At 70.7% G+C, this 46,562-nt stretch carries 23 protein-coding genes (1 of these 23 only partly in view); 8 read left to right on the top strand and 15 right to left on the bottom strand.

Annotated features, from left to right (window positions below):
• From ACFY3V_RS36790 to ACFY3V_RS36775, 4 genes are all read right to left on the bottom strand, one after another.
• Nucleotides 1-4,640 (bottom strand): beta-ketoacyl synthase N-terminal-like domain-containing protein (locus ACFY3V_RS36790; RefSeq protein WP_389779882.1); only part of this gene is annotated, 4,640 nt, incomplete at its 3' end.
• Nucleotides 4,641-4,817: 177 nt separating this feature from the next.
• The gene (locus tag ACFY3V_RS36785; RefSeq protein WP_362906887.1) at nt 4,818-6,041 is read right to left on the bottom strand and encodes a type III PLP-dependent enzyme; all 1,224 of its coding nucleotides are present in this window, start codon (nt 6,039-6,041) and stop codon (nt 4,818-4,820) included.
• Nucleotides 6,038-7,570, bottom strand: a complete 1,533-nt coding sequence (locus ACFY3V_RS36780; protein WP_362906889.1) for an AMP-binding protein — start codon at nt 7,568-7,570, stop codon at nt 6,038-6,040. Before ACFY3V_RS36780 ends, ACFY3V_RS36785 begins: the two co-directional genes overlap by 4 nt.
• Nucleotides 7,571-7,861: 291 nt before the next feature.
• Nucleotides 7,862-9,400, bottom strand: a complete 1,539-nt coding sequence (locus ACFY3V_RS36775; protein ID WP_362906891.1) for an AMP-binding protein — start codon at nt 9,398-9,400, stop codon at nt 7,862-7,864.
• 262 nt (nt 9,401-9,662) lie between these two features.
• On the opposite strand from ACFY3V_RS36775, the gene ACFY3V_RS36770 reads away from it, so the two are divergent.
• Nucleotides 9,663-9,911, top strand: coding sequence for an acyl carrier protein (locus ACFY3V_RS36770; protein ID WP_362906893.1), 249 nt, complete (start codon nt 9,663-9,665; stop codon nt 9,909-9,911).
• A 48-nt stretch (nt 9,912-9,959) separates the two neighbouring features.
• Here the strand turns inward: ACFY3V_RS36770 and ACFY3V_RS36765 are convergent, their stop codons facing one another.
• The 4 genes from ACFY3V_RS36765 to rfbC (ACFY3V_RS36750) all read right to left on the bottom strand — a co-directional run bounded on the left by ACFY3V_RS36765 (nt 9,960) and on the right by rfbC (ACFY3V_RS36750) (nt 13,751).
• Nucleotides 9,960-10,910 (bottom strand): ACP S-malonyltransferase, encoded by a 951-nt coding sequence (locus ACFY3V_RS36765; protein ID WP_389779878.1) that lies wholly within the window; start codon nt 10,908-10,910, stop codon nt 9,960-9,962.
• A gap of 4 nt (nt 10,911-10,914) precedes the next feature.
• On the bottom strand, nt 10,915-11,814 hold the full coding sequence (locus ACFY3V_RS36760) for a proline iminopeptidase-family hydrolase (RefSeq protein ID WP_389779876.1): 900 nt from the start codon (nt 11,812-11,814) through the stop codon (nt 10,915-10,917).
• Nucleotides 11,815-11,971: 157 nt separating this feature from the next.
• The gene (locus tag ACFY3V_RS36755; RefSeq protein WP_389779874.1) at nt 11,972-13,096 is read right to left on the bottom strand and encodes a DegT/DnrJ/EryC1/StrS family aminotransferase; all 1,125 of its coding nucleotides are present in this window, start codon (nt 13,094-13,096) and stop codon (nt 11,972-11,974) included.
• Nucleotides 13,097-13,121: 25 nt separating this feature from the next.
• A complete protein-coding gene (gene rfbC / locus ACFY3V_RS36750; RefSeq protein WP_389779872.1) occupies nt 13,122-13,751 on the bottom strand; it encodes a dTDP-4-dehydrorhamnose 3,5-epimerase in 630 nt (209 codons plus the stop codon).
• A gap of 797 nt (nt 13,752-14,548) precedes the next feature.
• On the opposite strand from rfbC (ACFY3V_RS36750), the gene ACFY3V_RS36745 reads away from it, so the two are divergent.
• The 4 genes from ACFY3V_RS36745 to ACFY3V_RS36730 all read left to right on the top strand — a co-directional run bounded on the left by ACFY3V_RS36745 (nt 14,549) and on the right by ACFY3V_RS36730 (nt 19,399).
• Entirely contained in the window at nt 14,549-15,970 is a 1,422-nt protein-coding gene (locus ACFY3V_RS36745) for an acyl-CoA carboxylase subunit beta (protein WP_389779887.1), read from the top strand.
• A gap of 190 nt (nt 15,971-16,160) precedes the next feature.
• A complete protein-coding gene (gene ccrA / locus ACFY3V_RS36740) occupies nt 16,161-17,522 on the top strand; it encodes a crotonyl-CoA carboxylase/reductase (protein WP_389779884.1) in 1,362 nt (453 codons plus the stop codon).
• Between the two features lie 6 nt (nt 17,523-17,528).
• Entirely contained in the window at nt 17,529-18,542 is a 1,014-nt protein-coding gene (locus tag ACFY3V_RS36735) for a 3-oxoacyl-ACP synthase III family protein (RefSeq protein ID WP_389779870.1), read from the top strand.
• Nucleotides 18,539-19,399, top strand: coding sequence for a 3-hydroxybutyryl-CoA dehydrogenase (locus ACFY3V_RS36730; RefSeq protein WP_389779868.1), 861 nt, complete (start codon nt 18,539-18,541; stop codon nt 19,397-19,399). The genes ACFY3V_RS36735 and ACFY3V_RS36730 overlap by 4 nt, the downstream gene beginning before the upstream one ends.
• Nucleotides 19,400-19,760: 361 nt before the next feature.
• On the opposite strand, the gene ACFY3V_RS36725 is transcribed toward ACFY3V_RS36730, so the two are convergent.
• Nucleotides 19,761-20,558: a thioesterase II family protein gene (locus ACFY3V_RS36725; protein ID WP_389779866.1), complete on the bottom strand. Its 798-nt coding sequence runs from the start codon at nt 20,556-20,558 to the stop codon at nt 19,761-19,763.
• A 623-nt stretch (nt 20,559-21,181) separates the two neighbouring features.
• Between ACFY3V_RS36725 and ACFY3V_RS36720 the strand changes: the two genes are divergently transcribed.
• Nucleotides 21,182-23,947 (top strand): AAA family ATPase, encoded by a 2,766-nt coding sequence (locus tag ACFY3V_RS36720; protein ID WP_362906906.1) that lies wholly within the window; start codon nt 21,182-21,184, stop codon nt 23,945-23,947.
• Nucleotides 23,948-24,008: 61 nt separating this feature from the next.
• On the opposite strand, the gene ACFY3V_RS36715 is transcribed toward ACFY3V_RS36720, so the two are convergent.
• Nucleotides 24,009-25,547, bottom strand: coding sequence for an MFS transporter (locus ACFY3V_RS36715; protein ID WP_362906908.1), 1,539 nt, complete (start codon nt 25,545-25,547; stop codon nt 24,009-24,011).
• A 516-nt stretch (nt 25,548-26,063) separates the two neighbouring features.
• Between ACFY3V_RS36715 and ACFY3V_RS36710 the strand changes: the two genes are divergently transcribed.
• A complete protein-coding gene (locus ACFY3V_RS36710; protein WP_389779864.1) occupies nt 26,064-26,753 on the top strand; it encodes a TetR/AcrR family transcriptional regulator in 690 nt (229 codons plus the stop codon).
• Nucleotides 26,754-26,881: 128 nt separating this feature from the next.
• Here ACFY3V_RS36710 and ACFY3V_RS36705 read toward each other — a convergent pair whose 3' ends face one another.
• Nucleotides 26,882-27,172 (bottom strand): DUF5988 family protein, encoded by a 291-nt coding sequence (locus ACFY3V_RS36705; protein ID WP_350950191.1) that lies wholly within the window; start codon nt 27,170-27,172, stop codon nt 26,882-26,884.
• A gap of 87 nt (nt 27,173-27,259) precedes the next feature.
• The gene (gene rfbA / locus ACFY3V_RS36700) at nt 27,260-28,132 is read right to left on the bottom strand and encodes a glucose-1-phosphate thymidylyltransferase RfbA (protein WP_362906913.1); all 873 of its coding nucleotides are present in this window, start codon (nt 28,130-28,132) and stop codon (nt 27,260-27,262) included.
• 353 nt (nt 28,133-28,485) lie between these two features.
• On the opposite strand from rfbA, the gene rfbB reads away from it, so the two are divergent.
• Nucleotides 28,486-29,460 (top strand): dTDP-glucose 4,6-dehydratase, encoded by a 975-nt coding sequence (rfbB, locus tag ACFY3V_RS36695; protein WP_350950193.1) that lies wholly within the window; start codon nt 28,486-28,488, stop codon nt 29,458-29,460.
• Between the two features lie 181 nt (nt 29,461-29,641).
• On the opposite strand, the gene rfbC (ACFY3V_RS36690) is transcribed toward rfbB, so the two are convergent.
• The 3 genes from rfbC (ACFY3V_RS36690) to ACFY3V_RS36680 form a co-directional block, all read right to left on the bottom strand.
• Nucleotides 29,642-30,241 (bottom strand): dTDP-4-dehydrorhamnose 3,5-epimerase, encoded by a 600-nt coding sequence (gene rfbC / locus ACFY3V_RS36690; RefSeq protein WP_362906915.1) that lies wholly within the window; start codon nt 30,239-30,241, stop codon nt 29,642-29,644.
• Nucleotides 30,242-30,513: 272 nt separating this feature from the next.
• The gene (locus tag ACFY3V_RS36685) at nt 30,514-31,332 is read right to left on the bottom strand and encodes a 4'-phosphopantetheinyl transferase superfamily protein (RefSeq protein ID WP_362906918.1); all 819 of its coding nucleotides are present in this window, start codon (nt 31,330-31,332) and stop codon (nt 30,514-30,516) included.
• A 201-nt stretch (nt 31,333-31,533) separates the two neighbouring features.
• Nucleotides 31,534-46,562 carry the end of an SDR family NAD(P)-dependent oxidoreductase gene (locus ACFY3V_RS36680; RefSeq protein ID WP_389779859.1) on the bottom strand. The gene runs 20,611 nt beyond the window's last position, so only the last 15,029 of its 35,640 coding nucleotides appear in the window; its start codon lies beyond the right edge, outside the window; its stop codon occupies nt 31,534-31,536.

The following is a 46,562-nucleotide window of genomic DNA, read 5'->3' as shown; positions in this document are numbered from 1 at the left end:
TCCGACAGGCTCCCCTTGACCGGCGCGTCCAGCCGCCACTCGGCCACCCCCGCCGGCACCGCGAGCCCGTCCCCGCCCGCCGCCCGCGCCAGGCGGGGGACGAGCACCGTGCCGGACCGTACGGCCAGCTGCGGCTCGCCGGAGCCCGCGGCCGCGAGCAGGGCCGCGCCCGGCACGTCGTGCTCGTCGAGGTCCACCAGCACGATGCGATCGGGGTTCTCCGACTGTGCCGACCGCAGCAGGCCCCACACCGGCGCGTTCGCCAGGTCGCGCACGTCCTCACCGGGCCCGGTCGCGACGGCGCCCCTGGTCACCACCACCAGCCGCGCCGACCCGAACCGCTCCTCGGCCAGCCACTCCCGCACCAGCCCCAGAGCCCGGCGCGTGGCCTGTCGTGCCTCGCCCGCCACATCCGCGTCGGTCCCGGCTCCCGGGAAGGAGGTGAACACCAGGTCGGGAACCGCGTCCGCACCCGCGAGCGACCCCAGGTCGGCGAACTCCCCGCTCACCACGCCCGCCGACCGCAGGCCGTGCGTGTCGGGGCCGAGCAGGGCGGCCCCGATCGCACCCGGCGTCTCCACCACCGGGAGCACCGCCCAGTCGAGGCGGAACAGGGAGTCGTGACGCGAGGTGGCGGCCGCGGAGAGCGACTCTGCGGAGACGGGGCGCGAGACCAGCGAGCGTACGGACGCGACGGCGGCCCCTGAGGTGTCGGCCAGCCGCAGCGACACGGTGTCCGGACCCTCCGACCACAGCCGCACCCGCACGGCGGAGGCGCCCGTGGCATAAAGGGAGACCCCACTCCAGGCGAACGGCAGGCTCACGCCGCGCCCTGCGGTCTCCTGCTCGCCCTCCAGCAGCGATTCGGCGTGCAGGGCGGCGTCCAGCAGCGCCGGGTGCAGGCCGAACCTCCCGGCGTCGGCGGCCACGCCCTGGGGCAGGTCCACCTCCGCGAAGATCTCCTCACCGCGCCGCCAGGCCGCCCGCACCCCCTGGAACACCGGGCCGTAGCCGTAACCCTGGCCCGCCAGCCGCTCGTACAGGCCGTCCACCTCCACCGGCGTCGCATTCGCCGGAGGCCACTCGACAAGATCGAACACCTCCGGAGATCCGGCAGGGGTCACGAAACCGGTCGCGTGACGGGTCCACGGGGCGTCGAGCGGGGCGCTCTCCGAGCGCGAGTGGACGGCGACCGGACGGCGACCGGACCCGTCGGGCGCACCTACCGACACCTGTACCTGCACGCCGTCGTCCCCCAGCGGCAGCGGCGCCTCCAGGGCCAACTCGTCCACCACCCCGCATCCCACCTGGTCACCGGCACGCACCGCCAGCTCCACGAACGCCGTACCCGGCAGCAGCACGGTGCCCGAGGCCGCGTGGTCGGCGAGCCAGGGGTGGGTCTGCAGCGAGAGGCGGCCGGCGAACAGCACCCCGTCGGAGTCGGCGAGCATCACGGCCGCGCCCAGCAGCGGGTGCTCGGCGGCGACCAGCCCCGCCGAGGTGACGTCGCCTCCGGACACGTCGGCGTCCAGCCAGAAGCTTCGGTGCTGGAAGGCGTAGGTGGGCAGGTCGACCCGCCGCGGGCCGTACGGGGCGAACGCCTGCTCCCAGTCGACGCTCAGGCCGCGGACGTGGGCCTCGGCCGCCGAGGCGAGGAAACGGCGCGGGCCGCCCTCGTCGCGGCGCAGGGAGCCGAAGGCGGAGGCGTCGACGCCGGCCTCGTCGATCGTGTCCTGGACGCTCATCACGAGCACCGGGTGCGGGCTCGACTCCAGGAACACGCGGTGTCCCTCGGCCAGCAGTGTCCGGACCACCTGGTGGAACTCCACCGGGTAGCGGGCGTTGCCGAACCAGTATTCGGCGGTCAGCTCGGCGGTGTCGAGCAGGCCGCCGGTCACCGTCGAGTAGAACGGGGTGTGGCCGGTCTTCGGGGAGACCGGGGCGAGCAGTTCCAGCAGCCGCTCGCGCAGCGGATCGACCTGGGCGCAGTGTGAGGCGACCGAGGAGGCAGGCACGCGGCGGGCGCGCACGCCCTCGGCCTCGCATCCGGCGACCAGCTCGGCCAGGGCGCCGACGTCGCCGACCACGGTCGAGGAGCGGGGGCCGTTCTTGCCGCCGACGGACAGCTTGCCGTGCCAGCGGGCGAGCCGCCGCTCGACCTCGTTGGCGGGCAGCGCGACCGCGGCGACCCCGCCCTTGCCCAGCAGGGTCTCGGTGAACAGCCGGCTGCGCAGCACGATCACGCGTACCGCGTCGGCCAGCGACAGTCCTCCGGCCACATACGCGGCGGCCACCTCGCCCTGCGAGTGACCGACGACGGCGGCCGGCCTGACCCCATAGGACTCCCAGAGCGCGGCGAGCGAGACCATCACCGCGAACAGCACCGGCTGGACCACGTCCAGCCGGTCCAGGGAGGGCGCGTCCGGTGCGCCGCGCAGCACGTCGAGCAGTTTCCAGTCCACGTGGGTCTCGATCTCCGCCGCGCATTCCTCCATGCTCCGCGCGAAGACGGGGAAGGAGTCGAGCAACTCGACGGCCATTCCCGCCCACTGGGACCCCTGACCGGGGAAGACGAAGATCGGGCCTTCCCCGGCGGAGGCGACGCCCTCGACCACGCCGGGGGCCGACTCGCCCTCGGCGAGGGCGGCGAGGGCGGCGAGCAGTTCCTGCCTGTCCCCGGCGACGACCACGGCGCGGTGGTCCCACGCCGACCGTGTGGTCAGCAGGGAGTGTCCGAGATCGACCAGTCCCAGGTCCTCGTGGGCCTCCACGTGGGCGGCGAGGCGCGCGGCCTGGTCGCGCAGCGCCTTCTCTCCTCTGGCCGACAGCGCCACCGGCACCGCGGCGGGCTCGGTCCGCTCCTTCGCGACGGCGGCCGGCGCTGCGCCCTCGCCGCCCTCGCCGCCCTCGCCGCCCTCGCCGCCCACGTCGTCCGGGACGCGCTCGGCGGCCGGGGACTCCTCCAGGATCACGTGGGCGTTGGTGCCGCTGACGCCGAAGGAGGACACCGCGGCCCGGCGCGGGGCGCCGGACTTGTCCCAGGGCAGGTCCTCGGTCAGCACTTCGACGGCGCCGACGGACCAGTTGACATACGGGGAGGGCTCGTCGACGTGCAGGGTACGGGGCAGCACGCGGTGCCGCATCGCCATCACCATCTTGATCACACCGGCCGAGCCGGCGGCCGCCTGGGTGTGGCCGATGTTCGACTTGATCGAGCCCAGTTTGAGCGGCTGGGCGTCGCCGCGGTCGCGCCCGTACGTCGCCAGCAGGGCGTGCGCCTCGATCGGGTCACCCAGCTTGGTGCCGGTGCCGTGCGCCTCGACCACGTCGACGTCTCCGCTGGACAGTCCGGCGTTCGCCATCGCCTGGCGGATGACCCGCTCCTGCGAGGGGCCGTTCGGCGCGGTCAGCCCGCTGCTGGCACCGTCCTGGTTGATCGCCGAGCCACGGATGACCGCCAGCACCGGGTGCCCGGCGCGCACCGCGTCCGAGAGCCGTTCGACCACGATGACGCCGACACCCTCGGAGAAGCCGGTGCCGTTGGCGGAGGCGGAGAACGCCTTGCAGCGGCCGTCGGCGGCGATCACGCCCTGCCGGCTGAACGCGGTGTAGGTACCGGGGGTGGACATCACGGTCACGCCGCCGGCGAGGGCGAGCGAGGTCTCGCCCGTCCGCAGCGACTGGCAGGCGAGGTGGATCGCGACCAGGGAGGCGGAACAGGCGGTGTCGACGGTGAGGGTCGGGCCTTCCAGGCCGAGGGCGTAGGCGATCCGGCCGGACACCACGCTGGTGGCGTTGCCGGTGACGAGGTATCCCTCGATCTCCCTGGGCGCCTTGTCCAGGCGGGGTCCGTAGTCCTGCGGCTCCGCGCCGATGAACACGCCGGTCTGACTGCCCTTCAGCGAACGCGGGTCGATACCGGCTCGTTCGAAGGCCTCCCAGGCGGTCTCCAGGACGAGGCGCTGCTGCGGGTCCATCGCCTCGGCCTCGCGCGGGTTGATCCCGAAGAATTCGGGGTCGAACTCCGCGGCGTCGTGCAGGAAGTGCCCCACGCGCGCGTAGCTGGTGTTGGACTTCGCCGGATCGTCGTCGAACAGCCGGCCCAGATCCCACCCCCGGTCCGTGGGAAACCCGGTGACCGTCTCGCGCCCCTCGACGACGAGCCGCCACAGCTCCTCGGGAGTGGCGACGCCGCCCGGGTAGCGGCAGCCGATGCCGACGATCGCGATCGGTTCGTCGGAACCGGCGGCCGCGCGGACCTCGGAGATCCTCTCCCCCGCCAGGTCGAGGATCTCGGTGAACAGGTAGGCGGCGACGGCCGCCGGGGTGGGGTGGTCGAAGGCGATCGTCATCGGCAGCTCCGCGCCGATCCGCTCGGCCAGCCGGTCGTGCAGTTCGACGGCGGCGAGCGAGTCGAAGCCCATCTCCCTGAACGCCTGGTCGGGGTTCACCTCCTCGGGCGCGTACGGGAGCATGTTCCCCAGGATCTCGACGGTCAGGTCGTGCACGAGCCCGACCAGGAAGCCGAGCCGCCGCTCGACGGGCAGGTCCGCGAGGGATGTCGCGAACGCCGAAGGTTCTCCCCGCCTGCCGCCCGCCGCGTCGGAGGTGCTGGAAACGAACTGCTCGGACTCGCTCATCGGTCCACTCCACGTCGTGTGAAAAGCCGTATAGATCTTCGAAGTCGGCGGAGACCACCGCGGGTCCGCGCCGGACGGCCCCGCCGCTCCGCCCTGCCGGGGCTCGGGCCGCCGAGGTCAGGGCCCGGCGAGGGCTCAGCAGGGGCTCGGCCCACCGAGGTCGGGGCCGGTGGGATCTCAGTCGTATTTCCTGGTGAACTCGACGCGCGAGGCGGACACGACCTCGCCGCCGCGTACGACGACCTCGGTGGGCGCGGGGCGCCCGAGGAACATCAGCAGGCTCGCGGTCATCCCGTACGCGCCGGCGTTGGGGATGCTCACCACGTCGCCGACCTCGAGCACCGGTAGCGGCACGTTCTTGCCGAGCACGTCGCCCGGCGTGCACAGCGGCCCCGCCAGGGTCGCGACCTCCCGCTCGGCGGGGTCGGTCTCCTCCAGCCGCACCGACACCGGCAACAGCCGGCCCAGCCCGGACATGCCGCCGAGGGTGTTGATGCCCGCGTCGAGGATGACGAACTTGCGGCCCCGGCTCTCCTTGATGTTGACCACGGTGCACAGCAGCTCCCCGCAGTCGCCGACCAGGTGACGGCCGGACTCGCAGGCGATCCGGGGGACGCCGCGGCGCCAGTCGGGGAACTCCTCGTCGAGGACGTCCTCCAGTTCCGCGCGGAGGTTGGGGTAGGCGGGCCGCTCTCCCGGCGAGAGGTACGGGGCGGCGAATCCCCCGCCGATGTCCAGGAGGTGGACGGGCAGGCCCACCTCCCGCCGGAGTCGCGCAGCGACGGAGATGGTGTGGCGGAACTCGCCGACGAGGCTCTCCTCGTCCTTGGCGTTGCTCAGTGAGAACAGGTGGGCCCCGAACAGCCGGGTGCCGGGCACCGCGCGCAGCTCGGGCATCAGCTCCGGCAGCGTCTCGCTGTCGATGCCGAACTGCGACGGCGTGCCGGTCATCCTGATGCTGGTGGCGGCGCTGGAGGTGGCGCTGTTGACGCGCAGCAGGCAGTCGGCGACCACGCCGTGCCCGGTCGCGACCTCTCCGACGTGCCGCAGGTCGCTCGGCGACTCCACGGAGAACGAGGTGACCCCGGCGCCGATCGCGACCCGCAGCTCCTCGTGGGTCTTGCCCGGCCCGGTGTAGAGCATCTCGGAGCCGGTGAAACCGGCCTCCAGCGCGGCGGTCAGCTCGCCGGTCGAGCTGATCTCGGCCAGGCAGCCGCGCTCACCGGTCCCGCGCAGCGCCCGCGCGATCTGCGGGTGCGGGTTGGCCTTGAAGGAGAAGAAGAGTTCGAAGCCCTCGGGAAGCGAGGACAGCAGGGAGTCACGGGCGGCCGTGACACGGTCGAGGTCGTAGACGTACAGCGGGGAGCCGTACCTGGCGACGAGGTCCGCGTTCCGCGTCATCGCGCGCTCTCCTCCAGCAGCGACGCCAGCCGCTTGCGCTCGTTCTTGCCGTTGAGGGTGAGGGGGAACCTGTCGAGCACGTGGCAGGCGGCGGGCACCTTCGGCGGTTCCAGCCGCCTGGCCAGCTCGCGCAGCACCACGTGGGAGGGCAGGTCGCCCTCCACGAACACGACGAGGTCGCGGTGCTCGTCGGGGGGCAGCGCGACCGCCGCCGTGACGCCGGGGATGTCCATCGCGGCGGCCTCGATCTCCACCGTGCTCATCCGGGTGCCCTTGCGTTTGAACATGTCGTCACGCCGCCCCTGGAAGTAGAGGTAGCCGTCCTCGTCGAGCCGTCCGTAGTCGCCGGTGTGCAGGCGCACCTCGCCGGTGTCGGGGTCGGGGCGGTAGGCACGCGCGGTCAGGACGGGGTCGCGCCAGTAGCCGGCCATCACGTTCGGCCCGGCCACGACGATCTCCCCGACCTCCCCCGGGGGCACCGGGCGGCCCTCGCCGTCCAGGATGAGCACCCGGGTGCCCGGCAGCGGCCTGCCGGACGCGCCGGGGCGCTCGGCGTCGAGCTCCGGTTCCATGATGGTGACGCGCTTGCACTCGGTGATGCCGTACATCCGGACCACCCGCGCGCCGGGGAACGACTCGTGCAGGCTGTCGATGGTCGCGGCCGGCAGCGCCGCCCCGGTGTTGGTGAACATCCGCACGGTGGGCGCGGAGCCGGGGGCGCGCCTGGCCAGCGTCGCGATCATCGCGCCCAGGGAGGGGACGACCGGGACGATCGTGGCTCCGCACTCGCGGATCTGCCGGAGCAGCACCAGGTCCGGCTCGTCACCGGCCAGCACCAGCTCCGCGTGGCCGAGGGCGGACAGGAAGATCTGGTACAGGCCGTAGTCGAAGGACATCGGCGGGCGGCAGAAGACCACGTCGCCTCGCCGGTAGCCGAGCACCGCGTTGATGGCGGAGGCGGCGTAGGTGACCCGGGCGTGCGGGCACACCACGGCCTTGGGTGCGGCGGTGCTGCCCGAGGTGTAGATGAGGATCGCCACGTCCTCCGGGAAGATCTTGACGGGCTCGTGCTCGGCGGGCCGGCCGACCCGCTCCTCGACCTCGGCCCAGATCTCGTCGATGTCGTGTACGGGCACCTCGGCGGCGGTCTCCCGCACGGTCTCCCCGGAGCTCCCGGTCCCGATGACCAGCGCGGGTTCGGAGTCCTTCAGGACCGATCCCAGGTGGAAGGGCTTCATGCCGGGGTTCAGCGGCACGAGGACGGCGCCGCGCCTGGAGACGCCGTAGACGATGGGGGCCACCTCACGCCGGTTGGGGAGTTGGACGATCACCCGGTCGCCGGGGATCACCCCCCGGTCCGCCAGCCAGCCGTCGAAGGCGTGGCTGAGTTCGACGACCCGCTGATAGCTCCACGCGCCCCGCGAGTCGCGGACCGCGGGATCGGCCGGGCCCGCGGCCGCGGCGTCGTCCAGCAGGTGGTGCAGGAGATCCGACCGCAGCGGCGGTGTCCCGGGTACCAAGCCTTCCAACGCGACTCTCCCGTTCCTGAATGAAAAAAGAATTCACTCCGGCTCTCATACCGCTTACTCAATAAGTGGGAGCCGAACAAATACATGGAAACGTTACCCCGGCACTCCCCGGACCCCACACCCCTACGGCCCCCCTAAAGGATTCCGAGACCATCCACGCATGCTCGGCCCCCTTTTCCGGGACGGCTTTCAGGAGAACACATTCACCGTCCTGTGCGCCATTGGGTGCGGCGTCGCGGGACCTGGCGCGTGAAATTCCGTATCCATGGGTCACACCGTTTCCGGCGACCGTCACACAGACCGGCCGGCACCGGCGAGCACGGTGGTGGCCCGGTCGCGCAGGCCCGCGCGGTCGACCTTGCGATTGGGGTTCAGCGGCAGCTCGTCCATGTGCCGGTAGTGGCGGGGGACGATGCCCGGCGGCAGGACCCGGCGGAGCCCGGCGGCGAGGTCGGCCGGGCGCGAGGGCGTCCCGGTGTAGAACACGACGAGCTCGGTGACGCCGTTGATGGTGCTGCTCACGGTCACCGCGTCGTCGACCCCCTCACAGCCGCACATGGCGTGGTCGATCTCGGCGAGCTCCACCCGCCAGCCCTGCACCTGCACCTGCGCGTCGGCCCTGCCCAGGTAGACCAGCTCGCCGTTGGCCGCCCGGCGGATCCGGTCGCCGGTGTTGTACCAGGTGCGCCCGTCGCGCTCGACGAACCGGCCGTCGTCGTCGGCGGGGTCGAGGTAGCCGGGGGTGGTCTGCGGCCCGGTGATCCACAGTTCGCCCTCGACCTCGGCGGGCCGGCCCTCGTCGTCCAGGAGCACGTGGTCGTGCCCGTCGTTGACGGTCCCGATCGGCGACATGCCGTTCACGCCCAGAGCCGGGGAGGTCTCCTGGTCCCAGCGATGACCGGCGATGGTGATGGTGAGCTCGGTCGGCCCGTAGAGGTTCTCCAGCGCGCAGGCGTCCGCCGCCCGTTGCCAGTCGGCGGCGTCGGCGCACTTCAGCGCCTCGCCGGCGAAGAAGCTCCAGCGCAGGCCGGGCAGCGCGCCCGGCTCCAGACGACCCGTCCTGCGGACCATGGAGATGGCGCTCGGCGTGGAGAACCACACCGTGACGCCCTGCTGCCGCAGGAAGGCCGGCAGGTCGCGGTAGGCGTGCGGCGGTACGGCGACCGCCGTGGCCCCGGCGCCCCAGGCGCAGAACAGGTCGAACATCGCGCAGTCGAAGGTCAGGTCGAAGGTCTGTGAGAAGACGTCGTCCGGGGTGAAGTCGTAGCGCGCGTCGAGGAGGTCGAAGTAGTGGGCGGTGTTGCCGTGGGTGATCGGCACCCCCTTGGGGCGCCCGGTGGAGCCGGAGGTGAACAGCACGTACGCGACGTCGGAGGGGGCGACCGGACGCGGGCGCGCGAGCGCGCACTCCGGGTCGAAGGAGGTGATCGCCGGTTCGAGGACCGCGACGTCCAGCCCCGCCTCGCGCAGCTCGGCGGCTCGCGCCCTGCCACGACCGTCGACGATCAGCGTGGAGACCCCCGCGGCCTCGATCATCTGCCGGGTGCGGGCCGCGGGGAAGTCCGGCTGCAGCGGCACGACGGTCGCCCCGGCGAACAGTCCGGCGAGGACGCCGGTGTAGGAGGTGGCCCCCTTGGCGGCGAGCACCCCGACGGCCCCGGGCCGGGAGGGGGCCAGGAGTGACAGCGCTCCGGCCCACAGCAGCGCCGAACGGTGGACCTCGGCGTAGGTGGCGACGGCACCGTCGACACGGAAGGCCGCCCGTCCCGGAGAGGCCTCCAGGCCGCGCAGGAAACGCGCGTAGAGGGCGTGCGAGCTTTCTCCGTTCATTTCCATCCTAAGATCTCGACGAGTATCCGCGGTTATTCGGATACGCTTTACGGAAAGCACGGGAATAATTCAATTGATTCCGGCCGGCCCGGTGGACATCGAAGCGCACGCGCGCTAGATTCAACAACGGAAGGGCTGATTCCACAGCGTCGCCCGGCACGGGCACCGACTTCGACGGCGAATTCCGCGAGTCACGGCCCCGTCCCCTCCTTTTCGCACGCCCGCTCATCGCGACTCTCCTTGAGAAGGGAAATCGATTGCCATGTGGGACGATCGTTTCGAGGAAACCCTGCGCAGGCAGCTCCCCTTTCTGCCCGCCGACGAGAGGATCCGGGAGGACACCGGCCTGGCCGACTTCGGGCTGGACTCACTCGGCATCGTCGAGTTGCTGGCCACCCTGGAGGAGGAGTACGGGGTGAGGTTCAGGGACGAGGCGCTGACCATGGAGACCTTCGAGACGCCGGGGACCCTCTGGAAGACGCTGTCCGGGATGTTCAGGCCCGTCGCCTGACCGGTGAGGGTGCCCGCGGGACACCTCCCGGCGGATCCGCGGGCCCCCTCACGCACCTGAGCGCCGCACCGGCTGCGGCATCGTCGCCACCCGGGGATTCACCGGGACCACCGTGAAGTTCCTCGTCGTGACGGGCACCCGCCCGAACAGGCTGTCCTGCCCGGCGACGCAGACTCTGGCCACGCCGAGCTCCCGAAGGGTGGCCACCACCTCCGGCCAGCGCAGCGCTCGGACGAAGCCGTCCAGCAGCATCGTCCGCACCGCCTCCCCCGTCCTCAGCACGGTCCCGTCGTGGTCGTCGACGACCGGCAGGCGCGGATCGGCGAAACGCAGGCCGCCGAGAACCTCCTCCGCGGCCCTGCGCCGCAGCGGCTCGAACGCGGCCGAGTGCATCGGGGGGCGCATGGTGTAGAGGGAGAGACCCCCGAGGGAGCGCACCCGCCCCTGCAGCCACTCGACCCGCCGCTCGCGCAGGGACAGCATGTGGAAGTCGTGGTCGATGCGGCAGGAGAGGTCGTACCACTCGTTCCCCGCGTCCAGCTCCGCCAGCACCTCCTTCAGCGCGGGCTTGGGGACGCGGACGAAGGAGTGGGTGACGACGTCGGTGTGTTCGCGGCCGAAGTAGTCTTCGGTGACGCGGGCCAGCCCCGCGGTCATGCGCACGGCGTCCTCGAAGGACAGCGCGCCCGAGTAGGCCGCGGCGGCCTTGCCTCCGAAGCTGGGTCCCGCGCACACCTCGGGCTCGACGCCGAGCTCCCGCTCCGCCCAGTCGGCCAGGGCGAGGCAGTTCACCATGAACGCGACCTGGGCCGCCTCCGTGTAGTCGTCTCCCGAGTCGCGGAAGCGGTCGACCAGCGAGTAGCCGAGCGCGTCGTCGGCGAGGGCGACCAGCCGCCGCGCCGAGGGGTTGTCGAGCATGAACCCGGCGACGTCGGCGAACCTGGTGGGGCCCATGCCGGGAAAGACGATCGCCGTGACGGCCTTGGCGCCGGTCTCCATATCGCTATTCCAAACTCTCGAGAAACTCGATCATGACCGCGATGAAGCGCTCCGGCTCCTCCAGGTGCGGAGTGTGGCTGGAGTCCTCGAAGATCTCCCAGCGCGCGCCGGGGACGAGCTCGGCGTACGGCCGGACCGTGGCGGGAGTGGCCTCGTCGTGCCGCCCGGAGATCACCAGCGTGGGCACCTCGATGTCGGGCAGGCAGTCGACGACCCCCCAGTCCCGCAGCGAGCCGATCACGTGGAACTCGCTGGGCCCGTTCATCGCGTAGTAGACGGTGGGATCGTTGTAGATCTCCATGAACGTGGCGACGAACTCGCGCGGCCATGGCCGGAGCGTGCAGACATGCCTGTTGTAGAAGACCATCATGGCGTCGAAGTACTCCTTGGAGTCCGTCGTGCCCGCGGCCTCGTGCTTACGCAGCGTGTCGTCGACGCCGGGCGGCAGCCTGTCGCGCAGGACCCGCATCTCGCTCAACCACAGCGGATACGAGGCGGGGGCGTTGGCGACCACCAGACCGCGCAGGCCCGCCGGCCGGGCGGAGGCGTGCTTCGCCGCGAGCAGGCCGCCCCACGACTGGCCGAACAGCACGTAGTCACCGTCCACGTCCAGCCGTCGCAGCAGGTTGTCCAACTCGTCGAGGAAGAGCTGCGGCGTCCAGAAGTCCGTGCTCGCGTCGGGCAGGTGGGTGGAGCCGCCGTTTCCCAGCTGGTCGTAGTGGACGACGGGCCATCCCGACTCGGCGAGCACCGCCATGCCGACCAGGTAGTCGTGGGTGCTGCCGGGACCTCCGTGCAGGGCGACCACGGTCGGCCGCCCCGAGTTGGGGGTGCCGGTCACCCGGTACCAGGTCCGGTGCTCACCGAACGGCACGGTTCCCTTGGCGCTGGGGGCTGTGGACATGTGAACCTCCCTCACCGGATCGGCGTGCCGGGAACGGACTCAGGGCCGGGAGCGCGACGGGCGCCCTCCCGCTCCCGGTGGTCTCCGGGAGTCCGGCGCCCTCGCGTATCCGGCTCTTCGGGCGGACGGGCACCCGGCCGCCCGGGTGACGGGGGCGTCACCACCCCTTCCTGATCGTGTCGACGACGTGGCCGCGCTGCTCGTCGGTGACCCACGAGCCGACGGGGACGCACACGACGCGCGGGGCGACGCGTTCGAGGTTGGGCAGCAGCGCCGAGTACTCACGCACGCAGGTGTGCAGGTCGTTGCGCTCGTGCACGTTGCTGACCATGATCCCGGCATCATCCATGCGCTTCATGAACGACTCCCGGTCCTCGACCTTCATCGGGTAGATCCAGAAGGAGGACTCCCGGTCGCCCGCCCGTTCGGTCAGCTCCAGTCCCGGGATCCCGGCGAGCTCACGGTCGTAGAAGGCGGCGTTCTCCCTGTGCCTGGCCAGGACCCGGTCGACGCCCGCGAGATTGGCCAGGCCGATCGAGGCGTTGATGTCGTTCATGTGGAACTTGAAGCCCCACTCCAGGACGTCGGGCGGGTTGCGGAGCCGGTCGGCGGTGCGGTCGATGCCGAACCAGCGCAGCAGCCGGGCACGCTCGTGCGCCTCGTCGGTGGGCAGCACGATCGCGCCGCCGTCGCCCGAGGTGAGGTGTTTGATGGCCTGGAAGCTGAAGACGGAGATGTTGCCGTGGTTGCCGAGCGGCCTGCCCCGGTAGGTGGCGCCCCAGGCGTGCGCGGAGTCCTCGATCACCGCCGGCCGGAACCCGAACCTGGCCTCGGCCTCGTCGAGGATCTCCTCCAGCCTGTCGAGGTCGACCGGGTAGCCGGCGAAGTGCACGACCATGATGGCGCGCGTCCTGGGCGAGATCTTGCGGGCGAGGTCGTCCAGGTCGACATTGAGGGTGGCCGGATCGATGTCGACCCAGCGGATGCGCAGCCGGTTGGCCAGGATCGCCCAGTTGGTGGCCTCCATGGTCAGCGGCGTGGACAGCACCTCGCCCTCGGGGTCGCCGCCGGGCCCGCCGTCGCCGGCGACCAGGCGCAGCGCCAGGTGCAGGCCGGCCGTGGCGCTGTTGAGGGTGGCCACCCTGGGGTTGCCGATGGCCGCGCCCAGGGCTCTCTCGAACTCCTCGACCTTGGCCCCCTGGCCGATCCTGCCGCTGCCCAGGATCTGGGCGACCGCGGCCGGGGCGTCGGCGGACATCGACACACTGAACAGTGGGATCATCGCTGGCTCCAGGCTTTGCGGGGTTTCATCCGGTGAAGGCGTATTCGCCGAGGTCGCCGAGGCCGTCGAGTTCCGCGTACCTGGCCTTGCAGTCGGCGTACGTCGGCAACATGCCGCGCTCGGCGGCCTCCCGCAGCGAGGGGGCCACGCGGTCCTTGTCCGACAGCAGCAGCCGCTGCCCCCGCGGCCAGGGCAGGGCCAGTTCCTCGTCCAGCGGGTCGATCTGGATCTGGCCTTCGGGTGACCAGGTGCTGGAGCACAGATAGACGACCGTGGCGTGCTCGGTCAGCGGGGCGAATCCGTGCGCCAGGCCCTCCGCCAGGTAGAGGGCGTGGCGGTTCTCGGCGCTCAGCGTGACCGCGACGTGCTTGCCGTACGTGGGCGAGCCGACCCGGATGTCGACGAGGATGTCGACGATGGCCCCCTGCGCGCAGGTCACGTAGCGGGCCTGGCCGGGAAGGGCCGTCGCGTGCAACCCGCGGATCGTCCCGCGCCGGGACAGCGAGCAGTTGACCTGGGCGACCGAGAGCGGGTGACCGATGGCCTTGTGGAACGCGGGCTGGTTGAAGACCTCCAGGAACAACCCTCGGTCATCCGTGAAGATCTGGGGGCTGATCAGGAACGAGCCGTCCACCTCAAGCTGGTGGATCTCCATGTCCGGAACCTTTCTGGGAGCCTGCCATGTGCCGGGGAACACGCGCGTGCCCGCGAAGCCTCTGACCACACGCAAAAAAACCGCACTCGGTCTCTCCGGATGTCACCGGAGATTTTCCTCGCACCATCGGAACGCGCATCGTGAAATCACGCCCGGTTGAATGCGAATTCACCGTGAACCCGAATTCCCGGAAACGTGTTCCGCGCCGGCCCCTCTCGCGCCCCGCCTTTCCGCAGCCCTGCCTTCGGAAGGGGATGGACGTGTTTCACAGAGGCTCGGCGAACTGGATCACACGTCCGGCGCCGTTTCTCGTTGACACCGTTCATGGTTGTCAGCGGCACCGCGCGGGACAACCCCTACCTGCCCCTTAACGAGGCGCGCGGGACCGTTCAGATCACAGCGTCCGCGCCGGACCGGTCATCGGCGAAAACTCCGCACTTTCCTGACCTGCGAACAGGTGTCGGCATCTCCACCCGGGGCCGCTGACGTGCACCCGCGGAGGGCTCGGTCTCCCCGACCGGTCCCGCGGGAGGATCCGGCGCCGCGCGACCGGCGCGGCACGGCCATTCGGATGGACAATCCGTTAGGGGTGCGATAAGGGTTGGTGCTCACCTGGACGACATATAGCGTTTCCCCCACATGCCGGGTAAAAACTGCGAACCCCTGTGACGGTGACTGCGAAACCTCCTGGCCGCCGACCGCCGATCGCGCCCGTACCTGATTTCGATGGGGGTGCCCCACGTGCAAGGAAAAACGCCCTTCACCGTGTCGACTTTTCTTGGGAATGGATTATGGCACTGACCATCGGCTATCCGAGCACTCAGCGGGGACCGGAACTCGACCAGCGCGCACCGGCCGTCCGCCTGGCACGGCTGCTCGACCCGGACTCCCTGATCCCGCTGCACGAGGCGGACGGGAGCGGTGTGTCCGCCGTGCGGGGCCGCGTCTCGGGCATCGACGTGATCGCCTACTGCACCGACGCCACCGACATGGGCGGCGCGATGGGCGCCGCGGGCAGCGCCAGGGTCGTGAACGCCATCGACACGGCCCTGCTGGAGGGGGCGCCGGTGATCGGCCTGTGGCACTCCGGTGGCGCCAGGCTGGCCGACGGCGTCGAGTCGATGGACGGCGTGGGCCGGATGTTCGCCGCGATGACCAGAGCCTCCGGCCGGGTGCCCCAGGTGTCGGTGGTCCTCGGCCCGGCGGCGGGCGCCGCCGCGTACGGGCCTGCGCTCACCGATGTGGTGATCATGGCGGAGGCCGGCCGGATGTTCGTGACCGGACCCGACGTGGTGCGCGCCGTCACCGGTGAGCGGATCGACATGGAGTCCCTCGGCGGAACCGTCGCGCACGGCAGCAAGTCCGGTGTGGCGCACGTGGTGGTCGCCTCTGAGGCCGAGGCCTACGAGCAGGCGCGCCGGACCGTCGACCTCCTCGCCCGCCGGTCCGGCTTCGACGTCGCCGCGGTGCACGAGGGAGCGGACCCTCGGGCACTGCTGCCGGACAACCCTCGCCGGGCCTACGACGTGCGCCCTCTGCTGCGCGAGATCCTCGACCCCGGCGCGCCCTTCGTGGAGATGCAGCCCCGCTGGGCGGCGAACGTGGTCGTCGGCCTGGGCCGGCTGGCCGGGGGGTCGGTCGGCGTGGTCGCCAACAACCCGCTGCGCAAGGGCGGCTGCCTCGACTCGCTGAGCGCGGAGAAGGCGTCCAGGTTCGTTCGCATGTGTGACGCGTTCGGGGTGCCCCTGGTGGTCGTCGTGGACGTGCCGGGCTACCTGCCGGGTGTCGGGCAGGAGTGGGGCGGGGTGATCCGGCGCGGGGCCAAGCTCCTGCACGCCTTCGCCGAGGCGGTCGTCCCGCGGGTCACGCTCGTCACCCGCCAGTCCTACGGCGGAGCGTACATCGCGATGAACTCCCGTTCCCTGGGCGCCACCGCGGTGTTCGCCTGGCCGGACGCGAAGGTCGCGGTGATGAGCGCGGAGGCCGCCGTCGGCGTGTTGCACCGTAAGCGGCTCGCCGCCGCCCCCGACGACGAACGCGAGGCGCTGCGGCTGCGGCTCGTCGACGAGCACGTCCGCACGGCGGGAGGGGTGAACCGCGCCCTCTCCCTCGGCGTCGTCGACGAGGTGATCAACCCGGTGGAGACCCGGCGCAGGATCGCCGAGGCCCTCGCCGCCGCCCCGGCCGGGCGTGGCCGGCACGGGAACATCCCCCTCTGAACCCCTCCCCTGATCTCGTGACCGTCGCGGCAAGACCACTTCAGGGCCCAGGACGGGCCCGCCCGCAGAGGGCCGTCACCGCAGGCAGACCCACCACACCGAAAGGAGCCGGTGGATTCCGATGAACGCCGTTTCCCCCGACCTGCCCTTCCCACGCCGGACGACCCCGGCGGCCCTCACCGCGGATCCGATGGCCGAGGCCGTGCTCGGCGGGGCGTCCCCCGACCAGCTGGCGCGGACCCCGGTACCGGAGGACTACCTCGCCGCCCACCTGCGGATCGAGGACGTCGACATGTTCACCGGCATCGAGGACAAGGACGTGCGCAAGTCGATGCGCGTCGGGCGGGTGCCGATGCCCGAGCTCGCACCCGACGAGGTCCTGATCGCGGTGATGGCGAGCTCCATCAACTTCAACACGGTCTGGTCGTCGATCTTCGAGCCGCTGCCGACGTTCAATTTCCTGAAGCGGTTCGGCGCCACCGGCGGGTTCGCAGCCAGGCACGACCTTCCGTATCACGTCGTGGGCTCCGACTGCGCCGGGGTGGTCGTGCGGGCCGGGGTCGGGGTGCGCCGCTGGCGGGTGGGCGACCGCGTCGTGGTGAGCCCGATCCAGACCGACGACCAGGAGCCGGCGACGCACGGCGACGGCATGCTCGGCGCCGAGCAGCGCGCCTGGGGCTACGAGACGAACTTCGGCGCGCTCGCCCACTACGCGGTGGCGCGTGCCAGCCAGTTGATCCCCAAACCCGCCCACCTCACCTGGGAGGAGGCCGCCAGCATCACGCTGTGCGCGGGTACGGCCTACCGCATGCTGGTCAGCCGCCAGGGGGCGAACATGAAGCAGGGCGACATCGTCCTCATCTGGGGCGCGACCGGCGGGCTCGGCGGATACGCCGTGCAGATGGTGAAGAACGGCGGCGGCATCCCGGTCGGGGTGGTCGGCTCCGCGTCGAAGGCCGCGGCCCTGGAACGGCTCGGCTGCGACATCGTCATCAACCGCGGCGAGATCGGAATGGGCGGCGACGCCCCCAGCAGCCCGGAGCGGACGGTCGAACTGGGCAAGCGTCTGGGAAAGATCATCCGGGAGCGGGCGGGCGGGGACCCGCACATCGTCTTCGACTACATCGGCCAGGCCACGTTCGGGATCTCGGTGTTCGTGGCCCGCCGTGGCGGCACGGTCGTCACCTGCGGCTCCAGCACGGGCTACCAGCACCAGTTCGACAACCGCTACCTCTGGATGAACCTCAAGCGCATCGTCGGCAGCCACGCGGCCAACATGCAGGAGATGTGGGAGTGCCTGCGGCTGTTCGAACTCGGCAAGCTGATGCCGACCCTGTCGTCGTCGTACCCGCTCACGGAGGCCGCCGAGGCCGCCCGGCTGGTGCAGACCAATGCCCACCTGGGCAAGGTGGGCGTGTTGTGCATGGCCCCCGAGCCCGGTCTCGGCGTGACCGATCCCGAACTGCGGGCCAGGATCGGCGAGGAGAGGCTGAACCCGCTGCGAGACCCATCGGCCCGGCGCGACGCGCCCCTCCTCGCCGGAAAGGTGTAGGCGACCGTGGCCAGGCGAACCGCCGGAATCCTGGCGACCGGCTCGTATCTTCCGAAGGAAGAGGTCGGCAACGCGCAGGTCGCGGAACGAGTCGGTGTCACCCCGGAATGGATACTGCGCAAGACCCGGATCTCCTTCCGGCGGTACGCCGCGCGGGACGAGGCGACCTCGGACCTCGCGGCGCGGGCCGCGATGAGCGCGATCGAGCAGGCAGGCATCGATGTGGACCGCATCGGCTACGTCATCGTCTCCACCTCGACGGGTGACCACCCGCAACCGCCCACCTCCTACCTCGTGCAGAACGCGCTCGGCGCCTACGGCGCCGCCTGCTTCGACATCAACGTCGTGTGCAGCGGGTTCGTGTACGGCCTCGCCCTGGCGAAGGCCCTGCTCTCGCTCCAGCCCGACACGTACGCGCTCGTGGTGGGCGCGGACCTCTACACGCGCTGTGTCGACTTCACCGACCGCCGCACCTCGGTGCTCTTCGGGGACGGCGCCGGCGCAGCCCTGGTCGGCATGGTGCCCGAGCCGTACGGGATGATCGCCTGCGACCTGTCCAGCAGGGGCGAGGCGAGCGGGCTCATCAGCGTCAAGGCCGGGGGCAGCAGGTTCCCGACCTCGCACGAGACCGTCGCGGCCGGCGAGCACTACTTCAGGATGGACGGCCGCGGGGTGCGGGACTTCGTGATGGAGAACGTCCCGCCCGCACTGGAAAGGCTGGTGGTCGGTGCCGGGTACAGCCTCGACCAGGTCGACGCCTTCGTGCCGCACCAGGCCAACGGGGCGCTGCTCGACGAGTTGGTGGAGCGCTGCGGGCTCACCGGCGCGCACACCCCGCGCACCGTGGAGCGCTACGGGAACATGGGGAGCGCCTCGGTGCCGGTGGCGCTCGACGAGGCCAACAGGGCGGGCATGCTCGGCGACGGCGACCTGGTGCTGCTCGCCGGTTTCGGCGGCGGTATGTCGATGGGCATGAGCCTGCTTCGCTGGTCGGCGACCACACGTCTGGAGACGAGATGAGCGACATCCACAGGGTCGGTATCGTCGGATGCGGGCTGATGGGCTCGGGTATCGCCGACGTGTGCGCCCGCGCGGGGCTGGACGTGCGGGTCGCGGTCACCAGCGGCGCCTCGATGAACCGGGGACGGCAGCGGCTGCTGAGATCCCTCGACGGCGGGCTGCGCAAGGCGACGATCACCGAGACGGAGCGAAGCGAGGCGCTGGAGCGGGTCTCCTTTACCTGCGACCTCTACGATCTGGGCGACCGGCAGATCGTCTTCGAGGCCGTCCCCGAGCACGAGCCGACCAAGCTCGACCTGTTCCGCACCCTGGACAAGATCGTGGAGGATCCGGACGCGATCCTGGCGTCGAACACGTCGTCCATCCCGATCATCAGAATGGCGAGGGCCACCGAGCGGCCCGGCCAGGTGGTCGGCGTGCACTTCTTCAATCCCGTGCCCGTCATGCCGTTGGTGGAGCTGATCGGCTCGCTGCTCACCGAGGACGAGCCCCTGGCGCGGGCGGAGGCGTTCGTCACCGGGACGCTCGGCAAGCAGGTGATTCGCTCCTCCGACCGGGGGGGCTTCGTGGTCAACGCCCTGCTCATCCCGTACCTGCTGTCGGCCATCCGGATGGTGGAGACGGGGTTCGCCACCGCCGACGTGATCGACAAGGGGATGGTGCTGGGCTGCTCGCACCCGATGGGTCCGCTGAGGCTCGCCGACCTGATCGGGCTGGACACGGTGGCCTCGATCGCCGACGCGCTGTACGGGGAGTTCAGGGAGCAGCAGTACGCGCCTCCGCCGATACTCCTGCGCATGGTCGAGGGCGGCCTCCTCGGTAAGAAGACCGGCCGAGGATTCCACGTCTACTCCTGATATCCCTCTGTTCCCTGGAACGGCGCCTGGACACGGTCCGGCGCCGTTCTCGCGTCTGTGCGCGGGGACGAGGCGTATGGCCGGAGCACATGGTCGGGGCGTGTGGCCGGGGCACGTCGCCCGTCCATGCCCGTCCATGCCCGTCCATGCCCGCGCGCGCCCGTGCGCGAGCACGGGTGGGCGCGCGGGACGAGGGCGCGAAACAGGGGCGCGGGACGGGGGCGCGGCGAAGCGTTTCGACGCGAGGGCACGGTCGTTTCCGCGCGGCGGGCGGCCATTTCAACACAGGGCGGGCGATACGCGAAAAGCGAAAGACGTCATTTCAACACGGAGAGGGCGCGTGACGCCCCCGGGCAGGGCCTCAGCGGCGCGAGTCCGCGGCGAGCAGGGCCGACGAGACGCGGCCGGCGACGAGGGCGACGATCTCCTCGGCGTGGTCGGTGAGGTAGAAATGGCCGCCGGGAAAGAACCGCGCCTCGAACCGTGCCCGCGTATGGTCGCGCCACGCCCGCACGTCGTCCGGGCGGGCCTTCGGGTCGTCGATACCGGACAGGGCGGTGACCGGGCACGACAGCCCCGGCCCCGGCCGGTGGCGGTAGGTCTCGACGGCCCGGTAGTCGCTCCTCACCACGGGCAGCATCGCCCGCATGAAGTCGTCGTCGCCGAGCACCGTCGTGGCGGTCCCGCCCAGTGCGCGCAGTTCGGCCAGGAGCTCGTCGTCCGGCCGCAGGTGCGTCCGGTCGTCCCGGTGGATCGACGGGGCGCGCCGCCCCGAGACGAACAGTTCCAGCGGCGCCGTACCGCGCCTCTCCAGCCTGCGGGCCACCTCGAAGGCGACGAGAGCCCCCATGCTGTGCCCGAAGAGCGCCAGGGGGCGCGTGACGGCCCGGGCCGGTAGTGCCGCGACGATCCGGTCGGCCAGCTCGTCGATGTCCTCGACACACCTCTCGGCGCGCCGATCCTGCCTGCCCGGATACTGCACCGCGAGCACCTCGACCGTGGGCGGGGCGAGGCGCGCGACCGGAAGGTAGAAGCTCGCGGAGCCCCCGGCGTGCGGGAAGCAGACCAGCGTGGCCGGTGCCCGCTCGGCCCGCTCCCCCGCCTGCCCGAAAAGGAGGCGCCGGACCCACATGTCGTCGCCGTCCTTGACTGCGCTCATGACTCCCACCCCGTCTCGACCATCGCGTTCCGGCCGGCGCGTCTCGATCCCGCCATCCAGGACGACCGGTCATCGGCGGCCTTTTCGACAGCCGGAATCAGGTCTCCGATAGATCCAAAATCATCGACCTCTTTCACATCAATACCTCGGAAGGAATATAATCCATCTCGCCCTGCACTCCCGTAAGCATTCGTCACCCACCGTCATACGCCAATCACATTACGGCAACATCTGGCCGTCGGCATGCGGAAGGATATCCAAAGTAGCCTGCGACGATCCAGGGAAGCAGCCCTTCGCGCCCCCCTAAATCAACCCCGTCGATAAGGGTTAATAGGGGGTTTGCATTTTCGCCGAGAGCCATAGATGATCCCGCTGGGGCGGATACGGGGTTACCGCCTGGTTAAGCGTTCTGGATGCCGTGATGAAACTAGGTGCGAGAGAATGACGAAATCATGGACAGCGCCGTGATGAAATTCTGAAATGGCATCCTACCGCCGTCGGCAGTTCCGTCGGAAAAGAGGAAAGGTTGACGTCACCTACCGGCAAATACAGGTTTCCTTCTCTTACCAGCCGGGTGTTATCGTTCCATCATCTGCTTTCATCTAGGGTGGACGGGGAGCCCTATGATACTTATCGAGCGGGACAACGAAACCACTTTTCTCACAAACCTGCTTTCGGATTGTGCGCGCGGCCGTGGCCGGGTGGCGACGATCACGAGCCCTACCGCGACCGGCAAGACCGAGCTGGTGTACGCCTTCGGTCGCAGTGCCGTCGAGTCGAAGGTCACCTGGCTGAGCGCCACCTGCTCAGGGGCGGACCAGAAGGTGCCCCTCGGCGTGGTGAGCCAGATCTTCCACAACGCGGCACTCCCCATCGACCACGCCTTCCGAGCGGCACAGCTCATCGAGGACGCCGTGCTCGGGGCGAAGTCGTCCGGTGAGCGCCCCGAGGAGTCCGATTGGCTCCGTATCACCCAGGGCCTGTGGGCCATTGTCCTCGAACTCTCCAAGTCGAATACCGTGCTCATCACCGTGGACGACATCGAATACGCGGACTCCCTTTCCTGGCAGCTTCTGCTCAACTTCGTCCATCGGCAGAAGAGTGCCAACGTGCTCATTCTACTGACGGCCACAGAGGGCCTTCAGGGAATGGATCCGCATCTCGAGATAAACCTTATGCGCCATCCTCACTACGAGCGCATAACACTGGCACCGCTTTCCCTGCGAGGCGTCATCAAGACACTGTCCGCTTTTGTCGGCAACACTGCGGCGGTTAAGTTCGGCCCAGCGGCCCACAATGTAAGTGGAGGCAACCCGCTGCTGGTCAAGGCATTAATGGAAGACTACAAGAGTGCCGGCGAACCGGATAACCTCATCGTCTCCGACGCATTCTCCCGATCGGTCCGGGCTCTCCTGCACCGCAGCGATCCCACCATGTTGCTGGTCGCCCACGGGCTCGCGATACTTGGGGACCTCGCCCTGCCGACTCTTCTCTCGGAGTTACTCGGCATCACGACGACAATGGTGAACCAGGCGCTGAACCGTCTCGGTGTCATCGGCATTGTTGACTCGCTACGTTTTCGGCACCCCGCGGCCAGGTCCGCCGTGCTCGACGACCTCGACCCGCATCGGCGTCAGGAAATGCATCGGCTCGCCGCGCGGCTTCTCCACGCGGAGGGGGCCGCGGCCACCGTGGTCGCCGAACATCTCATCGGCTCGCCCCGCTTCCGGGAGTCCTGGGCACTGGCCGAGCTCCGCGAGGCCGCCGAGCAGGCGCTCACGAACGACCGGCACGAGTTCGCGGTCCAGTGCCTGAAGCTCGCCCTGCAGCTGTGCGACGACGACCGGCAGCGCACGACGACCACGGCGATGCTCGCCCGGGCGGAGTGGCGCCTCAACCCCGCCGCCGCCAACCGGTACGTCGACCGGCTCGTCGCGGACGCCCGCGAGAACAGGCTGGGCTTCGACGAGCTGGACACCCTGCTGGGGTTCCTGCTCTGGCACGGGCAGCACGACGAGGCCGTGGAGGTGCTCGAACGGCTGACCGAGCTGGCAGGCGAACCCTGCGCCGACGAGGAGGCGGCCTGGCTCGACGTCCTCCGCCACCGGCTGTCGTGCATCCACCCCCCGGTCCTCGCCCGTGCCCGCGTCGTCGCGAGCGCCGACTCCGTGACGAGGCCGGCGTGGACGACGTGGACGACGGTCGAGAGCGGTCCGCACTCGCGGGCGGCGGCCCTGCTCGCGGGCGTCCTGCGGGACGGCCCGGACGAGAACACGCTCAGGACCGCCGAGCGCGTGCTGCACTCCACCTCGCTGGACGACGTGAACCTGGAGACCGTGGGGGCGGCGCTCCTCGCCCTGGTCTACTCCGACCGCCCCGACAAGGCCGCGCTCTGGTGCGACCTCCTGTACTCGGAGGCCGTGCGGCGCCGCTCCCCCACCTGGCGGGCGCTACTCGCCTCCCTGCGGGCGAGCATCGCCATCCGCCAGGGGGACCTGTTGACCGCCGAGGAGTACGCGCGTGCCGCACTGGACATCCTGCCGCCCCGGAGCCTGGGCGTCCTCGTCGCGTTGCCACTCGCCGTACTGATCCGCGCCACCACCGAGATGGGTAAGTACGACGTCGCCGAGCGCCATCTCAGATGGCCGGTGCCCAACGCGATCTTCCAGACCCACTTCGGGCTCCACTATCTGCAGGCCCGTGCCCACTACTATCTGGCGACGAACCACTCGCACGCCGCGCTCAACGACTTCTCGACCTGCGGGCGGTTGATGCGTGCCTGGAATCTGGACACCCCGGCGCTGGTGCCGTGGCGTCACGGCGCCGCGGCCGCCCTGCTCCAGTTGGAACAGCGGGAACAGGCACGGACCCTGCTGGAGCAGCCCTATGAGCTGTCCGGCGGCGACTCGCTCAGGACACGGGGGATCTCACAGCGTCTCCTCGCCGCCACCAGCGACCTCAGGCAGCGTCCGTCCATGCTCCGGGAGGCGATCGACACGCTCCAGAGCGCGGGCGACCGCCTGGAGATGGCCTACGCGCTGGTCGACCTCACCCACACCCTCAACGAGCTCGGCGAGCCCAACAAGGCACGGATGATCGGCTATCGTGCCGACAGCGTGGCCGGCGAGTGCCGGGCCGAGCCGCTGCGGCAGGCCGTACGGCACAACAGCGACGGCTACGACAGCGGCGACGGTCTGGAGAGCATGAACGTGCTCAGTGACGCCGAGCAGCGCGTCGCCTCGCTCGCCGCGCTCGGCTACACCAACCGCGAGATCTCCAGAAAGATCTACATCACCGTCAGCACCGTGGAGCAGCATCTGACCCGCATCTACCGCAAGCTCAACGTGAAAGGCCGCAGGGATCTGCCGGCGCAGTTCTCGCAGATGTGAATGACCGGCTCGCCGCCCGTGCCCGTCCGGCCGGGGCTTCCGGGGGCACGGGCGGCGAGGGTCACTCGGTACGACCGTCCACCTGCGGGGTGTCCACTCGTACCGATCGGAGAAGGATCGTGGCGAGAACCGCCGTCAACGCCATGATGACGGCTCCGAGGACGGCGGCCACCTGCATGCCGCCGGTGAAGGCCGAACGGGCGGCGTCGAGCAGGGCCGCCCCGGTCTGCTCCGGCAGCCTCGCGGCCACCCCGAGCGCACCGCCGAGGGTCTCGCGCGCCGCCTCGGCGTCTTCGGGGGGCAGGGCGGGCGCCGAGGCGACGAACCTCTCGCCGTAGACGGACAGGCCGACGCTGCCCAGGATCGCGATACCGAGCGCGCCCCCGAGTTCGGTGGCGGCCTCCATGACCGCGGACGCCGAGCCGGCGCGTTCCGGCGGGGCGGCAGCGACGATCATGTCGGATGCCACCGCCTGCACTGCTCCGATACCGGATCCCAGCAGGAGCAGACCGCTGACGAGAAACCACCGCTCGGAGTCCACGTCGATCAGGCTCATCACGACGAAGCCTCCGGCGGCGAGCGCCATGCCGCCGCCCATGATGAATCCCGGACGCGCCCACTTCGCGATCACGGCGGCCAGTACGGAACCGGCGAGGGCCGCACCCGCCGCGGGAAGGGTGAGCAACCCCGCGGTGAACGGCCGCAATCCGAGCACCATCTGCAGATACTGGGCGATGAAGTAGAACAGCCCCACCAGGGCGAAGATCGCGAGTGTGCTCGTGATCAGCGACATGCTGAAGGGCCGGCTGGAGAACAGTCTCAGGTCGAGCATCGGGTCGGGCAGCAACCGCTGCCTGCGCAGGAACACGACACCGAACGCCAGCCCGACGATCACGCCGGTCAGGGCCTGGAGTTCGAAGCCGTCGGCGGCGAACTGCTTGATCCCGTAGACCGTCGGCAGCAGGGCCGCCAGCGACAGCAGGGCGCTGATCAGGTCGAACCTTCCGGGGCGGGGGTCGCGGTACTCCGGCAGCACGATCGGTCCCAGCAGCAGGAGCAGGACCATGACCGGCACATTGATCAGGAACACCGATCCCCACCAGAAACGCTCCAGGAGCCAGCCTCCGACGATCGGTCCCAGCACGCTGCCTCCGGCGAAGCCCGCGGCCCACACGGCGATGGCCATCCGACGCTGTCCGGGGTCATGGAACATGTTGCGGATCAGCGCGAGGGTCGGCGGCATCAGGCTCGCCGCCGCCGCGCCCTGCAGGGCGCGGGCCACGACGAGCAGCTCGGCGCTGGGGGCGTAGGCGGCGACGGCCGACGTGACACAGAACGCGGTGGCACCGATCAGCAGCAGTTTCCTGCGGCCGATCCTGTCACCCAGGGTGCCCATCGGAATCAGCAGACCGGCCAGCAGGAAGGCGTAGATGTCGACGATCCACAGCAGCTGAGAACCGGTCGGCGCGAGGTCCGCGCTCAGGAAGGGGAGCGCGAAGTACAGCACCGTCACGGTCACGGAGATGAGCAGGACGGGCAGGACCAGCACCGCGAGGCCGAGCCATTCCCTCCGCCCGGCTGTGGCTACGCCCTGTGTCATGACTACAACTCCTTGGGTACTTCGTACATCAAATAGACGCATACATCGTACGCACAACTCTTCGGAGAGCACAACGGCTCGTCTTCAGATCGACCTTGACTTCTGAAAAGTTCCAGATAAACCCTAGAGAACAGCGGGTTAGCACCTAACGACACCTCACTCCCACTGGTTATTTCATCACGCCTGGATCGCTAATTACGTCACAAAAAGCATGTGCTAGAGTTTCGTCACACGGCTGTGCATCTGGAATCGGACGGGGACCACATGTTGACGTGCACACAATGTGGAAAGCCTTTGAACGCCGCACCTCGGGGACGACGCCCCCGGTACTGCTCCCGCGCCTGTCAGGCGCGGGCCTACCGTGCCCGAACCGCCGAGCGGTCCGCGCAGTCCGCCGGACGGACCCCGGCCTCCGCGCTGCGGGTCGCGCCCCCCAACGTTTCCCTCTCCGCGGCGCCGGGATGCGCCCCCGCCGCGGACCATGCCCCGCTCCGGCAGAGCGCCGACGATCTGGCCATGCACCACGAACCCCCGAGCGGCCTGAGCACGGAGCGGATCGTACGCACCGCGGTCCGGATCGCCGACACCGAAGGACTGGACGCGTTGTCGATGCGCCGCGTCGCGACCGAGCTGGGCGCCGGCACGATGTCGCTGTACCGCTACGTGTCGGGCAAGGACGCGCTCGTCGAGTTGATGGTCGAGGTCGTCTTCGGGGAGACCTCCTATCCGGTCTCCGTACCGGGAGGCTGGCGCACCAGGCTGGAGATCGCGGCACGAAGGGAGTGGGGGATGTACTCCAGGCACCCCTGGGCGCTGCGGGTCATCGCCACCCCCCAGCCGCCGCTCGGGCCGAACGTGCTCGCCGATGTCGAGTGGGCGATGCGCGCCATGGACGGCCTCGGCCTCGACCCGATGACGATGCACTGGGTGGCCATGATGGTGAGCGCCCAGGTGCAGGGCGCGGCCCTGCTGCTGGTGAACGAGCTGGAGGCCGAGCGCCGCACCGGCGTCACGACGAGACAGTGGCGCGCGTCGAAGACGCCGATGCTCCTGGAGATCCTGGAGTCCGGGCAGTTCCCGATGCTGTCCAGGCTGTACGCGCAACAGGACGAGCCGATCGACATCGACGAGTGGTTCGAGTTCAGCCTGCGGCACCTTCTCGACGGTGTCGCCGTCCTGGTGGAGGGCCGGAAGAAGGGGGCGTAGGGCAGGCACCCGGATTCGCCCCGCGACCAGCCCGACGGCTCCCGCGGGACGCGAATCACTCCCTGTCCCCGGAAAGCCTTTTTTCGGCGAGTCGTTCATGTATGAAAGAAAAACATCGGAGGACTGCGCTACTCGGCGATTCTGGTCCGGGTCGTCCAACGAAAGACAGCCGCTCCGGAATCATCGGAAACCGATTCCGTCTGCCGCTCGAAGTGCTCGTAGCCATTGTGCCGGGGAATCTTTATCTTTCCGTAGGCCGCCGTCGCGTCGTCGACCCGGAAGGTCCGTGAGATATCAGCGGGACCCCCTTCGAGTACGACGTCGACATATGTCCGTTCGAGCTGCGATGCGGCGAATCCGGAATGGCCCTGCCCTTCCGCCCCGCTCTCCTGCCCGCCCTGGTCGATGGAGACGCTCATCTGGAATACCTCCGGTCTGTGTGTTCGGTCGATGTGGTCCGCCGCCGTGGCCGCGGATCGTTTCCGCGCCTCCGACCCCTGGAACGCTCAGCGGAACTCGGCCGCGACGCCGCGTACGTACCGGCCGTAGCTGGAGGCGGAGAGTTCGGCTCCCAGCCGGTCGCAGGTCTCGGCGTCGATGAAGCCCATGCGCAGCGCGACCTCCTCGATGCAGGCGATGCGTACGCCCTGCCGGTTCTCCAGCGCCTGCACGTACTGGGTGGCCTGCAGGATCGACTCCGGCGTGCCGGCGTCGATCCAGGCGAACCCCCTGCCCAGGTCACGCAGGCGCGCCTTGCCCCTTCGCAGGTAGGTGCGGTTGACATCGGTGATCTCCAGCTCCCCCCGGGGGGAGGGCCGCAGGTTCTTGGCGATGTCGATCACGTCGTTGTCGTAGAGGTAGAGGCCGACGATCGCCCTGTTGGACCGGGGATTCGCCGGCTTCTCCTCGATCGAGACGAGCCGGCCTTCGGCATCGGTCTCCCCGATGCCGTAACGCTGGGGATCGCTGACCGGGTAGCCGAACAGCACGCAGCCGTCCACGTCCGCGACGTTCTCCTGGAGGATGTCGTAGAAGGAGTTGCCGTGGAAGATGTTGTCGCCGAGCACGAGGGCGACCGGGTCGCCGCCGATGTGGTCGGCGCCGATGACGAAGGCGTCGGCCAGGCCCTTCGGCTCGTCCTGCTGCGCGTAGCTGATGTCGAGCCCCAGATGTGACCCGTCCCGCAACAGGCGGGTCAGCTGCGGCAGGTCGGCGGGGGTGGAGATGATCATGATCTCCCTGATGCCCGCGAGCATGAGCGTCGACAGCGGATAGTAGATCATCGGCTTGTCGTTCACGGGGAGAAGCTGCTTGGAGACCGCGAGCGTGAGCGGATACAACCTCGTGCCGTGGCCGCCCGCGAGAATGATGCCTTTCATGGAAAAGCCCTTCATGACGAAGTCGGCCAACGGTGGTCAATCGGATAGGAAGCCGACCGGTACCAAAAAGACTCACATGGCGCATAGGGGGCATCAACCCCCTACCGTCTCCCTTAATCCCCCTATTTCCTCCAGTCGAATTCATCGCCCGTGGGCAGGGCTTCTCACACCGGATCTCACCGCCTACAGTCGGAGCCGCGGCCCCGGAATTCCGCGCCGACGAATCATCTCCAAAAACCATGCGTGCCGAAATTCCAAACATCCGCGCATTCACGGAAGGGCACCGCCCCCGCGACGCCCACAGCCATGAGGGCGGGTCTCCCGTCCAGCGATCACAGCGAGGTGGATCTCCGTTGAGAATTCTCGTCACCGGGGGTGCCGGATTCATCGGTTCCCACTACGTACGCACCCTTCTCGGCACGGACGGCCCGGCGACTGTCACCGTGCTGGACAAACTCACCTACGCGGGCAACCCGGCCAACCTCGACCCGGTCCGCGACAGTGACCGCTTCGCGTTCGTCCAGGGCGACATCTGCGACACCGAACTCGTCGGCGAACTCGTCTCCCGGCACGACCAGGTGGTGCACTTCGCCGCCGAGTCCCACGTCGACCGGTCGATCCTCGGCGCCGGCGAGTTCGTGCGGACCAACGTGGTGGGCACCCAGACCCTCCTGGACGCGGCACTCCGCGGCGGGCCCGCGACCTTCGTGTACGTCTCCACCGACGAGGTCTACGGCTCGATCGAAGAGGGGTCCTGGCCGGAGACCGACCCGCTGAGCCCCAACTCCCCCTACGCGGCCTCCAAGGCGGCCGGCGACCTGCTGTCACTCTCCTACCACCGCACCCACGGCCTGGACGTGCGGGTGACCCGCTGCTCCAACAACTACGGGCCCCACCACTTCCCCGAGAAGGTCATCCCGCTGTTCATCACCAACCTGCTCGACGGACTGAAGGTCCCGCTGTACGGCGACGGCCTCAACGTCCGCGACTGGCTGCACGTCGACGACCACGTCAGGGGCATCGAGCTGGTCCGCACGGCGGGCCGCCCCGGTGAGGTCTACAACATCGGCGGCGGCACCGAGCTGAGCAACAGGGAACTCACCGGCCTCCTCCTGGAGGCGCTGGGCGCGGACGAGAGCAGCATCGCCTACGTGGAAGACCGTAAGGGCCACGACCGCCGCTACTCCGTCGACTGGACCAAGATCGAGCGGGAGCTGGGCTACCGCCCGCGCAAGGACTTCGCGACGGGCCTGGCCGAGACCGTGGCCTGGTACCGCGACAACCGGGCCTGGTGGGAGCCGCTCAAGGCGGGGCTGCGGACCGGCTGACCCGTCCTTCCCGCCCCCGTACGGCGCGGGTCCCCGCACAACGGTCGTACCGGGGCCCCGCACCATCCCCGGGCCGGTCTCCGGTGGCCCGGGGATGGTGCGGGGCTCCGGAGACGGCCCGGGGCGGAGGCGCGGAGCGCGGGGGAACGCGCCGATGCCGGGACACGAAGGGCGGCGCCGCTCACGCGCGAAGCTTGGCGTACAGGCCACGGCACTCCTCGTACGTGGGGAGCATGCCCCTTCGCCGGGCCTCGGCGAGGGTCGGGGCCGCCTCGTCCTTCTCCGACAGCAGCGGCTCGAGTCCGGCGGGCCACTCGATCCCCAGCTCCGCGTCGAGCGGGTTGATGCCGTGCTCACGGCCGGGCGCGTACCCCTCGGAACAGAGGTAGACCACCGTCGCGTCGTCGGTCAGCGCCATGAAGGCGTGGCCGAGTCCCTCGGAGATGTAGACGGCGCGGTGATCCCGGTCGTCGAGGACCACCGCCTCCCACCTCCCGAAGGTGGGCGATCCGACGCGGATGTCGACGAGTACGTCGAAGACCGCTCCCCTGACGCACTTGACGTACTTGGCCTGGCTGGGCGGGACGTCGGCGAAGTGCACACCGCGCAGCGTCCCCCGGCGCGAGACCGAGTAGTTCGCCTGGGCCAGGGCCAGGCTCTGGCCGGTGGCCTCACGGAAGGGCGCGTCGTGGAACCATTCGTGAAAACTGCCCCTGCTGTCGGGGAACACCTTCGGTTCGAAGACCCACGCACCGTCGACACCGAGCGGACGCATGCTCATCAGATCTCCTTGAGCGTGGAGGACCCGGGCTGCGGGAGCCCCTTTCCCGCGGAGTCTTCAGGAGCCCCTTCACCCTGGAAACCCCTCATTCACGGAGGCCGACAGGGGTGGCACCCGGTTCGTTCGCCGAGGCCGACCGGGTCGTGCCCGGTTCCCTCACGGAGATCGACAGGGGTGGCACCCTGTCGGATGAGGTCAAAGGACCCGTCGCCGGGTCCGGCGACAGGAGGACACCGGCGTTCGGCGGGACTCCCCCTCCCCCTACTCCGGACTCACGCCCCCGGAGAATCGTGAACGTCCCCTTCGTTCCCCTCGCCCGAGCGGCGGACAGCGCCGTCACCGCCCGGCCGATCGGCGTCACCGCCCGGCCGCGAACTCCCCCGCCTCCGCCGGTGCCCGTCGGCGTTCCTGGCGGCCGAAGGTGCCGCCACGACCGCGACGGCCGTGATCATGAGCCCTCGGCCCACCAGCCATCGGCCGAAGAACTCCTTCAGCTCGACACCGTCGCTCAGCCTCGGCCCCTCGGCCAGCAACCGGGCGTGGAAGCCACCCCAGGCCGGATCGAAGGTGATCGACGCCTCCGTGAAGTCGAGGCGCGGTTCCCGCAGCGGCGCGAGGGGGAACCACGCCTTGTAGACGGACTCCTTCGCGCTGAACAGCAGCCGGTCCCACCTCACCGACGGATCGCGCCGCAGGAGATACGTCACACGGCGCAGTTCCTCGCCGACCGTGATCACCTCCAGCACTCCGGAGGGCAGCGGCTTGTTCGGCTCGGCGTCGATGCCCAGGGTCGTGATGTCACCGGACCGCGCGACGGCGGCGGCCCGGTATCCGGCACAGTGGGTGATGCTGCCGACGACACCCGAGGGCCAGACCGGCGCGCCCTTCACCCCGGGCGGCACCGGCACCGGAGGGTAGCCCAGACGCCCCAGGGCGTCGCGAGCGCACCAACGTCCCGTCGTGAACTCGCGGCGGCGCTTCTCCACCGCCCTGCTGATCACGGCCTCCTCCTCGAAGAACAGGGCGCAGGGCCGCGAGTCGTCGAACACCTCCGATGACCTGACCTCACCCGGCAGTAGATCCTCGATCATGAGGCATGTTCGGAGGTCCGCGGGACCTGCCCGGTCCGGCGAGAGCGTCCGGCACTCGGCCGGACCCCCTCGGCGGGTTTTCCACCCCTCGCGGGGACGGCGTGCGGGCTGCCCGCCGCGAGCGGACCTCGTGTCCTCATGAGGTGGCCGGCTCACGCACGAACCGAAACGGCGACGACGGCGACGGCAGCGACGACAGGGTCACGACAGGCCGAGCTCGTTGTCGAGCATGTCGAACATCTCGCTGTCCGAGACCGAGTCAAGGTCGAGCTCCGTATCGCCGGGATCACCGGAATCACGCGAGAGCGCCGCCCATTTCGTCTTCAGAACGTCCAGGCGCGCCGCGACCTGCCGGTGCGCCTCGGGGTCGACGGCCATCCCGCTGAACGCCCTCTCCAGCTTCGCGAGTTCGGCGAGGAGCGCCGCGGACCCCGTCTGCTCGGTCAGGCCGAGCCGGTCGAGCAGATGGTCGACGAGGGCGAGCGAGGTGGGGTGGTCGAACACCAGGCTGACCGGCAGGCGCAGCCCGGTGGCGTCGGTCAACCGGTTGCGCAGCTCGACGGCGGTGAGCGAGTCGAAGCCCAGCTCCTTGAACGCCCGGTCCGGCTCGACGGAGCCGGTTCCGCTGTGCCCGAGTACAGCCGCCACCTGGCCCCGTACGAGATCCAGGAGCACCTCGGCGCGCTCGGCGGCGCCGAGGGCGGTCAGCCCGTGCACCAGGGTGTCCGGCTCCTGGCGCCCGCTCGCGGCCGTCCGGCGTCTTCCGGCGGGCACCAGCCCTCTCAGCAGCGGCGGAACCTCCTCACGCGCCCGCAACGCCGACAGGTCGAACCTGACCGGCACCAGCACCGGGCGGTCCACACCTCCGGCGGCGTCGAACAGTCGCAGTCCCTGCTCCACCGACAGCGGACGGATGCCCACCCGCGCCATCCGCCGCCGGTCGGTGTCGGCGAGGGCGCCGGTCATTCCGCCGGTCGCCCCGGCGTCCCGCGCCCAGGGACCCCAGGCCAGCGACAACGCGGCGAGCCCGGCGGCCCGGCGGTGGTGGGCCAGTCCGTCGAGGAAGGCGTTGGCCGCGGCGTAGTTGCCCTGCCCCGCGCCGCCGGCCACGCCGGCCATCGACGAGAAGAGCACGAACGCGGCGAGATCCACCCCCTGGGTGAGCTCGTGCAGATGCCAGGCGGCACCCGCCTTGGGCCACAGCGCGGTGTCCATCCGCTCGGGGCGCAGGGAGGGAATCGTCGCGTCGTCCAGCACCCCCGCCGCGTGGACGACCGCCGTCAGCGGATGCTCGGCGGGTACGCCTGCCAGCAGGTCCGCGAGCGCGCCCCGATCGGAGACGTCACACGCGGCGACGACGACCTCGGCGCCGCGGGCGGCCAGCTCGGCCCGCAACTCGGGGGCGCCGGGCGCCTCCAGACCTCGGCGGCCGGCCAGCAGCAGCCGCCGCACTCCGTGCTCGCCCACCAGGTGCCGCGCCACCTCGGCGCCGAGGCCACCCGTGCCGCCGGTGATCAAAACCGTGCCCTCGGGATCCCATCGCCGTACGCCGTCCCCGTCCATGGCGGCCGGCACCAGGCGCGCCGCTCTCAGCACCCCGTCACGCACCGCGACCTGCGGCTCGCCGGAGGCCAGGACGGCCCGCATCAGCGCCGCCGAAGGCTCCAGCGGCTCGTCGAGATCGACGAGCACGAACCGGCCCGGATTCTCCGCCTGCGCGGCGCGGACCAGTCCCCACACGGCGGCCCCCGGCAGGTCGGTCACCCGGTCGTCCTCGTGGACGGCGACCGCGCCACACGTCATCACCACGAGGGTGCTGTCACCGAGCCGCTCCTCCGCGAGCCAGCGCTGCAGAAGGCCGAGCACGCGAGCGGTGGACCCGCGGGTCGCGGTGATGACGTCAGCGGGGTCGGTGGGCTCGGCGGGGTCGGCGGGGTCGGCGGCGAGGAACACGGCCGCGGCACGCGGCGGGGCACCCGGCGTGACGAGATCCCCGGGATCCGCCGTCACGTCCAGCGACACCACCTCCGCCTCCGATTCCTGGTCGCCGGCGGGCGTCTGGGGCAGAGGCGTCCACTCCAGCCGGAACAGTCCGTCCCCCGATGTCCGGTGCCCGCCGGCGACCAGGCCGCCGGGCGACGCCGGACGCGACACCAGCGACTCGGCGGTGAGCACGGGCGCTCCCACCGTGTCCACCGCGCTCACCGACACCGTGTCCTCGCCGGTTCTGGTCACGCGCACGCGCAGCGTCGTCGCGCCGGCCGCGTGCAGGTGCACGCCGCCCCACGCGAACGGCAGGCGCCCCGCCTCGGGCTCGGCGGACTCCAGGAACGGCACCGCGTGCAGGGCGGCGTCCAGCAGCGCCGGGTGCACGCCGTACGAGCCGGCGTCGCCGGCCTGCTCGGGCAGGGCGATCTCCGCGAACACCTCGTCGTCACGCCGCCAGGCAGCGCGCAACCCCCGGAAGAGCGGGCCGTAGACGAACCCGCCCTCGGCGAACCGCTCGTAGAGGCCGTCCAGTTCGACGGCGGACGCTCCCTTCGGTGGCCACACCTCGGTGTCGAAGACCTCGGCCGGAGCCGCGCCCTCGCGTCCGCCGCCGGAGAGCACACCGGTCGCGTACCGTGTCCACGGCTCGTCGTCGGCGGCGCCCGCGGGCCGCGCGTAGACGCCGAGCTCACGGTGGTCCGACGCGTCGGGCGCGCCCACCGACACCTGTAGGTCCATCGCCTCCCCCTCGCCGAACACGAGCGGGGCGGCCATGGTGAGTTCCTCCACCCGGTCGCAGCCGACCTGGTCCCCTGCCCGGACGGCGAGTTCCAGCAGTGCCGCGCCGGGCAGGATCACCATCCCGCCGACGGCGTGGTCGGCGAGCCACGGGTGTGATCGCGGTGAGAGGCGGCCGGTGAGCACGACCCCCTCCGACCCCGCGAGCCGCACCGCGGCCCCCAGCAGCGGGTGCGCCGCCGCCGCGAGCCCGAGATCCCTGATGTCCCCGACCCGCCGCCCACTCGGCCAGAACCACTGATGCCTGAAGGCGTACGTCGGCAGGTCGACCCGGCGGGCGTCGCCGAACGCGGCCCCGAACACGGCCGGCCAGTCCACCGCGAGCCCGTGCGTGTGCAGCGTCGCCACCGCGGTCATGATCGCGTCCTGCTCGCCGCGGTCACCGCGCAGCGCCGGTACCAGCACCGCGGCCTCGTCCTGGACGGTGTCCTCGGCCATCGCGGTCAGCACCCCGTCGGGTCCCAGTTCGAGGTACGCGCTGACCCCGCGCCGCCGCAGCGTCTCCACGCCGTCGGCGAACCTGACCTCGCGCCGCACCTGCTCCACCCAGTGGTCCGGTGAGCACAGCTCCTCCGCCGACGCGAGCTCGCCCGTCACGGTCGAGACCACCGGGATCCGCGGTGCCGCGAAGTCCAGCCCCTCGGCCACCCCGCGGAACTCCGCCAGCATCGGCTCCATCAGCGGCGAGTGGAACGCGTGGCTCACCCTCAGCCGCCTCGTCCTGCGTCCCCTCCTCTCCAGCAGGTCGGAGATCCGGACGACCGCGTCCTCGGCACCGGCGATCACCACCGAGGCGGGACCGTTCACCGCGGCGACGGAGACCTCGTCCTCGCACCCGGCGAGAAGCGGCAGCACCTCACGCTCGGGGGCCTGTACGGCGATCATCGCGCCGCCCTCCGGCAGCGCCTGCATCAGCCGGGCACGTGCCGCCACCAGCCGGCACGCGTCCGCAGGCGAGAGCACGCCCGCCACGTGCGCGGCCGCGATCTCCCCGATCGAGTGCCCCACCAGGAAGTCCGGCTTGACGCCCCAGGACTCCACCAGCCGGAACAGCGCCACCTCCAGGGCGAACAGCGCGGGCTGGGTGTATCCGGTCCGGTTCAGCGACTCGGTGTCGCCGCCGAACATCACCTCGCGCAGCGGGCGGTCCAGCTCGGGGTCCAGGTGTGCGAGCAAGGCGTCGAGGGCGTCGGCGAACACCGGGAACCGCTCGTACAGCTCCCTGCCCATTCCGGCCCGCTGGGCGCCCTGTCCGGTGAACAGCAGCGCGAGCCTGCCCGGCCGCGCGCCACGTCCCCTCACCGTTCCCGGCGCCGGGCGCCCGTCGGCCACCGCCGCCAGGCCCGCGAGCAACCCGTCCCGGTCGCCGGCCAGTACCACCGCCCGGTGCTCGAACGCGGAACGGCCCGTCGCCAGCGAGAAGCCGATGTCCGCACAGGAGACGTCCGGATCGTCCTGGACCCGCGACAGCAGGCGTGCCGCCTGCGCCCGCAACGCGTCATCCGTCTTCCCCGACACCGGCACCGGCACCGGCACGACGTCCGGCGCCTGGCCGGTCGGGACGCCTGACGACGATCCGTTCAGTGATCCGTCCGACGCCCCGTTCAGCGATCCGTTCTGCGGTCCGTTCAGCGACCTGCCCGGTGAGCCGTTCGGCGAGCGGCGTCCGGCCGTCGCGTCCGCGGACGGCGGCGCCTCCTCCAGGATGACGTGCGCGTTGGTCCCGCTGATGCCGAACGACGACACCCCGGCCCGGCGCGGCCATCCGCCCCCCGGCCACGGGCGGTGCTCGGTCAGCAGTTCCACCGCCCCCTGCTCCCAGTCCACGTGCGACGAGGGCGCGTCCACGTGCAGCGTGCCCGGCAGCACTTCGTGGCGCATCGCCATCACCATCTTGATCACACCGGCGACGCCCGCCGCCGCCTGGGTGTGCCCGATGTTCGACTTGATCGAGCCCAGCAGCAGCGGCCGGTCCGCCGGCCTGTCCTGCCCGTAGGTGGCGAGCAGCGCCTGCGCCTCGATCGGGTCGCCCAGGCTCGTCCCCGTTCCGTGGCCCTCCACCACGTCCACGTCCACCGTGGCCAGTCCGGCGCCGGCCAGTGCCTGGCGGATCACCCGCTGCTGTGAGGGGCCGTTCGGCGCGGTCAACCCGTTGGAGGCGCCGTCCTGGTTCACCGCGGAACCGCGGACGACGGCCAGCACCTGGTGGCCGTTGCGCCGCGCGTCGGACAGGCGCTCCAGCACCAGCGTCCCGACGCCCTCGGACCAGCCGACACCGTCGGCGGCCTCGGAGAAGGACTTGCACCGCCCGTCGGCGGCGAGCCCGTCCTGAGCGCTGAAGTCGATGAACGCCCCAGGAGTCGCCATCACCGTCACACCACCGACCAGTGCGAGCGAGCACTCACCGCCGCGCAGCGCCTGCGCCGCCAGGTGCAACGCCACCAGCGAGGAGGAACACGCGGTGTCCACCGTCATCGCCGGCCCCTCCAGACCGAGGATGTAGGACAGCCGTCCGGACAGCACGCTGCCGGCCGTACCGGTGCCCATGAAGCTCACCACGTCCGGCGGGAACTCCGCGCTCGTCGCGTAGTCGTGGTACATCACCCCGGCGAACACACCCGTGTGACTGCCGCGCAGCGAGAGCGGGTCGATCCCGGCCCGCTCGACCGCCTCCCAGGCCACCTCAAGAAGGAGCCGCTGCTGCGGGTCCATCGCGAGCGCCTCACGGGGCGAGATCCCGAAGAAACCGGGGTCGAACTCCCCCGCGTCGTGCAGGAAGCCGCCCTCGCGGACGTAGCTGGTGCCCCGGCGTTCGCGGCCGGGGTCGTACAGCGACTCCAGATCCCAGCCACGAGAGGTCGGGAACGCCGAGATCGCGTCCCCACCCTCCTCGACCAGCCGCCACAGCTCCTCGGGAGAGGTCACCCCACCCGGGTAGCGGCATGCCATCGACACGATCACCACGGGGTCGTCGCCGACCGGTTTGACCGGTCGCGCGACCACGCGCCCGCTCACCGGGGCGCCGAGGTCACCCGGCAGTTCCGCCAGGAGGTACTCCGTCAGCGCCGTGACGTTCGGGTAGTCGAACACGAGCGTCGCGGGCAGCCTCAGCCCGGTGTCGGCGGCCAGCCTGTTGCGCACCTCGACGGCCGTCAGCGAGTCGAAGCCCATGCTCTGGAAACTGCCCAGCGGCTCGATCGAGTCGCCGTCCGCGTGGCCCAGCGCCCGCGCCACCTGGCCCCGCACCAGCTCCAGCAGGACGGCCATCCGCTCGCCCTCCCCGAGCGGCGCGAGGCGTTCCACGAGCGTGGCCGCCACCTCGGTCGTGGCCTGCCTGCGGGCCTGCGCCCTGACCAGCCCTCGCAGCGAGAACGGGACGTCCCCGCCGGTGCGGAACGCCGACAGATCCAGACGTACGGGCAGCAGGGCCGGCTCTTCGCCCGTGACCGTCACGTCGAACAGCGCCAGCCCCTGCTCAGGGGAGAGCGGAAGCGTCCCGCGCCTGGCGAGCCTGCCCATCTCGGCCTCGCTCAGGGCGCCGGTCATGCCACTCGCCTGGTCCCACGGCCCCCAGCCCAGCGAGACCGCCGGTAGCCCCTCGGCCCGGCGGTGCCGGGCGAGCGCGTCCAGGAAGGCGTTCGCCGCCGCGTAGTTGGCCTGCCCCGCCGTCCCGAACGTCCCGGCCACCGACGAGAACAGGACGAAGCCCGCCAGATTCTCGTCCCTGGTCAGCTCGTGGAGATGCCAGGCCGCGTCCACCTTGGGGCGGAACACCTTCTCCAGGCTCCGCGACGTCAGCGTGCCGATCACGCCGTCGTCCAGCACGCCCGCGGCGTGCACCACCGCGGTCAGCGGGTGTTCGGCGGGTATCCCGGCCAGCAGGGCGGCGACGGCGTCACGGTCCGCCAGGTCGCATGCCACGACGTTCGTCCGGGCGCCGAGTCCGGCGAGCTCCGCCACCAGTTCCTCGACGCCCTCCGCCCGGTCACCGCGACGGCTCGCCAGCGTCAGGTGGCCGACGCCGTGCTCGGTCACCAGGTGGCGGGCCAGCATGCCACCCAGGCCGCCGGTGCCGCCGGTGATCAGCACCGTGCCCTCCGGATCCCAGGTCATACCGACCGGGTCGGCGGGCGGGAAGACGCGGGTCAGCCGACCGGCCAGCACGGCACCGTCCCTGATCACCAGTTGCGGCTCGACGGCGGCCAGGGCCGACGGCAGTGCCGCGATCGACGTCGCCGGCACCCCCCTCGGGTCGTGGGCGTCGCCGTCCCGGAGGTCGAGGTCGATCAGCGCGAACCGGCCCGGATGCTCGGCCTCGGCGGCACGCACGAGCCCCCACACCGTCGCCGCCACCACGTCGTCGCCGTCCACCGCGCCCCGGGTGAGGAACACCAACCGCGAATCGGCGAACCGCTCGTCCGCGAGCCAGGAACGCACCAGCTCCAGCACGGACGACGCCAGGCCGTGAGCGGCCGTCGGCACCTCGTCACCCTGGCCCGCCTCCACCGGGACCAGCACCGTACGCGGCACGGAAGCGTCACCGTCGTACGCCCCTACCAGCGACCGCAGATCGGCACCGACCCCGACGGGACCACCCACCGAGGCGGCGAGTGCCTCGGTGAGCCCCCAGCCGTCCGGGCCCACCACTGCCAGGGTGCCCGGCGAGACCGCGGACACCGGCGACGCCGGGGCTGCCTGCGGAACCCAGTCCAGCCTGAACAGGGAGTCCCTTCCGATCGCTCGCGGACCGGCGGCCTGTCCTTCGGAAAGGAGGCGCAGGGACAGCGATCTGATCGAGGCCACCGGACCGTCCACGCCGACGATCGCGATCGACATCGCGTCGGGTCCGGCCCAGGACATCCGCACCCGGACCGTCGACGCCCCCGCCGCGTGCAGGGACACGCCCTCCCACGCGAAGGGCACCTTACGCCGGGCCTCCTCGCTCAGGTCGAGGAGCAGGCATATGTGCAGCACCGCGTCCAGCAGCGCCGGATGCACGCCGAACGCCCCCGCCTCGGCCGCGTCCTGCTCGGGCAGGCTGACTTCGGCGTACATGTCCGAGTCGCCGCGCCAGGCCGAGGTGAGGCCGCGGAAAGCCGGTCCGTAGTCGAAGCCGTCCGCGGCCCGTCCCTCGTAGAAGCCCTCCAACGAGACCGGCGTCGTACCGGCCGGCGGCCACGCGGTCGTGTCGAACGCCGGTGCGGTGTCGGGGACGGTGAGAGACTCGTCGACCGCGAGAAGCCCGTTCGCATGCCGTGTCCAGGGACGCTCCTCCTCGCCTTCCGGCCGCGCGTACACGCTCAACGGCCGCTGTCCCCTCTCGTCGGGTCCGCCCAGCCGTACCTGTACCCGGACGCCGCCCTGTTCGGGCAGGGTCAACGGCGCGGCCAGGGTCAGCTCGTCCACCCGAGCGCAGCCGACCTCGTCACCCGCCCGGATCGCCAGTTCCAGGAACGCCGTCGCAGGCACCACCACCCGGCCCGACACCACGTGATCGGCCAGCCACGGCTGGGAGCGCACCGACAACCGGCCGGTGAGGAGCACCTCGTCGCCCCCCGCCAGCTCGACGGCGGCTCCCAGCAGGGGGTGATCCGGCGCTCCGAGCCCGGCCTCGGTCACATCGCCGACGCGGCCGCGCGAGGGTCCCGGCCAGAAACGCCGACGCTGGAAGGCGTAGGTGGGCAACTCCACCCGGTGGGCGCCGGGGAACGCCGCCCGCCAGTCCACCGGCACCCCGCGTACGTGCAGGGCGGCGAGCGCCATCATGATCGTTTTTTGCTCGTCCTGGCCCCTGCGCAGGGCCGGTACCAGCACGTCCGGATCGGCCGCCGACCTCGCCTCGGCGTCGCGCGCCGGATCCGCGAGCACGTCGGCACCGGTCTCGGCCGCCACGGTGATGGTCTCGTCGGCCATCGCGGTGAGCACGCCGTCGGGGCCGAGTTCCAGGTAGGCGCGTACACCCTGTGCCTGCAGGGTGCGCACGGCGTCGGAGAAGCGGACCGCGCCGCGGACCTGCTCCACCCAGTAGTCCGGCGAACACAGTCGCTCGGCCGTCGCCTGCTCCCCGGTGAGCGTGGACACGATCGGGATCTCCGGCGGGCTGAAGGAGAGCGACCCGGCCACCGCCCGGAAGTCCTCCAGCATCGGGTCCATCAGCGGGGAGTGGAAGGCGTGCGACACCCGCAACCGCTTCGTCCTGATCCCCCGCTCCTCTAGAGTGGCGGCCACCTCCAGCACCGCCTCCTCGACGCCGGAGATCACCACCGAGGACGGGCCGTTCACCGCCGCGACCGACACCTCCTTCTCCCGCCCGGCGAGCAACTCGGCGACCTGCTCCTCGGCGACCTGGACCGCCACCATCGCCCCGCCCGCAGGTAGCGCCTGCATCAACCGCGCCCGCGCCGCCACCAACACGCACGCGTCCGCCAGCGACAACACCCCCGCCACATGAGCCGCCGCGATCTCCCCGACCGAGTGCCCGGCCAGCACGTTCGGACGGATCCCCCACGAGGACACCAGCCGGAACAGCGCCGTCTCCACCGCGAACAGAGCAGGCTGCGCCCACCCGGTCCGATCCAGCACCTCCGCCTCCACCGACCCCGGCTCGGCGAACACCACCTCACGCAACGACCGGCCACCCAACCCTCCGGCCGATCCCCGCTCCACCCCCTCAAGCAGCGGATCCAGCTCCGCGATCACCGCGTCCAACGCCGTCGCGAACACCGGGAACCGGTCGTACAACTCCCGGCCCATCCCGGCCCGCTGGCTGCCCTGACCGGTGAACAACACCGCCAGCTTCAGCTCACTCGCTGCCACCCCGCGCACCACACCCGCACCCGGCAGATCCCCGGCCAGCGCACCCAACCCGGCCAGCACACCCTCACGATCACCGACCACCACCGCCCGATGCTCGAACACCGACCGCGTCGCCACCAGCGAGAACGCCGCATCACCCAGCACCAACCCCGGATCGGCACCCACATACGACGCCAACCGCCCGGCCTGCGCCCGCAACGCCTCCGCCGTACGACCCGACACCACCACCGGAACCACCGGCGATCCCACCGTGACATCCGCCGTCTCGGCATCCGGCGTCCGGTCCCGTACGGGTTCTTCGGCCGTGACCCGCTCGTCCGCCGGCTCCTGTTCGAGGAGCACGTGCGCGTTGGTGCCGCTGATCCCGAACGACGACACCCCGGCCCGACGCGGACGGTCGGTCTCCGGCCACTCCGTCGGCTCGGTCAGCAGCTCGACCGCGCCCGAGGACCAGTCCACATGCGAGGACGGCTCGTCCACGTGCAGCGTCCTGGGCAGTGTTCCGTGCCGCATCGCCATGACCATCTTGATCACACCCGCCACACCAGCCGCCGCCTGCGTGTGACCGATGTTCGACTTGATCGAACCCAGCAGCAGCGGCCGATCCTGCGGCCGATCCTGGCCGTAGGTGGCGAGCAGGGCCTGCGCCTCGATCGGGTCACCCAGCGTCGTGCCCGTACCGTGCGCCTCCACCGCATCCACCTCGGACGCCGACAGCCCCGCACTCGCCAGCGCCTGACGAATCACCCGCTGCTGAGACGGACCGTTCGGCGCCGTCAACCCGTTCGACGCACCATCCTGATTCACCGCAGATCCGCGAACGACCGCGAGCACCCGATGACCGTTGCGCCGAGCATCCGACAACCGCTCCAGCACCAGGATGCCCACGCCCTCGGCCCAGCCCACCCCATCGGCCGACTCCGCGAACGACCGACACCGCCCATCCACCGACAAACCCCGCTGCCGAGCGAACCCGATGAACGTGTTCGGTGTGGCCATCACCGTCACGCCCCCGGCCAGCGCCAGTGAACACTCACCACCGCGTAGCGCCTGCGCGGCCAGGTGCAGCGCCACCAACGACGACGAGCAGGCGGTGTCCACGGTCACCGCCGGACCCTCCAGGCCCAGCGTGTACGACACCCGACCCGACGCCACACTCGGCGCCGTCCCCGTACTTTCGTAACCCTCGACGGCATCACGCTGAGCGATGCCCTCATCGGTCTGGTGCACCCGACCGGCCGCGTTACCCAACGCCAAACCGTAATCGTTGTACATCAAACCGGTGAACACCCCGGTCCGGCTCCCCCGCAACGAGCCCGGCTCGATCCCCGCCCGCTCCACCGCCTCCCACGACGTCTCCAGCAACAACCGCTGCTGCGGGTCCATCGCGAGAGCCTCACGCGGCGAGATCCCGAAGAGACCGGCATCGAACTCATCCGCGTCATGCAAAAACCCGCCATGACGCGTGTACGACGTCCCCACCCGACCAGGATCCGGATCATAGATCCCCTCCAGATCCCACCCCCGATTCGTCGGGAACCCGGTGATCGCGTCGGTCTCCTCCACCACCAGACGCCACAAATCCTCCGGAGAAGACACCCCACCCGGATAACGACACGCCATCCCCACGATCACCACCGGATCGTCGGCCACCGACCGCACCACCGGCGAGAGCACACCCACATCGGCCCGCTCGCCGAGCAACTCACCCAGCAGGAACTCCGCCAGCCCAACCGGAGTCGGGTAGTCGAACACCAGCGTCGCCGGCAGCCTGATCCCCGTCGCCGCGTTCAACCGATTGCGCAACTCCACCGCGGTCAGGCTGTCGAAGCCCAGCTCCCGAAACTCCCGCTTGACATCTACCGTCTCCGGCGAGGTGTGCCCCAGGACCATCGCCACCTGCGCCCGCACCGTGTCCACCATCAACCGCACCCGCTCGGCCTCACCCAACCCGGCCAGCCGTCCCACCAGCGCACCGTCACCGGTCACGACCGACGACACCGCCGATCTGCGCGAGCCGCGCACCAGCCCGCGCAGCAGGTGCGGCACCTCACCACCCGCCCGCACCGCCGCCAGATCCAACCGCACCGGAACCACAGCCGGCCCACCGGAACCGATCGCCGCCTCGAACAACACCACACCCTGCTCCGGCGTGATCGCCGACATCCCCGCACGCGTCAACCGACGCGCCTGAACCTCGTCCAACCCCCCCGTCATCCCCGCGTCCTGCTCCCACGGACCCCACCCCAACGACAACCCCGCCAGCCCCAGCCCGCGCCGATACTCCGCCAACGCGTCCAAGAACGCGTTCGCCGCCGCGTAATTGCCCTGCCCCGCCCCACCGAACGTCCCCGCCACCGACGAGAACACGATGAAATCGGCCAAATCCTCGTCTTGGGTCAGCTCGTGCAGATACCACGCCGCATCCACCTTCGGCCGCAACACCACATCCAACCGCTCCGCCGTCAACGACGGAATCGTCCCGTCATCCAGCACACCCGCAGTGTGGATCACCGCCGTCAACGGATGCGCGGCATCGATCCCGGCCAGCAGCGCCGCCACCTGATCCCGATCGGCCACATCACACGCCGCGACCGTGACCTCGACCCCATGCGCGATCAACTCCGCCCGCAACTCCACCGCACCCGGAGCCTCCAGGCCCCGGCGGCTGGTCAGCAGCAGACGCCGCACCCCACGCTCGGCCACCACATGCCGCGCGAACAAACCCCCCAGACCACCCGTACCACCAGTGATCAACACCGTCCCCTCCGGATCCCAGACCCGATCCTCGCCCAAACCGGAGACGGAACCGGAGCCGGGATCAACACCACGCTCGGAGGCGGGCGTCACCCGCGCCAGGCGCGGCACCCGCACCTCACCCCCGCGCACCGCCACCTGCGGCTCACCCGAGGCCAACACCCCCGCCAACACCGACGACGACAACTCCTCATCGATATCCACCAGCACGAACCGGCCAGGATTCTCCACCTGCGCAGAACGCACCAACCCCCACACCGCCGCAGCCCCCAAATCCGCGACCACCTCACCCTCCCCGGCCGCCACCGCACCCCGCGACACCACCACCAACCGCGAACCCCCACACCGCTCATCAGCCAACCACCCCTGCACCAACCCCAGAACACGAACCGCCAAAGCACGCACCGCCCCCACCACATCCCCATCCCCGTCCGACCCCACCACGACGGTCACCACCTCCGGCACCACCTCCAGCGCCGCCAACTCCGCCACCGATGCCAGGCCCAGGGTCGGTTCAACCTGGTCAGGCCCGGTAACGGCCGCCGACACCTCAGGCGACACCGTCCAGGTCAGCTGGAACAGCGAATCCCGGTGCGGGGCACTACCGGCGGTCGGCTGGTCTCCCACGATCGGGCGCAGCGTCAGTGAGCGCACCGACAGCACCGGCTCCCCGACCACGTCCACCGCGCTCAACGACAGCTCACCATCACCCGTCCACGCCAACCGCACCCGCAGCACCGACGCCCCACCCGCGTGCAGACACACCCCACCCCACGAGAACGGCAACCGCACACCCTCAAAACCATCCAGATCGGCGAAGGCCACCACATGCAACGCCGCGTCCAGCAGCGCCGGGTGCAAGCCGAAACCACCCGCATCGACGACCTGCTCGGGCAGGCCGACCTCGGCGAACACCACACCGTCCGCGTCCCGCCAAGCTCCCCGCACCCCCTGGAACACCGGCCCATACCCCAGCCCGCCCTCGGCCAGCCGCTCGTACAACCCACCCAACTCGACCACCGACGCACCCTTCGGCGGCCACACCCCGACGTCGAACCGCTCCCCGGCCTGGCCGTCGGACGCCAGCACACCGATCGCGTGCCGTACCCAGGCGTCGTGTTCACCGGCCCCCGCAGGCCGAGCATGAACACTCACCCCACGCCGACCCACCCCATCCGCAGCCCCCACCCGCACCTGCACCGCCACCGCATCGTCCTCACCCAGCACCAACGGCGCGGTCAAGGTCAACTCCTCCACCACCCCACACCCAACCTCATCCCCCGCCCGCACCACCAACTCCAAAAACCCCGTACCCGGAAAAATCACCATCCCGCCCACCACATGATCCGCCAACCACGGATGCGACCCCAACGAGACACGACCCGTCAACAACGCCTCATCACTGTCGGCCAACCCCATGACCGCACCCAGCAGCGGATGTCCCGCCACGACCTGTCCGAGACCTTCGGCGTCTCCGGCCCGTCTGCCACTCGGCCAGTACCACTGACGTTGGAAGGCGTACGTCGGCAACTCCACCTTGCGAGCACCGGCGAACAAGGTCGGCCAGCTGACCGGCACCCCGCGTACGTGCAGCCCGGCCAGCGCCGTCACGATCGTCACCTGCTCGTCCTGGCCCCCGCGCAGCGCCGACACCAATACCGGGTCGGAGTCCGAATATCCGTCCATGGTGACGCGACGAGCATCCGGCTCCTCGGCGATCGCCTGAGAGCGGGCCGTCTCCGCCGCGTCGGCGAGCACGGTGAGGGTGTCGGACGCCATCGCGGTGAGCACCCCGTCGGGGCCGAGTTCCAGATACGCCCGAACCCCCTGGCCGTGCAGGGTGCGCACGCCGTCGGCGAAACGAACGGCGCCGCGGACCTGTTCCACCCAGTACTCCGGTGAGCACAGCTGCTCGTCGGTGGCGGGTTCCCCGGTCAGCGTCGACACGATCGGGATCCGTGGCGGGTCGTAGGTGAGCGCCCCCGCCACCGCCCGGAACTCCTCCAGCATCGGGTCCATCAGCGGCGAGTGGAAGGCGTGCGACACCCGCAACCGCTTCGTCCTGATCCCCCGCTCCTCCAGAGTGGCGGACACCTCCAGCACCACCTGCTCAACACCGGAGATCACCACCGAGGACGGGCCGTTCACCGCCGCGACCGACACCTCCTTCTCCCGCCCGGCGAGCAACTCGGCGACCTGCTCCTCGGCGACCTGGACCGCCACCATCGCCCCGCCCGCAGGTAGCGCCTGCATCAACCGCGCCCGCGCCGCCACCAACGCACACGCGTCCTGCAGCGACAACATCCCCGCCACATGAGCCGCTGTGATCTCCCCGACCGAGTGCCCGGCCAGCACATCCGGCCGCACCCCCCACGAGGACACCAGCCGGAACAGCGCCGTCTCCACCGCGAACAGAGCAGGCTGCGCCCACCCCGTCCGATCCAGCAACCCCGCCTCAGCCGACCCCGGCTCGGCGAACACCACCTCACGCAACGACCCCTCAAGCAGCGGATCCAGCTCGGTGATCACCGCGTCCAAGGCTTCGGCGAACACCGGGAACCGGTCATACAACTCCCGGCCCATCCCAGCCCGCTGACTGCCCTGGCCGGTGAACAACACCGCCAGCTTCAGCTCGCCCGCTGCCACCCCGCGCACCACACCCGCACCCGGCAGATCCCCGGCCAGCGCACCCAACCCGGCCAGCACACCCTCACGACCACCGACCACCACCGCCCGATGCTCGAACGCCGACCGCGTCGCCACCAGCGAGAACGCCACATCGGCCAACCCGAGACCGGGCTCACCCTCCAGGAACGACGCCAACCGCCCGGCCTGCGCCCGCAACGCCCCCGCCGTACGACCCGAAACCA

Origin of the sequence: Streptosporangium sp. NPDC000095 (genome assembly GCF_042899335.1) — a bacterium.
In the GTDB taxonomy this organism is placed as follows: Bacteria; Actinomycetota; Actinomycetes; order Streptosporangiales; family Streptosporangiaceae; genus Streptosporangium.
The sequence above is the reverse complement of the archived record's forward strand: the minus strand, read 5'-3'. Positions and strand labels throughout refer to the sequence as shown.

Coding starts and splice junctions, on each gene's coding strand:
- ACFY3V_RS36715 (WP_362906908.1), bottom strand. CDS start 25,547: ATGACACAGGGCGTAGCCACAGCCGGGCGGAGGGAATGGCTCGGCCTC.
- ACFY3V_RS36785 (WP_362906887.1), bottom strand. CDS start 6,041: ATGACGCGGAACGCGGACCTCGTCGCCAGGTACGGCTCCCCGCTGTAC.
- rfbA (WP_362906913.1), bottom strand. CDS start 28,132: ATGAAAGGCATCATTCTCGCGGGCGGCCACGGCACGAGGTTGTATCCG.
- ACFY3V_RS36725 (WP_389779866.1), bottom strand. CDS start 20,558: ATGAGCGCAGTCAAGGACGGCGACGACATGTGGGTCCGGCGCCTCCTT.
- ccrA (WP_389779884.1), top strand. CDS start 16,161: ATGGCCGAGGCCGTGCTCGGCGGGGCGTCCCCCGACCAGCTGGCGCGG.
- ACFY3V_RS36730 (WP_389779868.1), top strand. CDS start 18,539: ATGAGCGACATCCACAGGGTCGGTATCGTCGGATGCGGGCTGATGGGC.
- ACFY3V_RS36710 (WP_389779864.1), top strand. CDS start 26,064: ATGCACCACGAACCCCCGAGCGGCCTGAGCACGGAGCGGATCGTACGC.
- ACFY3V_RS36720 (WP_362906906.1), top strand. CDS start 21,182: ATGATACTTATCGAGCGGGACAACGAAACCACTTTTCTCACAAACCTG.
- rfbC (WP_389779872.1), bottom strand. CDS start 13,751: ATGGAGATCCACCAGCTTGAGGTGGACGGCTCGTTCCTGATCAGCCCC.
- rfbC (WP_362906915.1), bottom strand. CDS start 30,241: ATGAGCATGCGTCCGCTCGGTGTCGACGGTGCGTGGGTCTTCGAACCG.
- ACFY3V_RS36755 (WP_389779874.1), bottom strand. CDS start 13,096: ATGATCCCACTGTTCAGTGTGTCGATGTCCGCCGACGCCCCGGCCGCG.
- ACFY3V_RS36705 (WP_350950191.1), bottom strand. CDS start 27,172: ATGAGCGTCTCCATCGACCAGGGCGGGCAGGAGAGCGGGGCGGAAGGG.
- ACFY3V_RS36765 (WP_389779878.1), bottom strand. CDS start 10,910: ATGGAGACCGGCGCCAAGGCCGTCACGGCGATCGTCTTTCCCGGCATG.
- ACFY3V_RS36770 (WP_362906893.1), top strand. CDS start 9,663: ATGTGGGACGATCGTTTCGAGGAAACCCTGCGCAGGCAGCTCCCCTTT.
- ACFY3V_RS36685 (WP_362906918.1), bottom strand. CDS start 31,332: ATGATCGAGGATCTACTGCCGGGTGAGGTCAGGTCATCGGAGGTGTTC.
- ACFY3V_RS36775 (WP_362906891.1), bottom strand. CDS start 9,400: ATGAACGGAGAAAGCTCGCACGCCCTCTACGCGCGTTTCCTGCGCGGC.
- ACFY3V_RS36760 (WP_389779876.1), bottom strand. CDS start 11,814: ATGTCCACAGCCCCCAGCGCCAAGGGAACCGTGCCGTTCGGTGAGCAC.